Annotated in this window: 54 protein-coding genes (1 of these 54 only partly in view); 30 read left to right on the top strand and 24 right to left on the bottom strand. The window is 68.0% G+C overall.

Translation table 11 applies throughout. The annotated features are described in order from the left end of the window. Both Q0Z44_RS05260 and Q0Z44_RS05255 read right to left on the bottom strand, forming a co-directional pair. Window positions 1-449, bottom strand: the 5' portion of a protein-coding gene (locus Q0Z44_RS05260) for a MarR family transcriptional regulator (protein ID WP_298011093.1). It extends 37 nt beyond the left edge of the window; 449 of the gene's 486 nt are visible here — the first part of the coding sequence; the start codon lies at window positions 447-449; its stop codon lies off the left edge, out of view. A 92-nt stretch (window positions 450-541) separates the two neighbouring features. Further along, window positions 542-1,000 (bottom strand): hemerythrin domain-containing protein, encoded by a 459-nt coding sequence (locus tag Q0Z44_RS05255; RefSeq protein ID WP_298011092.1) that lies wholly within the window; start codon window positions 998-1,000, stop codon window positions 542-544. Between the two features lie 221 nt (window positions 1,001-1,221). On the opposite strand from Q0Z44_RS05255, the gene Q0Z44_RS05250 reads away from it, so the two are divergent. Further along, on the top strand, window positions 1,222-2,013 hold the full coding sequence (locus Q0Z44_RS05250) for a MipA/OmpV family protein (protein WP_298011091.1): 792 nt from the start codon (window positions 1,222-1,224) through the stop codon (window positions 2,011-2,013). On the opposite strand, the gene gmhB is transcribed toward Q0Z44_RS05250, so the two are convergent. Genes gmhB through Q0Z44_RS05230 form a run of 4 tightly spaced genes read right to left on the bottom strand, consistent with a single transcriptional unit; the run spans window position 1,979 to window position 5,112 of the window. Then, window positions 1,979-2,596, bottom strand: coding sequence for a D-glycero-beta-D-manno-heptose 1,7-bisphosphate 7-phosphatase (gmhB, locus tag Q0Z44_RS05245; RefSeq protein ID WP_298011090.1), 618 nt, complete (start codon window positions 2,594-2,596; stop codon window positions 1,979-1,981). The genes Q0Z44_RS05250 and gmhB overlap by 35 nt on opposite strands. A 1-nt stretch (window position 2,597) precedes the next feature. Then, entirely contained in the window at window positions 2,598-3,305 is a 708-nt protein-coding gene (locus Q0Z44_RS05240) for a nucleotidyltransferase family protein (protein ID WP_298011089.1), read from the bottom strand. A 2-nt stretch (window positions 3,306-3,307) separates the two neighbouring features. Next, a complete protein-coding gene (locus Q0Z44_RS05235; protein WP_298011088.1) occupies window positions 3,308-3,901 on the bottom strand; it encodes a D-sedoheptulose 7-phosphate isomerase in 594 nt (197 codons plus the stop codon). Next, the gene (locus tag Q0Z44_RS05230) at window positions 3,886-5,112 is read right to left on the bottom strand and encodes a dehydrogenase (RefSeq protein ID WP_298011087.1); all 1,227 of its coding nucleotides are present in this window, start codon (window positions 5,110-5,112) and stop codon (window positions 3,886-3,888) included. The genes Q0Z44_RS05235 and Q0Z44_RS05230 overlap by 16 nt, the downstream gene beginning before the upstream one ends. On the opposite strand from Q0Z44_RS05230, the gene Q0Z44_RS05225 reads away from it, so the two are divergent. Beyond that, complete coding sequence (locus Q0Z44_RS05225) at window positions 5,111-5,440, top strand: multidrug efflux SMR transporter (protein ID WP_298011086.1); 330 nt, start codon at window positions 5,111-5,113, stop codon at window positions 5,438-5,440. The two genes, Q0Z44_RS05230 and Q0Z44_RS05225, sit on opposite strands and share 2 nt — an antisense overlap. An 8-nt stretch (window positions 5,441-5,448) precedes the next feature. On the opposite strand, the gene narL is transcribed toward Q0Z44_RS05225, so the two are convergent. Next, entirely contained in the window at window positions 5,449-6,099 is a 651-nt protein-coding gene (gene narL, locus Q0Z44_RS05220; protein ID WP_298011085.1) for a two-component system response regulator NarL, read from the bottom strand. Then, on the bottom strand, window positions 6,096-7,574 hold the full coding sequence (locus Q0Z44_RS05215) for an ATP-binding protein (RefSeq protein ID WP_298011084.1): 1,479 nt from the start codon (window positions 7,572-7,574) through the stop codon (window positions 6,096-6,098). The genes narL and Q0Z44_RS05215 overlap by 4 nt, the downstream gene beginning before the upstream one ends. On the opposite strand from Q0Z44_RS05215, the gene Q0Z44_RS05210 reads away from it, so the two are divergent. From Q0Z44_RS05210 to Q0Z44_RS05185, 6 genes are all read left to right on the top strand, one after another. Continuing rightward, window positions 7,555-9,108, top strand: coding sequence for a PAS domain-containing protein (locus Q0Z44_RS05210; protein ID WP_298011083.1), 1,554 nt, complete (start codon window positions 7,555-7,557; stop codon window positions 9,106-9,108). The two genes, Q0Z44_RS05215 and Q0Z44_RS05210, sit on opposite strands and share 20 nt — an antisense overlap. Before the next feature lie 152 nt (window positions 9,109-9,260). After that, entirely contained in the window at window positions 9,261-10,628 is a 1,368-nt protein-coding gene (locus tag Q0Z44_RS05205; RefSeq protein ID WP_298011082.1) for an NAD(P)/FAD-dependent oxidoreductase, read from the top strand. Continuing rightward, window positions 10,621-12,978 (top strand): aminomethyltransferase family protein, encoded by a 2,358-nt coding sequence (locus Q0Z44_RS05200; protein WP_298011081.1) that lies wholly within the window; start codon window positions 10,621-10,623, stop codon window positions 12,976-12,978. The genes Q0Z44_RS05205 and Q0Z44_RS05200 overlap by 8 nt, the downstream gene beginning before the upstream one ends. A 51-nt stretch (window positions 12,979-13,029) precedes the next feature. Next, complete coding sequence (purU, locus tag Q0Z44_RS05195) at window positions 13,030-13,890, top strand: formyltetrahydrofolate deformylase (protein WP_298011080.1); 861 nt, start codon at window positions 13,030-13,032, stop codon at window positions 13,888-13,890. Between the two features lie 77 nt (window positions 13,891-13,967). Continuing rightward, window positions 13,968-14,726: a TorF family putative porin gene (locus tag Q0Z44_RS05190; RefSeq protein WP_298011079.1), complete on the top strand. Its 759-nt coding sequence runs from the start codon at window positions 13,968-13,970 to the stop codon at window positions 14,724-14,726. 169 nt (window positions 14,727-14,895) lie between these two features. Then, entirely contained in the window at window positions 14,896-16,221 is a 1,326-nt protein-coding gene (locus tag Q0Z44_RS05185; RefSeq protein WP_298011078.1) for an ammonium transporter, read from the top strand. Between the two features lie 168 nt (window positions 16,222-16,389). On the opposite strand, the gene Q0Z44_RS05180 is transcribed toward Q0Z44_RS05185, so the two are convergent. The 5 genes from Q0Z44_RS05180 to Q0Z44_RS05160 are packed head-to-tail and all read right to left on the bottom strand — an operon-like array spanning window position 16,390 to window position 22,154. Then, the gene (locus Q0Z44_RS05180) at window positions 16,390-18,417 is read right to left on the bottom strand and encodes a sigma-54-dependent Fis family transcriptional regulator (protein ID WP_298011077.1); all 2,028 of its coding nucleotides are present in this window, start codon (window positions 18,415-18,417) and stop codon (window positions 16,390-16,392) included. 3 nt (window positions 18,418-18,420) lie between these two features. Beyond that, window positions 18,421-19,461, bottom strand: a complete 1,041-nt coding sequence (locus Q0Z44_RS05175; RefSeq protein ID WP_298011076.1) for a DUF3445 domain-containing protein — start codon at window positions 19,459-19,461, stop codon at window positions 18,421-18,423. A gap of 19 nt (window positions 19,462-19,480) precedes the next feature. Beyond that, complete coding sequence (locus tag Q0Z44_RS05170; RefSeq protein ID WP_294638153.1) at window positions 19,481-20,440, bottom strand: PDR/VanB family oxidoreductase; 960 nt, start codon at window positions 20,438-20,440, stop codon at window positions 19,481-19,483. Then, the gene (locus tag Q0Z44_RS05165) at window positions 20,437-21,003 is read right to left on the bottom strand and encodes a dimethylamine monooxygenase subunit DmmA family protein (RefSeq protein WP_109038487.1); all 567 of its coding nucleotides are present in this window, start codon (window positions 21,001-21,003) and stop codon (window positions 20,437-20,439) included. The genes Q0Z44_RS05170 and Q0Z44_RS05165 overlap by 4 nt, the downstream gene beginning before the upstream one ends. A 32-nt stretch (window positions 21,004-21,035) precedes the next feature. Next, window positions 21,036-22,154 (bottom strand): aminomethyltransferase family protein, encoded by a 1,119-nt coding sequence (locus Q0Z44_RS05160; RefSeq protein ID WP_298011075.1) that lies wholly within the window; start codon window positions 22,152-22,154, stop codon window positions 21,036-21,038. A 283-nt stretch (window positions 22,155-22,437) separates the two neighbouring features. Here Q0Z44_RS05160 and Q0Z44_RS05155 point away from each other — a divergent pair, with 283 nt between their 5' ends. Genes Q0Z44_RS05155 through Q0Z44_RS05130 form a run of 6 tightly spaced genes read left to right on the top strand, consistent with a single transcriptional unit; the run spans window position 22,438 to window position 28,442 of the window. Beyond that, window positions 22,438-23,484: a beta-ribofuranosylaminobenzene 5'-phosphate synthase family protein gene (locus tag Q0Z44_RS05155; RefSeq protein WP_298011074.1), complete on the top strand. Its 1,047-nt coding sequence runs from the start codon at window positions 22,438-22,440 to the stop codon at window positions 23,482-23,484. A 17-nt stretch (window positions 23,485-23,501) separates the two neighbouring features. Beyond that, window positions 23,502-24,410: an NAD(P)-dependent methylenetetrahydromethanopterin dehydrogenase gene (locus Q0Z44_RS05150; RefSeq protein ID WP_298011073.1), complete on the top strand. Its 909-nt coding sequence runs from the start codon at window positions 23,502-23,504 to the stop codon at window positions 24,408-24,410. A gap of 10 nt (window positions 24,411-24,420) precedes the next feature. Then, entirely contained in the window at window positions 24,421-25,584 is a 1,164-nt protein-coding gene (locus Q0Z44_RS05145; RefSeq protein ID WP_298011072.1) for an ATP-grasp domain-containing protein, read from the top strand. Beyond that, window positions 25,559-26,554: a methenyltetrahydromethanopterin cyclohydrolase gene (gene mch / locus Q0Z44_RS05140; RefSeq protein ID WP_298011071.1), complete on the top strand. Its 996-nt coding sequence runs from the start codon at window positions 25,559-25,561 to the stop codon at window positions 26,552-26,554. The genes Q0Z44_RS05145 and mch overlap by 26 nt, the downstream gene beginning before the upstream one ends. Window positions 26,555-26,577: 23 nt before the next feature. Further along, window positions 26,578-27,519, top strand: coding sequence for a RimK family alpha-L-glutamate ligase (locus Q0Z44_RS05135; protein WP_298011108.1), 942 nt, complete (start codon window positions 26,578-26,580; stop codon window positions 27,517-27,519). Beyond that, window positions 27,516-28,442, top strand: coding sequence for a triphosphoribosyl-dephospho-CoA synthase (locus tag Q0Z44_RS05130; RefSeq protein WP_298011070.1), 927 nt, complete (start codon window positions 27,516-27,518; stop codon window positions 28,440-28,442). Before Q0Z44_RS05135 ends, Q0Z44_RS05130 begins: the two co-directional genes overlap by 4 nt. Here the strand turns inward: Q0Z44_RS05130 and Q0Z44_RS05125 are convergent, their stop codons facing one another. After that, window positions 28,443-28,922, bottom strand: coding sequence for a dihydroneopterin aldolase (locus tag Q0Z44_RS05125; protein ID WP_298011069.1), 480 nt, complete (start codon window positions 28,920-28,922; stop codon window positions 28,443-28,445). 126 nt (window positions 28,923-29,048) lie between these two features. Here Q0Z44_RS05125 and Q0Z44_RS05120 point away from each other — a divergent pair, with 126 nt between their 5' ends. The 4 genes from Q0Z44_RS05120 to Q0Z44_RS05105 are packed head-to-tail and all read left to right on the top strand — an operon-like array spanning window position 29,049 to window position 32,363. After that, a complete protein-coding gene (locus Q0Z44_RS05120; protein WP_109038769.1) occupies window positions 29,049-29,633 on the top strand; it encodes a flavoprotein in 585 nt (194 codons plus the stop codon). Beyond that, window positions 29,612-30,988 (top strand): DUF6513 domain-containing protein, encoded by a 1,377-nt coding sequence (locus tag Q0Z44_RS05115; protein ID WP_298011068.1) that lies wholly within the window; start codon window positions 29,612-29,614, stop codon window positions 30,986-30,988. The genes Q0Z44_RS05120 and Q0Z44_RS05115 overlap by 22 nt, the downstream gene beginning before the upstream one ends. After that, complete coding sequence (locus tag Q0Z44_RS05110) at window positions 30,985-31,593, top strand: DUF447 domain-containing protein (RefSeq protein ID WP_298011067.1); 609 nt, start codon at window positions 30,985-30,987, stop codon at window positions 31,591-31,593. The genes Q0Z44_RS05115 and Q0Z44_RS05110 overlap by 4 nt, the downstream gene beginning before the upstream one ends. Next, window positions 31,590-32,363, top strand: a complete 774-nt coding sequence (locus Q0Z44_RS05105; RefSeq protein WP_298011066.1) for a (5-formylfuran-3-yl)methyl phosphate synthase — start codon at window positions 31,590-31,592, stop codon at window positions 32,361-32,363. The genes Q0Z44_RS05110 and Q0Z44_RS05105 overlap by 4 nt, the downstream gene beginning before the upstream one ends. Here the strand turns inward: Q0Z44_RS05105 and Q0Z44_RS05100 are convergent. The 3 genes from Q0Z44_RS05100 to Q0Z44_RS05090 are packed head-to-tail and all read right to left on the bottom strand — an operon-like array spanning window position 32,303 to window position 34,924. Continuing rightward, on the bottom strand, window positions 32,303-32,905 hold the full coding sequence (locus Q0Z44_RS05100) for an aspartate kinase (protein WP_298011065.1): 603 nt from the start codon (window positions 32,903-32,905) through the stop codon (window positions 32,303-32,305). The two genes, Q0Z44_RS05105 and Q0Z44_RS05100, sit on opposite strands and share 61 nt — an antisense overlap. Further along, window positions 32,893-33,984 (bottom strand): hydantoinase/oxoprolinase family protein, encoded by a 1,092-nt coding sequence (locus Q0Z44_RS05095; RefSeq protein WP_298011064.1) that lies wholly within the window; start codon window positions 33,982-33,984, stop codon window positions 32,893-32,895. The genes Q0Z44_RS05100 and Q0Z44_RS05095 overlap by 13 nt, the downstream gene beginning before the upstream one ends. Next, window positions 33,977-34,924 carry an ATP-grasp domain-containing protein gene (locus tag Q0Z44_RS05090; protein WP_298011063.1) on the bottom strand — a complete coding sequence of 316 codons (948 nt, stop codon included), beginning with the start codon at window positions 34,922-34,924 and terminating at the stop codon, window positions 33,977-33,979. The genes Q0Z44_RS05095 and Q0Z44_RS05090 overlap by 8 nt, the downstream gene beginning before the upstream one ends. Window positions 34,925-34,927: 3 nt before the next feature. Between Q0Z44_RS05090 and Q0Z44_RS05085 the strand changes: the two genes are divergently transcribed. The 9 genes from Q0Z44_RS05085 to ada all read left to right on the top strand — a co-directional run bounded on the left by Q0Z44_RS05085 (window position 34,928) and on the right by ada (window position 44,149). Then, entirely contained in the window at window positions 34,928-35,626 is a 699-nt protein-coding gene (locus tag Q0Z44_RS05085; RefSeq protein ID WP_298011062.1) for a HisA/HisF-related TIM barrel protein, read from the top strand. A 248-nt stretch (window positions 35,627-35,874) separates the two neighbouring features. Further along, window positions 35,875-37,164, top strand: coding sequence for a formylmethanofuran dehydrogenase (locus Q0Z44_RS05080; protein WP_298011061.1), 1,290 nt, complete (start codon window positions 35,875-35,877; stop codon window positions 37,162-37,164). Next, window positions 37,161-38,852: a formylmethanofuran dehydrogenase subunit A gene (locus Q0Z44_RS05075; protein WP_298011060.1), complete on the top strand. Its 1,692-nt coding sequence runs from the start codon at window positions 37,161-37,163 to the stop codon at window positions 38,850-38,852. The genes Q0Z44_RS05080 and Q0Z44_RS05075 overlap by 4 nt, the downstream gene beginning before the upstream one ends. A gap of 5 nt (window positions 38,853-38,857) precedes the next feature. Continuing rightward, entirely contained in the window at window positions 38,858-39,781 is a 924-nt protein-coding gene (gene fhcD, locus Q0Z44_RS05070; protein ID WP_109038759.1) for a formylmethanofuran--tetrahydromethanopterin N-formyltransferase, read from the top strand. Further along, a complete protein-coding gene (locus Q0Z44_RS05065) occupies window positions 39,778-40,605 on the top strand; it encodes a formylmethanofuran dehydrogenase subunit C (RefSeq protein WP_298011059.1) in 828 nt (275 codons plus the stop codon). Before fhcD ends, Q0Z44_RS05065 begins: the two co-directional genes overlap by 4 nt. A gap of 45 nt (window positions 40,606-40,650) precedes the next feature. Next, the gene (fae, locus tag Q0Z44_RS05060; RefSeq protein ID WP_298011058.1) at window positions 40,651-41,187 is read left to right on the top strand and encodes a formaldehyde-activating enzyme; all 537 of its coding nucleotides are present in this window, start codon (window positions 40,651-40,653) and stop codon (window positions 41,185-41,187) included. A 10-nt stretch (window positions 41,188-41,197) separates the two neighbouring features. After that, on the top strand, window positions 41,198-42,499 hold the full coding sequence (pabB, locus tag Q0Z44_RS05055) for an aminodeoxychorismate synthase component I (protein WP_298011057.1): 1,302 nt from the start codon (window positions 41,198-41,200) through the stop codon (window positions 42,497-42,499). A gap of 11 nt (window positions 42,500-42,510) precedes the next feature. Beyond that, window positions 42,511-43,197: an HAD-IB family hydrolase gene (locus Q0Z44_RS05050; protein ID WP_298011056.1), complete on the top strand. Its 687-nt coding sequence runs from the start codon at window positions 42,511-42,513 to the stop codon at window positions 43,195-43,197. A gap of 85 nt (window positions 43,198-43,282) precedes the next feature. Then, the gene (ada, locus tag Q0Z44_RS05045; protein WP_298011055.1) at window positions 43,283-44,149 is read left to right on the top strand and encodes a bifunctional DNA-binding transcriptional regulator/O6-methylguanine-DNA methyltransferase Ada; all 867 of its coding nucleotides are present in this window, start codon (window positions 43,283-43,285) and stop codon (window positions 44,147-44,149) included. On the opposite strand, the gene Q0Z44_RS05040 is transcribed toward ada, so the two are convergent. Then, window positions 44,130-44,405: a heavy-metal-associated domain-containing protein gene (locus Q0Z44_RS05040; RefSeq protein WP_298011054.1), complete on the bottom strand. Its 276-nt coding sequence runs from the start codon at window positions 44,403-44,405 to the stop codon at window positions 44,130-44,132. The genes ada and Q0Z44_RS05040 overlap by 20 nt on opposite strands. 149 nt (window positions 44,406-44,554) lie before the next feature. On the opposite strand from Q0Z44_RS05040, the gene cueR reads away from it, so the two are divergent. Beyond that, window positions 44,555-45,004, top strand: a complete 450-nt coding sequence (cueR, locus tag Q0Z44_RS05035) for a Cu(I)-responsive transcriptional regulator (protein ID WP_298011053.1) — start codon at window positions 44,555-44,557, stop codon at window positions 45,002-45,004. Beyond that, window positions 45,001-45,459 (top strand): DUF411 domain-containing protein, encoded by a 459-nt coding sequence (locus Q0Z44_RS05030; protein WP_298011052.1) that lies wholly within the window; start codon window positions 45,001-45,003, stop codon window positions 45,457-45,459. The genes cueR and Q0Z44_RS05030 overlap by 4 nt, the downstream gene beginning before the upstream one ends. Before the next feature lie 4 nt (window positions 45,460-45,463). Here Q0Z44_RS05030 and Q0Z44_RS05025 read toward each other — a convergent pair whose 3' ends face one another. The 4 genes from Q0Z44_RS05025 to Q0Z44_RS05010 form a co-directional block, all read right to left on the bottom strand. After that, entirely contained in the window at window positions 45,464-47,947 is a 2,484-nt protein-coding gene (locus Q0Z44_RS05025) for a heavy metal translocating P-type ATPase (protein ID WP_298011051.1), read from the bottom strand. Window positions 47,948-47,998: 51 nt separating this feature from the next. Further along, window positions 47,999-49,789 (bottom strand): methyl-accepting chemotaxis protein, encoded by a 1,791-nt coding sequence (locus tag Q0Z44_RS05020; protein WP_298011050.1) that lies wholly within the window; start codon window positions 49,787-49,789, stop codon window positions 47,999-48,001. Window positions 49,790-49,910: 121 nt separating this feature from the next. After that, entirely contained in the window at window positions 49,911-50,537 is a 627-nt protein-coding gene (locus Q0Z44_RS05015; protein WP_298011049.1) for a YitT family protein, read from the bottom strand. 1 nt (window position 50,538) lies between these two features. Further along, a complete protein-coding gene (locus Q0Z44_RS05010) occupies window positions 50,539-51,891 on the bottom strand; it encodes an amino acid permease (protein ID WP_298011048.1) in 1,353 nt (450 codons plus the stop codon). Between the two features lie 145 nt (window positions 51,892-52,036). Here Q0Z44_RS05010 and Q0Z44_RS05005 point away from each other — a divergent pair, with 145 nt between their 5' ends. Continuing rightward, window positions 52,037-52,936: a DMT family transporter gene (locus Q0Z44_RS05005; RefSeq protein WP_298011047.1), complete on the top strand. Its 900-nt coding sequence runs from the start codon at window positions 52,037-52,039 to the stop codon at window positions 52,934-52,936. Between the two features lie 15 nt (window positions 52,937-52,951). Here the strand turns inward: Q0Z44_RS05005 and Q0Z44_RS05000 are convergent, their stop codons facing one another. Both Q0Z44_RS05000 and Q0Z44_RS18290 read right to left on the bottom strand, forming a co-directional pair. Beyond that, window positions 52,952-55,066, bottom strand: coding sequence for a TonB-dependent siderophore receptor (locus tag Q0Z44_RS05000; protein ID WP_298011046.1), 2,115 nt, complete (start codon window positions 55,064-55,066; stop codon window positions 52,952-52,954). Between the two features lie 126 nt (window positions 55,067-55,192). Further along, the gene (locus Q0Z44_RS18290; protein WP_366517574.1) at window positions 55,193-55,267 is read right to left on the bottom strand and encodes a 4Fe-4S dicluster domain-containing protein; all 75 of its coding nucleotides are present in this window, start codon (window positions 55,265-55,267) and stop codon (window positions 55,193-55,195) included. Window positions 55,268-55,272: the final 5 nt, after the last annotated feature.

The following is a 55,272-nucleotide window of genomic DNA, read 5'->3' as shown; positions in this document are numbered from 1 at the left end:
ACGTGCTCCAGCCAGCGCACCACGGTCGCGAGTTCGTCGTCGGTGAAGCCGGTGGCCAGTGCACGGTTGACGCGCGCCGTGCCTTCGCGCAGCGCGGGCAACAGGGCCTGCCCCGGCGGGCGCAGCCAGACGCGCTGTGTGCGGCGGTCGTCCGGACAGGCGCGCCGTTCGGCCCACCCCATCGCCTCAATGCGCTGCACCAGACCGGACACGGCGGGCGGCTCGAGGTCGAGTGCCTGCGCCAGTTCGCCCATGGTGGCACCGTCGCTTTTCGCCAGCATGAAGAGCGCGCCCGCCTGCGCGGGCGTCGGCACGGTCGCGCCCAGTTGCTCGGCAAGTTGCGCCTGACGCCCTGCCATCCACTGTTGCAGGTGGCGCTGGGCGGTGTTGAGCAGGAAGATCAGACGGGGCTTCTGGGCCACGAGGCGCACTCCGGACAGGGTTCGCATTTATTTCGCATGCGAAGTATATGCGGGTTCGATGTCGCGGGGAAGCGCTGTCGCGGGGTGGAGAAACTGTGCGTCTTGCGCCCGCTGGAGCGTCAGCGCAAGGTCAGGCCGCGACGCAGCACCACAGGCTTGCCGCCGAAGCGGCGCTTGGACATCCAGTGCGCCAGGGCCGAATCCAGGTGGTCGGCATGGCCGGGGAACCACGTGGCCAGGTGATCGACCAGATCACGGCAGAGTTCGACGTTCCCCGCGGCCAACTCGGCCTGCACTTCGTGCACGGACTTCAGCACGGCGGCGTGCTCGTCCATGTGGCAGCCTCGGGGCGGGAAGTCGGTCTCCTCCATCCACTTGTCTTCCATCTGGAAGTGCTGCTCGAGGTGGCGGGCCATCTCGTCCAGCAGCACGGGCAAGGCCGCGTCCTCGGCGGCCTGCAGACGCCCCGCGATGTCGACAAATTCCTCGTGGAGATGGTCCATCGGGTCGAAGCCCAGCAGGAATGCGTCGCTCCAGGCGAGGGCTTCCGGGGCGTCGGTCGATTCAGGTGGTGTCATGGGCATCGGGATGGCGAGGGCAGGAAGGGCCGGCGTTTTTGATCATACGGCGAAGGGGTCGCTCACGACACCGGGGCGGCCCTTGCGGAGAATGCCGGGCTGTGTCGAATCCCTCCTTCTCACGGCAGTCAGGTTAATATGACCCGTCGGTCGCGATGCGACCATTCATTCACGCCCGCATGTTGGGCCACTGGCCGTCTGCCACCCGGAAAGACAAGATCATGAAAGTCACTGGCCACCTCCTTTCCGCCCTTCTCCTCGTTGGCCTGGGCAACCTGGCGCATGCGCAATCGGAGTTTTATCGGCGTGTCACCCCACCCGGTGCACCGGAGGGCGGCATCGCGGGCGCGGCGGTGCTGGTGGGCCGCGAGTACCAGGGTTCCGACGAGGTGCGCGTGCGCCTGTTGCCGAGCATCGAGTACCAGTGGGCAAACGGTTTCTTTGCGGGCGGGCTCAATGGCGTGGGCTACAACGCGTCGTCCAGCCCTGACAAGGCATATGGGGTGCGCATCACGCCGGACTTCGGCCGCAAGGAGCGGCGCAGCGCCGTGCTGGAGGGGCTCGGTGACATCGACCCTCGCCCGGAGATCGGCGCCTTCTACAACTTCAGCCCCGCGCGCCAGGTGACCTTCAGTTCGTCGCTGCGGTACGGCAGCGGCAACAGCCGCAAGGGGCTGCTGGTGGATGTCGGCGCCAGCTGGAGCACCACTGTGACGCCGGCCCTGCGCGTTGCGACCACGCTGGCCACGACGTGGGCCAATGGCGAACATCTGCAGGAGTACTTCGGCATCACCGCCGCCCAGTCGACTCGCAGCGGTCTGGCCGCCTATTCACCGAGCGGCGGGTTGAAGGACGTTCGCCTCGGCGTTTCCCTCTTCTACCGGCTGACACCCGAGTGGAGCCTCACCGGGGCAGTGTCGCACTCCGAACTGGTCGGCGACGCGCGACACAGCCCCATTGTTGGCGAAAAGGGCACGGTCACGGGGGTGCTGGCGGTGGGGTACAGCTTCTGAGGCCGTCCGTTCGGATGTCAGGACAGCGCAGCGTTGCGTCACCACGCCTCGCCAGCCATCCCGGCACCTCTGCCAACGAGCCGAGAACCGGTATCGTCGGGTCGAATTCGGCCAGCGCCTGTGTCGCCTGCCCTTTCCCGGTCAGAACCAGCACAGGCTGGCAACCAGCACGCGCGGCCGCCACCATGTCGGTGAGCGCATCGCCCACGAAACAGACCGCCTCGGGGCGCTGACCAAAGTCGAGGCAGGCCTTCAGCAACATGCCAGGCTGGGGCTTTCGACATCCGCATCCGTGATCCGGATGGTGGCGGCAGTCGTAGATGCGGGCGATCTGTCCTCCGGCCGCATCCACCAGGGCTTCCAGCTTGCGGTGCATCTGGTCGAGCTCCGCGACCGGAATGAGGCCCTTCGCCACGCCGGCCTGGTTGGTGGCGATGACAACGTCGTACCCCGCACGGCACATGGTCGCGATGGCCTCGATGGCACCATCGATCGGCGTCCAGGCCTCGGCGCTGCGCACGTACAGCGGGCTGTCGTGGTTCACCACGCCATCGCGATCGAGGATGACCAGGGGGCGTGCCATGTCACCAGCGAAGCAGCGGCAGTTCCCGCTGGGCACGCTCGAAGTCTTCTGGCACACCGATGTCGATGAAGTAGCCACGGACGCGCGCGCCATAGGGCTTCAGGCGGGCAAGCTGGGGTTCGATGAAGTCATGCTCGAACGAAAAACGATCGGGCAGCGCATGCCCCTCGAAGAGGTCATGTCGCAGGCAGTAGACCCCAGCGTTGACCAGGCCGGGGCCCGTCGCCTCTTTCAGCCCGAAACCGACCACCACGTCGTTCGAGAGCTCGCAACGGCCATATCGCCCCGTGTCCTCGACGTCGCGGGTCAGAATCCCGAGTTGCTTGTGGGTCCGCGCCGTGGCGACGATGAAAGGCCACGGGTCGCATTCCAGCAGCGTGTCCCCATTGAGCGCCAGGGTGTAAGCGCCGGCGCTGAAGGAGAGCGCCTGCCGCAGCGCCCCACCTGTGCCCAGTGGAGCCGATTCGCGGCTGTACGAGATTTCGACGCTGCCGAAGCGGCCACCATAGCGTGCCTCGATGTGCTCGCCCAGGTAGCCAATGGACAGGATGACGTGCCGCGCGCCGACATGCTCCAGATGCCCGAGCAGGTAATCCAGGAAGGGGCGGCCCGCCACGGGTGCGAGCGGTTTGGGCAGATCAGGAACGGCTGACCTGAGGCGGGTGCCCAGACCGCCCGCCAGCACGATGGCTTCGAATGCGGCCGCCATGTTCAATCCTTGGGAAACATGATCTGCTCGACCAGCCCGCAGATCACGTGGCCGACCAGGATGTGGCACTCCTGGATGCGCGGGGTCGCGCGCGAGGGCATGCACAGGCAGGCGTCCACCTTGTCCTTCATCTGTCCCCCACTCTCGCCCGTCATGCCGACCGTGTAAGCCCCGATGGCGCGCGCCATGTCCAGACCCTTGATGACGTTCACCGAATTGCCGGACGTCGACAGACCGACCACCACATCCCCTGATCTGGCGCAGGCCTGAACCTGCCGCTCGAACAACTTGTCGTACCCGTAGTCGTTGCCGATGGCCGTGAGCACCGACGTGTCGACCGTCAACGCAAACGACGCCAGACCGGGCCGGTCGTAATTGAAGCGGCTGACGAACTCCCCTGCCAGGTGCTGCGCATCGGCCGCGCTGCCACCATTGCCCATGAAGAGGACCTTGTTGCCCTCGCGACAGGCCCGCGCGCAGCGCTGCGCCACTTCCAGGGCCTGATCAAGGATCTGCGGGTCTTCAACCAACCGCTGCTTGACCACGATGGACTCGGCCATCCACTCACTGGCCATCTCCCTCAACCGATCGCCCATGATTGCGCTCCATAAGGGGTGAAATGGAAGTTCATCAGTTCGCCCGGAAAGTGAGACAGCGCGCGCACGACGTCCAGGCGCTGGGCTGGCGACACGAAGAACATCATGAAACCGCCACCGCCCGCGCCGGAAATCTTGCCGGCATGCGCACCGGCATCGATGGCGCTTTCGTACACCTGCTCGATCAGCGGATTGGTGATCCCGGCCGCCATCCTCTTCTTTGCCTGCCAGGACCGCCCGAGGATGCCGGGATAACGCTCGAGGTCACCGCGAAGAATGGCCTCTTTCATGCTGGACGCGTCCGCCTTCAAGGCCAGCATGGCGTCGATGGCGTCGGCCTTTGCTTCGCGCGTGTTGTGGATCTGCTGCTCGATGATGCGGGCCGACTCGCGCGACTGGCCGGTGTAGTACAGCAGCGTGCTCGCCTCCAGTTCATTGATGATCCACGCCTTCACACGCAAGGGATTGACGAGCACCCGCCCGTCTGCGCCGAACTCGATGAAGTTGAAGCCCCCGAAGGCCGCGGCGTACTGGTCCTGCTTGCCCCCGGCCATCGCCAGGTCTTCGCGTTCGATCTGGTAAGCGAGTTGCGCGAGTTCGTACTCGCCCAAATCGAGCTTCAACCACTCCGCATAAGCCTGGAGCACGGACACCACCATGGTCGATGACGTGCCCAGGCCTGATCCCGCGGGCGCATCGGCAAACGTCGTGACCGTGCAGGACAGGGGCTTGCCGTCGTTGAAGTCCTGCACCACCCGCCGGTGAATGCCCCGATGCAGGCGCAGCGGGTCGTCGTCCACGATCGGCGCGTGGGCGTCAAGCACCACCTGTTCCTCCCGATCACAGGCGATCAGAACGAGCTTGCCATCTTCCCGCGGCTCCAGAATGGTATGGGCATAGAGATCGATGGTGGCATTGAGGACATGACCCCCGTGAAGGTCGCTGAACGGGCTCACGTCGGTGCCGCCTCCTGCGAGGCCGAGCCGAAGTGGCGCGCGTGATCGGATGACTTTCATTGGGGGCGGGCCGTGTCCTCGCGAAGGTGCGATGGCACACAGTGTCACCAGTCGTCCCGCACACTCCGGCCTTCCTGGGCGTTCTTTTGCGGTTGTTGCGACCTGAAGGCCACCTGTAGCTCCCTGAAACATGCACAAGGCGCTGGCGTGCATCTTGCGGAAGACCGCTTCCCTCATGCCATCTGCGACGCCCATGCCCACTGACTGGATCCTGCTCGTCCTCGCCGGTCTGCTCGAGACCGCCTGGCCCGTCGGGCTGCAACGCTCTCAGGGCTTCACCCGGCTGTGGCCTTCAATCTGGACGTTGGTGGCGATTGCAGCCAGCGTCGGGCTGCTCGGGCTGGCCATGCGCACCCTGCCCGCTGGAACCGCCTATGCCGTGTGGGCCGGCATCGGCGTGGCGGGCACGGCATTGCTCGACATCGTCGTGCTCGGCCAGCCCTTCTCGTGGAACAAGGGGGCGTTCATTGCCCTTATCCTGGTCGGCGTGATGGGCCTCAAGGCGCAGACACCGACCGCCTGATCACCCCGTCAACCCGGGGCCTGCACGAGTCGGAACTGCGGGTTCTGAAAGCCCCAGACCGCCGCTTCGAGCCGGCTGCGCACATTCAGCTTGCGCAGCAGATGCTTGATGTGCACCTTCACGGTGGTGTCGGCGATGCCCAGCACCCTGGCGATCTGCTTGTTGCTCATGCCGTCAACCAGAAGCCCCAGGATCTCGCGCTCGCGCTCCGTCAGGCTTCCCACATCGACCTGTGGCGGAGCCTTCAAGGCATCCACCAGCAGGCCGGCAAGGCAGCTCTCGATCACCGTGCTGCCTAGGACGGCGCGCTTGATGTTGAGGCACAGCTCCTCCGGCTCGAGGTCCTTGAGAAGGTAGCCGTCAGCACCGGCCCGCATCGCCTCCAGCACGTCCTTGCCATCGTCGGAGACGGTGAGCATCACACACCGCGCCGCGCAGCCCGCTGCCTTCAGGGCACGCAACACCTCGATGCCATTCATCTGTTTCATGTTGAGGTCGATGAGCACCAGATCGGGCTTCAGACTCAGGGCCAACGCGATGCCCGCAGGGCCATCGCCCGCCTGGCCCGCGAGGGTCAGGTCAGGGTCCCCCTGAACCAGCTGGGCCACGCCGCTTCGAAACAGCGGATGGTCGTCAATCAACAGGACACTGGACGTCATCGGTCATTTCCCGCGTGCGTGGGGGACGGCAGGCGCTCGGGCGAAAAGACCAGCCTGATGCGCGAACCGCCTCCCGGGCGTTCACCAAACTCCACCTCACCGCCCAGAGAACGGGCGCGCTCCTTCATGATGGACAGGCCGTGGTGCTGCCCATCCGTCGACGGAGAACCAAAGCCCTGCCCGTCGTCCTCCACCGTCACCGTGATGTGGTGACTGGGGTCAGGCCGGATCGTCACCCATGCGCGAGCAGCACCCGAGTGCCGCACGGTGTTGGACAGGGCCTCGCGGATGACCTGCATCACGTGGAACTCTTCGTTCACTTCCAGAGGACACAGGTCGAGCGCTTCTTCGAAAGCGATGTCCATGCCGCTGCGTTCGGACAGTTCATCGATCGTCTCCTGCACCGCTTCACGCAGGCCGCCCGGGCCCATTCGCACACGAAACGCGGCAATCAGCTGGCGCACCGTCTGGTAAGCATTCGACAGGCCCTTGCGCAGGTCATCGGCGGCACCTTTCACCTGAGGCGATGTCTCCTCGGACTGCATGGCCCGCTGCAGTTGCGCCACCTGGATCTTCATGAACGCGAGGGCCTGTGCCAGCGAGTCGTGGAGCTCGGCCGCAATGGCGCCACGCTCTTCCATCAGCGCGATGCGCCGGTCCTCGTGACTGCGCCACACGCCCGCAATCGCCATGGCACAGAGGTTGGCGAAGCTGTCTGCTGCCTGGAGGTGCGCCGAGCTCACATCGAACCCCGCCGCGAACTCGACAGCGAGCACGCCCACGGCACCGCGCTCGCCCTGCACAGCAACCACGATGGTGGGCGGGCCACCGTCATGGCCGGGCAGCACACGCGCCAGCCCTTCGCTGCGCAAGACGCCGTCCGCCCACGTGCCGGCACACTCGGGCAGATGCCGGGTGACGAGCGTTGCGCGCCATCCCAGAAGCCGCTGCACGTCCGTGCTGAGGCGCAGGGCCACGGTGCCCGCACCCAGCGCTTCCTGCAGCCACTGCATTGCCCGGATCAACGTCGACTCGTTCAACTCCGTGCGGCAGAACAGGCGCCCCGACTCCTGCATCAGCAACAGGGTCCTGGCCTTGAGCACATCGCCCGGCGTGCCTGGCGGGTTCGACGGCCCGGCACCAGCGCGCTGCCCGCCACCCTGCGACGCCAGACCCCGCCACATCGCCCAAAGGCCGGCGCCGACCAGCGCCAATGCCACACTGAGCAGCCAGGCAGGCAGCGCAGAAGGCGCATGCAGCGTGGGCGCAAGTTCACACGCGTCCACAACGGGCGCGGCCTGCTTCTTGCAAACAGCCTCCAGCGCCTGCGACGTGCGGGCGTGATCCCACCACATCGCCATGCCCAGCATCCACAGGATGAGCACGCACACCGCACACGCGGACACGACGGCCACCGGCACGCGGGGCCGCTCGACCGGGAAGGACCACCTCTCAGTGAAGGTTCGCATCATCATCACGCTCTACATCGGGCTGGCAGGACTGCTGACCTTCATCTCAACGGGTTGGCTGACTTCGTGGCATCCGATGGCCTCATGGCTGACGGCGGGGCTGGCCTTGGCCGGACTGGCGTGGGCCGGAGCACGGCAACCCGCTATGCAGCCCACCAGCACGGCGCCCGAGCAGGACAAGCAAGGTGCGGGCCAGAACCAGGCACATTGCCAACGCTGCATGCAGCCGGGTGAATCGTGGTCGGGCACCGTCCTGGACCAACTGCGCCTGAGCCTGTTGATCGCGGACGCAGGCGGCCACATCGAGTACACCAACGAGAGTTGGGAGACGCTCACGGGTCGCGCACGCACCGAGACGGTCGGGCAGTCGCTGTGGACCTTTCTGCACCCCGAGGACGCCGCGGGCGTGAGTTGGGGCTGCCGCCGGGTCGCACAGGGCGAAGTGCCGGAGTTCTGTCAGGAGGTGCGCGTGCTTGACGCGCGACGCAGGCCGGTGTGGGTGATGCTCCGGGCACGCCCTTGCGCGCTCGTGACGCCGGAATCGGGCAAGCTCGCCGTGACACTCGAAGAGATCACCCGCCGCAAGCGACTCGACGAGCAGCTGCGCTCGACACGCCACTACGTCAACACGCTGCTGTCCAATGTGCCAGGCATGGTGTACCGCTGCCGATACGACCCGTCCTACACGATGGAGTTCATCAGCGACGGATGCATGGAGTTGACCGGCTACGAGCCGGACGACCTGATCGAGAACCGTCGACTCGCCTACGCCAGCCTGATCCACCCGGAGGACCGCGCCTTCGTCTGGACGCAGGTGCAGGTGCATGTCGAGAAGCGGGCGGCCTACCAGGTCTCCTACCGCATCACCGACGCCACCGGGCGCGTGCGATGGGTATGGGAGCAGGGCCGGGGTGTTTACTCTTCGCATGGTGAGTTGCTCGCCGTCGAAGGCTTCATCACCGACGTCTCGGAGCGCAAGGGGGCCGAAGAGCGGGCAAAGCGAAAGATGTGGTTCGAGGCCCGCACGGGGCTGACCAGCAAGGCCATCTTCGATGCCCTGCTGAGCTGGAGCCTGCATCTCACGCGCATGGGCGGGCCCGTGGCCGCCGTGTTGCTCGTCGAGCTTCCGCAGGCGACCGCCGAGATCGAGCGCCTGGGCCTGGAACGGTTCGAACAGGCCCTGACACTCCAGGCCCGTCGACTGGTGCCTGCGGCCGGCCCCGGCGCTGTGTGTGCCTACCTGGGGCATCACCAGTTCGCGGTGCTCACCAGCGACTTCCGTCATCTGGGACAGGCTCGCGCGGCCGCGGATGCGAGGGAGCTGCTGCCCCTCGTGTCGCGCATGGCGCAAGGCCTGCTCGACGCCCTGATGGAGCCGGTGAGGCTGGACGGGCAGAACGAGCGCATCGATGTGGTGGTGGGCATCACCCTCACATCGCCTCGCTACAACGATCCGGATGCCTTGCTTGCATCCGCACAGAAGGCGGCAAGGGCCGCCGCAGAGCTGGGCAACGGCCACTGCGAATTCGCCGAGGAATGAGCGCCGGATCACCCTTACCACCTTTGGCGTAGCACCACGAGGGAATTGCGACGCGCCCCCTCTCCTTGCGACCATGAACCCAGTTTGAGAGGCCTGCACACCGACCCCGTGCAGCCTCGAATCCAACTGGAATCATGTGGAAAGGAAGAGAGATGACACGAGTTGCAGTGATTGGTGCCGGCCCGTCCGGCATGGCCCAGATGCGCGCCTTTCAGTCGGCCGCGAGCAAGGGCGCAGAGATCCCCGAGATCGTCTGTTTCGAGAAGGCCTCGGAGTGGGGCGGCCTGTGGAACTACACCTGGCGCACCGGGCTGGACGAGAACGGCGAGCCCGTTCACTGCAGCATGTACCGCTACCTGTGGTCCAACGGTCCGAAGGAATGCCTGGAATTCGCCGACTACACCTTCGACGAGCACTTCGGCAAGGGCATCGGCTCCTACCCTCCGCGGGCCGTGCTGTGGGACTACATCAAGGGCCGCGTCGAGAAAGCCAACGTCCGCCCATGGGTGCGCTTCGAGACGCCCGTGCGCATGGTGACCTTCGACGCGAAGACCGAGAAATTCACGGTCACCGCGCATGACCTGAAGACCGACACCATGACGTCGGAGCTGTTCGACTACGTGGTGGTGGCATCCGGTCACTTCTCGACCCCCAACGTGCCCTTCTTCCCCGGTCTGGACACCTTCAACGGCCGCGTGCTGCATGCCCACGACTTCCGCGACGCGCTGGAATTCAAGGACAAGAACGTGCTGCTGATCGGCCGCAGCTACTCGGCGGAAGACATCGGTTCGCAGTGCTGGAAGTACGGCGCCAAGACCATCACCACCTCGTACCGCAGCAAGCCCATGCCCTTCAACTTCCCGGACAACTGGGAACAGAAGCCGCTGCTGACCCACGTCGAGAACAAGACGGCCTACTTCAAGGACGGCACGTCCAAGGAAGTCGACGCCATCATCCTGTGCACGGGCTACCTCCACTACCTGCCCTTCCTGCCGGACGACCTGCGCCTGAAGACCGACAACCGCCTGTGGCCGCTGGGCCTGTACAAGGGCGTGGTCTGGGAGAAGAACCCCAAGTTGTTCTACCTGGGCATGCAGGATCAGTTCTTCACCTTCAACATGTTCGACGCGCAAGCCTGGTATGTGCGCGACCTGATCATGGGCCGCCTGTCTCTGCCGGCCACCACCGCCGAGATGACGGCCGACAGCCAGGCCTGGCGCAAGCGTGAAGAGGCCCTGACCACCGACGAATCGATGATCCGGTTCCAGGCCGACTACGTGCAGCAGCTGATCAACGCGACGGACTACCCGAGCTTCAACATCGAAGGCGTGATCCAGACCTTCCTGGTGTGGGAACAGCACAAGAAGGAAAGCATCATGACCTTCCGCGACCACTCGTACCGCTCGCTGATGACGGGCAAGCAGTCGCCGATGCACCATACACCGTGGAAGGATGCGCTCGATGACTCGCTGGAGGCCTACCTGGCCAACGGCGAAGCCAGCACGGGCACCCATGGCTGACGCGGCCATCCCTCTGGCCCCGCCGCGGGCCAGCATCCTGCGGCAACCCGGTCTGCCGGCTGACGCTCCTGGCAGCCGGCGCCTGGTGGTGGCGGGTCAGGGCGTCACGATGGCGCCGGTTCAGGCCGGCGACACCGTGGTGCTGACCAACCGCGAAGGCGGGCAGCGAGGCGAGGTGACCCTGGTCGACACACAGGGGCGGTTCGCTCCCGCCGGCCTCGGGCTCTCGCCCGAGACGCCGCGCTGTGTGCTCGGTATGCTCGACGATGCCGCGCATGCCGATGTGCGCCGCGTGCGGGATGCACTGACACGCCGCGGCGTGGCGCTCGCATCCATCGAAGGCCACGCCTGCTTTTCGCAAACCTCGCCGGCGGGTGAACAGATCGAGTTCACCGTTCAGCACGACGGACTGCTTCTGGTTGGCGCGCCGGCTCCGGACATGGCGGTGGACCTGACCGACACGGCTACGCCGATCGACGTTCACATCACGCGCGCCGCTGCAGACGCCGGGCCACCCCCGCTGCCCGAGCCCCTCGCAGTCCCGCTGCAGGACATCCGCATTGCCGCGGGCACAGCCCAGGCCTATGTGGTCAAGGCGGGGCAGTACATCCAGGTCATCGACGTGGAAGGCCGGCAGTGTTCCGACTTCCAGGCCTTTGCACTCGACAAGGTGCAACGTGGGCTGGACCGGGGCCTGGATGCCACCGTGACCCGCACCTTGCTGGGGCGCAGCTACCCCACGCCAGGCCTGCCCTCCAAGGCCTTCGACCGCGACTGCACACCGTTGATCGAATTCGTGCAGGACACCGTGGGTCGCCACGATGCCTTTGCCACGGCCTGCGGGCCCCGCTACTACGACGACATGGGCTACCCCGGCCATGTCAACTGCAGCGAGAACTTCAACCTGGCCCTGGCCCCATACGGTGTCGCCCCGCGCCCTGCGTGGGAGGCGATGAACTTCTTCTACAACACGGCGCTGGACGAGCACGAGCAGCTGCACCTGGACGAGCCCTGGTCACGCCCTGGCGACTACGTGCTGATGCGCGCGCTCACCGACCTGCTGTGCGTGAGCTCGTCCTGCCCGGATGACATCGATCCCGCCAACGGCTGGGAGCCGACCGACATCCACATCCGGACCTACGACGCCGCGTTGCAGTTCCCTCGCGCCATGGCGCACCGCATGACACCCGATGCCGAGCCTCGCATGACCCGAGAAACCCCCTTCCATCCCGCCACGTCGGCCCTCACGACGCACTACACGGACTACCGGGGCCAGTGGCTGCCCACGCGCTTCCTCAACGAGGGACCGGTCGCCGAGTACTGGGCGTGCCGCGAAGGCGTGGCCGTCATGGACCTGAGCGCGCTGCGCAAGTTCGAGATCACCGGCCCCGACGCCGAGCCCCTGCTGCAGTGGTGCATGACGCGGGACATCGGCAAGCTGTCCGTCGGCCAGATCGTCTACACCGCCATCTGCCATCCCCACGGCGGGATGATGGACGACGGCACGGTGTTCCGCATGGGACCCGACAGCTTCCGCCTGGTCTGCGGCGAAGACGTGACCGGCATCTGGCTGCGGGAACAGGCTCAGAAAATGGGCTACCGGGCCTGGGTTCGCTCGTCCACGGACCAGCTGTGCAACCTGGCCGTTCAGGGCCCCAAGTCGCGCGAGCTGCTCAGCCAGATCCTGTGGACCGCACCGGCCCAACCCACGATCGAGCAACTGCAATGGTTCCGCTTTGCGCCGGCCCGCATCGGCGGCTTCGAGGGTGAGCCGGTTGTGGTCTCCCGAACCGGCTACACCGGCGAGCTCGGCTTCGAGGTCTTCTGCCACCCGCGGCACGCGCAGCGCGTGTTCGACGCAATCTGGCAAGCGGGCCAACCGCTGGGACTGAAGCCCCTGGGCCTGGACGCGCTGGACATGCTGCGCATCGAAGCAGGCCTGGTGTTCGCGGGCTACGAGTTCTGCGACCAGACCGATCCCTTCGAAGCCGGCATCGGCTTCACCGTGCCGCTCAAGACCAAGGCCTGCGATTTCGTCGGTCGCGACGCCCTGGTGCGCCGCAAGGCCGCGCCCCGTGGTGTGCTGGTGGGCCTGGCTCTCGAGGCCAACGAAGTGGCCGCCCACGGTGATGGCGTCTACGTCGGTCGCGCTCAGGTCGGTGTCGTCACCAGCGGCATGTACTCCCCGACTCTGCAGCGCTCGATCGCGCTGGCGCGGGTCGATGCGCACTACGCCGAGCTCGGCACCGCACTGGAAGTCGGCAAGCTCGATGGACAGCAGAAGCGCCTGCCTGCCCAGGTCGTGCGCTTCCCGCATTACGACCCGGACAAGCTGCGCGTGAAGTCCTGAAGCCCGCCCTATCCCTCCCCTTGCAGACCGGTGCATCCGGCCAACCGAACCATGTCTGATCCCCGTACCTATACCCTCACCCTATCCTGCCCGGATCGCCTGGGCATCGTCGCCGCCGTGAGCCAGTTCGTCACGGCGCGCGGAGGCTGGATCATCGAAGCCAATCACCACGCCGAGCAGGAAGACAACGTCTTCTTCATGCGCCAGGTGATCCTGGCCGATTCGCTCAACTGCAGCGTGGCGCAGTTGCGGACTGCCTTCGAGCCGCTGGCCAAGTCCTTCGGCATGACGTGGTCCATCTCGGACTCCGCCGCGAAGAAGCGCATGGTGGTGATGGTCTCCAAGCAGGAGCACTGCATCTATGACCTGCTCGGCCGCTGGCATGCCGGCGAGCTGCCGGTCGACATCCCGTGCGTGATCTCGAACCACGAGACCTTCCGCGGTCTCGTCGAGTGGCACGGCATCCCCTTCCACCACGTGCCCGTCACGCCGGAGAACAAGCCGCAGGCCTACCGCCAGGTGATGGACATCTTCGACACCGCGCAGGCCGACCTCATGGTGCTCGCGCGTTACATGCAGGTGCTGTCGCCCGAGATGTGCGAGCGCTATGCCGGCCGCATCATCAACATCCATCACTCCTTCCTGCCGAGCTTTGTGGGTGCCAAGCCGTACCACCAGGCGCACGACCGCGGCGTGAAGCTCATCGGCGCCACCTGCCACTACGTGACGGCCGATCTGGACCAGGGTCCCATCATCGAGCAGGACGTCATCCGCATCGACCACAGCGACCTGATCAGCGATCTGGTCCGCTACGGCAAGGACATCGAAAAGGCCGTGCTCGCACGGGGCCTGCGCTTCCATCTGGAAGACCGCGTGATCGTTCACAAGAACAAGACCATCGTGTTCCGCTGAAACCGTGCACCGCGCACGGTGGCGCCACGCCCCGCTGAGTCCCTTCCCTCTGTTCTGGCTTGAGTTTGGAGATGTTCATGGCCTTGTCCTCTACCCCTCGCTTGACGCGAGTTGCCGCCGCCTGTGCTCTGGCACTGCCCCTCCTGGCCGGTGCCGAAACCGCGCCCTACACCTTGACCACCAATGTGGCCCTGGTGAGCGAATACGTGTTCCGCGGCATGACGTACTCGCAAGGTCGCGCAGCCGTACAGGGCGGCGCTGACTTTGCGCACCAGAGCGGCCTGTATCTCGGGGTCTGGGCCAGCAGCGTCAGCGGCGAGCCGCTGGGGGGTGCCGTGTCCGAAGTCGACTACTACGGTGGCTACACCGCGTCGGCGGGCGACTTCACCTACGACGTCGGCCTGCTTCAGTTCACCTTTCCCCGCGGCAAGCTGACCAACAACGTCAGCCTCAACACGCTGGAGGCGTATGGCAGCATCACCTGGAAGATGCTGAACCTGAAGTACTCCCGCACGATCGGTGACTACTTCGGCGTGAACGAGAAGTCCGGCTACCGCGCCGACTCGAAGGGCTCGGACTACATCGAAGCCAACATCAACTACGAGTTCCTGCCAGGCTGGACGGCCAATCTGCATGCGGGCCGGCAATCGGTGAAGGGCAGCAGCGAGTACAACTTCTCCGACTACAAGGTGGGCGTGTCGCGCGACCTGGGTGCGGGCTGGCTCGCCTCGCTCGCCTGGATCGACACGACGGGCGACACCGTCCTCTACACCTACCCTTCTGGCGTGAACGTGGCTGCAGCCAAGTGGGTGGCTTCGATCAAGCGCACCTTCTGAGGCGCCGCTCCGGATCCTTGCGGTGCGCCGCTCGGCGCGCTTCTTGCGACAGACCGACTGGCGCTCCCGCAGAACGCACCAGCGGGGTCCGCATTCGACACCCGTGGGGCATGACCGGTGCACCGGCTTGCCCCTCGCTCCCCTCAAGTTGCCCAATATGGAGCATCCGATGTCCACACCCTCTCTCGTCCGGCGCGGCATCACCGCCGTCGCGCTTGCTGCCTTCAGCACGGCCGTCCTGGCCCAGGCTCCGGCACCCACACCCACGCTCAACACCGGCGACACGGCCTTTGTCTTCGTGTGCAGCCTGGTCGTCCTGCTCATGACGCTACCGGGCCTGGCGCTCTTTTACGCAGGCCTCACCCGCGTCAAGAACGTGCTGTCCATGCTGATGCAGGTCTTTGCCGTCTCCAGCCTGATGGCGCTGCTGTACGCGATCTATGGCTACAGCCTGACCTTCGTCGACGGAGGAAGTCTGCAGGCCTTCATCGGCGGCACCAGCAAGTTCTTCATGAACGGCATCACCGTGGACTCGCTGCAAGGCACCGTGCCCGAGCTGCTGTACTTCCTGTTCCTCACGCTGTTTGCCGCCATCACGCCGGCCATCATCTGCGGGGCCTTCGCAGAACGCGTGAAGTTCTCGGCGGTGATGGTGTTCATGGTGGTGTGGCTCACCATCAACTACGTTCCCATGGCGCACATGGCCTGGGGCGGCGGCTGGGTTGCCGGCCTGATCCCGCAGGACTTTGCAGGCGGCAACGTGGTTCACGTGAACGTGGGCATCGCCTCGCTGGTCGCGGCCTGGATGGTCGGCCCTCGCCTCGGCTGGGGCAGCACCAGCATGGCACCGCACAACATGACGATGACCATGACCGGTGCGTCGCTGCTGTGGGTGGGCTGGCTGGGCTTCTGTGGCGGTTGCGCCCTGGCAGCCAACGGCTTTGCCATGTTGGTCGTGGTGAACACTTTCCTCGCATCGTGCGCCGGCGCCCTCTCCTGGATGGCAGTGGAATGGGTGCACCGTGGCAGGCCCAGCCTGCTCGGTCTGCTGTCCGGCTCGATCGCTGGCCTGGTGGCCATCACCCCGGCCTGCGGCTTCGTGGGGCCGATGGGGGCCATCGTGCTGGGCCTCATCGTCTCGCCGATCTGCGTGTGGGCGGTGGATGTGCTCAAGCCGCTGATGAAGCTCGATGACTCGCTGGACGTCTTCGGCGTGCACGGCGTCGGTGGCATCGTGGGCGGCCTGCTGACCCCGATCTTTGCCTTGCCGGCCCTGGGTGGTGTGGGCTTCGCCGAAGGACGTGACCTGGGTACGCAACTGGCCTACCAAACGGGTGCGCTGGGCTTCAGCATCCTGTACTCGGGCGTCACCAGCCTGGTCGCCTTCATGGTGGCCAAGGTGGTGTGCGGTGGCCTGCGCATCGACGAAGAGCAGGAAGTGGACGGCCTGGACGTCTCCTCGCACGGCGAGGTGGGCTACAAGCTGAGCAACTGAGCCAGCACCGGCCAATCTCGTTCAACCAGGCCGATGCCGCACACCGCGGCATCGGCCTTTTTTCTTTGCCAGCGCATCGCGGGAGCGGGCCGAAGGGGGGCGCGCCAAAGACAAAGGCCCCGCAACATCGGTTGCGAGGCCGGGCTCAGATCGGAAGAATGGGAACGCTCAGGAAGCGACCGGGATGCCGAGGCGGTGCAGCTTGCGGTACAGCGTGTTGCGGCTGATTCCCAGCACCTTGGCCACGCGGCTGACGTTCCAGCGGTGCTGCTCGATGAGCTTGAGCAGCGCCTCCCGCTCGCCAAGCTGAACGGGATTGAGTGTCGCCATGATGTCCTCGTCGGCATCGGCGTCCACGTCCATGGCACCTGCTGCGTCTTCCTGCGTCACCCCGCCAGCCGGCATGGCCTCTGCGGGAGCGGCCCACACCAGGCCACCAGGCTGGCATGTGGCCGGCATCTGGCGCTGCAGGAACGGCAGGTGCTCGGGCAACACCGTCACACCGTCCATCAGGGCGACCGCCGTGCGAAGCACGTGCCGCAACTGCCGCACGTTGCCGGGCCAGGCGTAGCCCATCAGCAGGGCGTCCGCTTCGGCGCTCAGGCGCACCTCGGCCCCGGCCTCTTCGGCCAGGATGCCCAGGATCAGGGCGCGCCGGTCGCTGCGCTCGCGCAGTGCGGGCAGGCTGAGCTCGATGCCGTTGAGGCGATAGTAGAGGTCTTCCCGGAAGCGGCCTTGGGCCACCAGCTCGGCAAGATCCCGGTGACTGGCACTCAGAAGCTGAAAGCTCACGTCCTGAGCCTCTTCCGATCCCAGGGGCGTGACCCGCCGCTCATCCAGCACGCGCAGCAGGCGTGCCTGCAGATCCAACGGCATGTCGCCAATCTCGTCCAGGAACAAGGTGCCCTTGTCGGCCTGCAGCACCTTGCCACGCCGGCCACTGCGCTGCGCACCCGTGAAGGCCCCGGCGCGGTAGCCGAACAGTTCGGCCTCGATCAGGCTTTCGGGGATGCTGGCGCAGTTCACGGCCACGAACTCGCCGGACGCATGCGGGCTGTGCTCGTGCACCAACCGGGCAAACACCTCCTTGCCGGATCCGGTTTCGCCGTGCAGCAGCACGGGAATGCCTTTCTTGATCACCTTGCAGGCGGTCTGCCAATGGCCCATCAGCCGGGGGTCGCCCAGCTTCTGCCCCACGGTGGCGTGCGGGTGCGGCGCCGACGCAGAGGAGGACTCGTCGCGTGGAGCCAGGGCTCGCCGGGATGTCGCCGACGACGGCTCCACACCCGCCGGCCGCCGGGCCAGGGCGAAGTACCGGTTCGAGCCGCTGACCTTGAAGGTGACGACCGGATGGAAGGACGCCTGGGCGCTGCGCTCGATGAGGTCGTCCAGCGACGTCTCGAACACCTCGTCCAGCCGCATGCCGATCAGGTCCATGGCGGCCGTTCGCCCGAGCTGGAAGAGCGCGCTGCGGTTGACCGCCAGGATCTGGCCGTCCGGCGCCACGGCAAGCCGGCCTTCATGCAGGGTGTGGATGAACTCCGGCCGGGTATGGAAGTGAACCGGGCAGGCGTGCGGAAAGGACCGGTCCAGCAGGCGGTTCTCGATCATGCGGGCCGTCATGTCGAGCAGGACCAGCACATGCTGCTGAGGCATGAGCGAACGGCTCGTCACATCCAGCACGCCGGCGGGTTGGCCCTCGGCATTGACCAGGGGCACGGCGGCGCAGGTCAGCGATCGGAAAGGGGGGAAGAAGTGCTCTTCGCGATGGATGGTCACGGCCCGGTTGGCCGCCAGGCAGGTGCCCATGCCGTTGGTACCGGCCTGCGCCTCGCTCCAGACGGCCCCCACGCGAAAGCCCATGTCGTCGAGGTCCCGCCCGAACTCGGGCGAGGCCACCATGTGCACGATCATTCCGTCGGTGTCGGTCAGCACCACGGTGGAAAACGGGTCGGCCAGCTGCTGGAACAGCGTGGTCATCTCATGGCGTGCGCAGGCGACGAGATCGGACAGTCGCGCCTGACGCTCGGCCAGCAAGGCCCCGTCATAGCACAGCGGGCGCGGCCGGCCGTCCGGGCGCAGGCCGTGTGCTTCGATGCAGCGCGCCCAGGACTGGCTCGCCACATCGCTCATGCTCAAGGCCTGCGCGCCTCGGGCCATCACCGTGTCAGCCCGGGGCGAGAGGACGGCGCTCATGGCTCACTCCGGCTGGGTGCCCGGACGCAGATCCCGTCCGTCATCGAACTGCGAGAGCCACGTCACCGCCGTGGGCAGATAGCGGGTGAGCCCCTTGTACTCGGCCAGGGGTGCAGGCAGCGAGCCCAGCACCCGGTGCAGGCGGGCGCCCCAGCGCGGCTGGGTGCACAGCTCTTCCAGGCTGGCCAGGTAGCAGCGGATGCTGAAAAGCATGCCGTTGCTGCGGGGCAGGCGGAACATGGTCTGCAGCTCCACGCGCAGGTGCACCTTCTTGCCGACGTTGTCCGGTGTGACGGAGGTCCGGTCGGTCCCCCATTCCGGATAGGTCTCGGGCGAGGTGTCCAGCCGCGGGTTGACCGTCATCGTCCAGTTCAGACGCCGTACCGGACGCCCCTGTTGCAGCATCATCAGGTACTTCAGCGCGCGGTCGAACACGCCCATGTCGTGCGCCAGCGGAACGGGTGCATGCCATTGGTGGAAGCTCATGCCGACGTCGAAGCTGAGCGACCAGTCGGCCTGGGACGTCACCATCGCGGCATCGGCGAAGAGGGTGCCTTCGCGCTGGTCCAGCACCACGAAGTCGCCCTGAACCTGGCGGGTGATGTACTCCAGCGGCCCCTGGGGCAGCGTGCTGGCATCACCGAAGATGAAGTCCTGGCGCAGCCCGAGCGGCCGGTTGGTCCACACCCAGCGGTTGCCGTCGCGCAGCAGGGCGAAGTGCTGCGGGTAGTCGGCCGCCAGCGAGGTCATCAGCAGCTCCAGCGTGTCCCACTCGGCCTCGATCATGTGCGGCAGGCTGGCACAGCGGCCCGGATCCCGCGCCAGGGTGATCGCCCGGTCCCGGCATTCGGCCACATAGTGCTCGTCGATGTCGAACGCGTGCTCGTACACCGATCCCACCGGGCCCGGCACATGGGGCTCCATGTTGACCGAGTACATGTAGCTGTCCTGCGGGAAGGGCAGCGGGAAGCGCCGGATGGCCTCCGGTGAATTCTTGAACGTGTAGTCGTCCCGAAACGATTCCTGGGCGAAGGCGAGGGTCATGATGAGGCCTTGGTTGAGTTCAGAGGTCCAGGGTCAGGCAGGCGCCCTTGAAGCGCGACACACAGGGCATGACGAGCTTGCCGGCCTGCTTGTCGGCATCGCTCAGGTAGACGTCGTGGTGCAGCAGCTCGCCATCGGCCGAGAGCACCGGGGTCTCGCACTGCCCGCAGGCGCCGCCGCGGCACAAGGCGTTGACCGGTGCACCGCATTGCTCAAGCGCCTCGAGCAGGGACAGGTCGGCCGGCACGGTGATGCGCTGGCCGCTGCGGGCCAGCAGCACATCAAAGGGCTCGCCCGGCTCGGCCGATGCGAAACGTTCGCTGTGGAGGTTGGTGGCGGGCCAACCCATGGCGGCCCCGCCCTCCATCGCGGCGCTCACCATGGGGGTCGGGCCACAGATGTAGAAATGCGTGCCCAGGCGGCGACCGGCAAACAGCGTCTTGAAATCGATGCGCACGCCCTGGCTTTCATCGTAGTGGTGCACCTTGCCCGGTGCCAGGGCCTCCAGCTCGGCGACGTAAGCCGCGTGCGCCGGCGAGCGCCAGGCGTAATGCACCTCGAAATCGGCCCCGCGTCGGGCCAGCTCGCGGGCCTGGGACAGGATCGGTGTGACCCCGATGCCACCGGCCACGAGCAGGTGGCTGCGGGCCGTGCTGATCAGCGGGAACAGGTTCATCGGCGCGGTGATGTCGAGGCGATCCCCCACGCGAGCCTGTTCATGCAGCCAGGCCGAACCACCCCGCGAGGGCTCCTGCCGGCGCACGGCGATGCGCCAGCTCATGCGCTCGTTGGGGTCGCCCAGCAGGGAGTAGGGGTTGCGGCGCGGACGCTCGCCTGCCGGCACGCTGACGACCACATGGCTGCCAGCCGAGTACAGCGGGAAGGGCTGCCCGTCCGCACGGCGGAAGGTGAATTCGCGAATGCCCGATGCCACATCCCGGACGGCATCGATGACCACGTGAAAGGACGACTCGTTCATGACTGAAATGGCTCCGCTTCGGGGATGAGCCCGGGTTCCTCGGCATCGATCTGGAAGGCCATGTAGGCGCCCAGCTGACGGGAGAAGTGATCACGCACGAACAGCGTGCGGCCGCATCCGCTGCAAGGGGCAACGGTCGCCGTGACATCCGGCGTGGTGGTGCGGCAGTGCACGCAGAACATGGGCCGAGCCGGCGCCCCCGCACGCTCACGCTGGATCTCGGCCTCGCCCAGTCCGGCCTTGGCGGCACGGCGCGAGGCCTCCCAGACCAGGTGTTCGTTGCCCAGCAGGTACAGGCGACAGCCCATGCTGGCGCGCTCCAGCTCGGCCGACAGCACGTCCAGGCCCGCCTCCAGGTCCGAGGCCACGGCGCAGGGCACGCTGACCCGAAGGTCGAGCTCTGCGCCTTCCGGCGAACGTCCGACGACGATCACCGACAGGGCCGAAGGCAGATCGTCCAGCAGCCGGGAGATCTGGCCCGCGTGCGCGGCTTCGACCAGCAGGATGTGCCGGAGACCGGATGGATCCCACTGCAAGGGCTTGTAGACGGGGGTGCTGTACATGCTGTGACCCGGTAAGGGCAGAAGGTTGGAGATCAGGCCAGCTTTTCGGGATGGGTGCGCAGGCGACGGGGGTCGTAGAACGGCGTGCGGACCACGGTGGCCTTGAAGTCGCCCGATTGGCTGCGCACGGTCAGGCTGGTGCCCAGCTTCAGGTGGGTGGGCTTGAGGTGCACCATGGCCAGCGACTGCATCAGCAGGCGGCTGTAGCTGGCGGTGGTCACGACACCGACCTGCTGCGACCCGTCGAAGATGGGCGCGCCCGCTTCCACAGCGGCGTGGTGGTCCACATGCAGACCGGCCTGCTTCACACGCTCGCGGCCCTTGAGGTGAGCCAGGGCCTGCTTGCCGATGAAGTCGGCCTTCTTGTCGAGGTCGACGGCCCAGTCCATGTTGACTTCCCACGGCGTGGTGTCGCCTTCCGGCATCTCGAACGGGAAGAACAGCAGGCCGCCTTCCACGCGGGTCAGCTCCAGGGCGTTCCACGACGCCGGGATCACGCCGAAGGGCTTGCCTGCTTCCAGGATGCTGTCCCACAGGAAGACGGCGTCGGCGCGGCTGCAGTACACCTCGTAGCCCAGCTCGCCCGAGTAGCCGCCGCGGCCGATGATCACCTGCTTGCCGAAGATGGTCGTGGGGAAGTGGTTGAAGTAGGGCAGCCCGGTCAGGTCGCCGGCCACATGGGGGGCCAGCACATCACGCGACAGCGGGCCTTGCAGCGACAGGATGTGAACGTCCTGGTCGGACACGATCTCCACCTGCTTGCCTTCGGCCAGGCGAGCCAGGGTCTGCGGTGTGGCGCCGCTGCCATGCGACACGCGGAAGCGATCGGCTGCATCGCGCATCACCATGATGTCGTCGACCAGCGCGCCGCTTTCATTGACCTCGGCCGACAGACGCGCCGTGCCCGGCTTCAGGCGGGTGATGTCGATGGCCAGCATCTGGTCCAGCACCGCTTCGGCATCCGGGCCGCTGACCTGAACGATGTTCAGGGCGGACACGTCGTACAGCGCAGCGCGGGTGCGGGTGGCGATCACCTCCTCATGGGCGTCGCGGTTGTAGCTCCATGGGATCGGCATGTTGTTCCAGGTGTCGCCGTCCAGCTTCGAGCCAAGTTGACGATGGCGCTCATTGAGCACGGAGTTCCGTTGCATTGCGTGTCCTCGTTGGTATCCAGATCAGATGGATTCATTGTGGAGATCCGCCTTGCCGGAGGAAATTGTCGGGAGGGGGTACCGCTTTGGTGGTAGTGGCCTGTCCGGCACAGTGCCCCGGGGCCGCGCCACACACTGTGTCCTGGGGTCGCGACACTGTGTCGCCCCGGAGCGCGGCGGCGGGCCCGGGGTGCATCCCCGAACGGCTGAATCCCCTGCGGGCACACCGCGCGGCCCGGGCTTTGCTATGTGAGCGTCATCTCTCCACCGACCGGCTCACGACGTGAACGCGCTCACCGCCCTGCCTGCCCGCCCCTCGCTCGCCGCCCTGTCCGATCGGCCTGTGGCATCGGCGCAGGTCGTGCAGGTGCAGGCACCGGCCCGTCTCCATCTGGGCTTTCTCGACCCGGGTGCGTCGCTGGGACGGCGCTTCGGCAGCCTGGGGCTGACCATCAACGGGCTGGCCACCGTGATCGAGGCACGCCATGCCGACCGCGACAGCGTGTCGCTGGCCCCGGGCGTGCCCGAGGCAGAAGGCGCTCGCGCCCTGAGCTTCCTCCTGCGCACACGCCAGGCCCTGCCGGACAGCCGACCCGTGGCGCTGCGGCTGCAGCACCTGCTGCCCGAGCACCAGGGCTTCGGCTCGGGCACGCAGATGGCCCTGGCCATTGCCCATGCGGTGGCCAGGCTGGAAGGACACGCGCGCAGTGCCGCGGAACTGGCGTGCGCCACGGGCCGCGGTCTGCGGTCCGGCATCGGGATTGCCTCGTTCGAGCAGGGCGGGCTGCTGCTGGATGGCGGCCCGGGACGCCACGCGGCGCCCCTGCTGTGCCGCCTTGCGTTCCCCGAGGACTGGCCCGTGCTGCTGATCAAGGAGCCCGCCTCGCGGGGACTGTCCGGCGAGGCCGAGCGACAGGCCATCGCCAGCCTGCCCCCTTTGCCGCGTGAACACGCTGCGGCCATCTGCCACCGTGCACTCATGCAGGTGCTGCCTGCGGTGAGCGAGTCCGACTTTGCCGCCTTTGCGCAGGGGGTCAGCGCCATCCAGCGCCTGCTGGGCGGGCATTTCGCCCCGGCACAGGAGGGCCGCGTCTGGGCCAGCCCGCACGTCGCCCCCCTGTTGGACGCACTGGAACGCCAGCACGGCGCCGCCATCGGCCAGAGCTCGTGGGGACCCACCGGCTTTGCCATCTTCCCCTCGCTGGCCCGCGGCCAGGAAGCCGTGGCGTGGGCCGCGCAGCAAGGTCTCATCTCCGACGCAATCGCACTCCAGTGGGTGTCGGCCCGCAACCGCGGCGCCGATGTGCACTGGCTTCCTCACTCTGACTGAACCACCTGGCGCCGACCATGGAAAAGCCCTTCATCCTCCACCTCTTCACGCCCGAGGCCCGCGTCAGCCCGTTCGACGTCAACATGGCGGTCGACGCCGGCTACCAGGTGCTGATGCCCTACACCGGCGTCGAGCTGCCGATGGTCGTCGGCCTGACCCACGACGCCATCTTCTCGCGCGGGCCCAAGGGCGTCAGCCGCACCGGTCTTTTCATTGGGGGACGGGATGTGCTCCTGGCCGCCGACATGCTGGAGGCCGCGCAGAAGGCCATGGTGCCGCCGTTCGTGGTTTCGGTGTGCGCCGACCCCAGCGGGGCCTACACCACGGCGGCGGCCATGGTGGCCAGCGTGCAGCACCACCTGCGTCGTCGGCATGAGCGCTCGCTCGCCGGGCTGCGGGTGCTGGTTCTGGGCGGCACAGGCGCGGTCGGTCGGATCGCCGCGGTGCTAGCCGCACGCGAAGGCGCGACGGTCACCCTGTCGAGCCACACGGGGCAGGCCCATGCTGGCCAGGCCGCGCGGGCCACCGGCTCGCGCTTCAATGTGTCGCTGCAGGCCTGCTCGGGCCAGCATCCGGAGGACGTGCTCTCGGCACTGCAGCAGTGTGACGTGGTTCTGGCCACGGCCGCCGCAGGCGTGCGGGTGCTGTCGCTCACGCAACTGCAGCAGGCCCCCAGCGTTCTGATTGCGGCGGACCTCAACGCCGTCCCCCCCTCCGGCATCGAAGGCCTCGGCCCGCTGGACGACGGGGTGGCCCTGGGCGGCGGGCAGGCGGTGGGCATCGGCGCACTGGCCATCGGCAACGTGAAGTACCAGGTGCAGCAGCAGTTGCTCCGCCGGATGCGCGAGGCCAGCACGCCGCAGTGCCTGAGCTTCGAAGACGCGCACCGGGTGGCCTGCCAGCACCTCGGGCTGGTGGCAGCCTGAAGACCGCACGGTGGCCACGCTGATCGTCGCCGGGCTGAGCGCCCGCATCATGGCCGAAGCGGCCAGCCAGGACGGCTGGGACGTGGTTGCCCTCGATGCCTTTGGCGACACCGACACCCGCCGATGCGCCGCTGCGTGGCATGCGATCGGCCAGCCCGACGGCATGGGCGTGTCACCGGAGCGCACCCGCCGAGCCCTGGCGCAGTTCGCCGCCGATGCGGAGGTCATCGGGTGGGTGGCGGGCAGCGGCTTCGAAGGACTGTCTCGCTGGTTGGCGGACACACCGCTGCCCCTGATCGGCACGCCCCCTGCCGCGCTGCAGCGCCTGCGTGACCCGCTGTGCTGGTTCACCGCGCTGCAGGACCTGGCCCTGCCTTGCCCGGAAAGCCGGCTGCAGCCGCCCGCGCAGCCACGCGGCTGGCTGTGCAAGAGCCTGCACGCATGCGGGGGCAGCCATGTGCGACCTGCTTCAGAGCAAGACACACCGGCACCGGGCCGGTACTGGCAGCGCTGGCACCCGGGTCAGGCCATGTCGACCTTGTTTCTGGCGCATGCCGCGGGCACCGTGTGCCTGGGCCACAACCTTCAGGACAGCCGACCGGGACAACTGGGCGAGGCGCCCTGCCCCTGGCTGTACCAGGGCGCCATCGGTCCGGTCAGCCTGCCCACGTCGGTGGATCACGCGCTGCGCCACGCCCTCCAGGCCCTCACCCACCACTTCGGCCTCAGAGGGCTGTGCAGCCTGGACTTTCTCCTTGATGGCGAATCGATCCGCCTGCTCGAAGTCAACGCCCGCCCCACGGCCACCTGGCCCGTCTACGCCGAGGCAGGCCCGCTGATGAGCGCCCATGTCGCGGCCAGCCTGGCTCAGCCGCTGCCCGCGCTGCAGACGCCGCTCACCCCTTCGGGCCTCACCACGCTTTTCACCTCGCGCCCGCTTCAGATCACAACGGCGGTGCACGACGCCCTGCTGCAGCGGCCCTGGGTGCACGACATCCCGGAGCCCGGCACCCGCCTGACGGCCCACATGCCGCTGTGCACGCTGAGTGCGCAGGGAAGCCACCCGGCCGAGGTGCGCGCCCGGCTGTCCGCCCGCCGCGACACGCTCCAGAGACATCTGGCCACACTGCCCTCCACAGGACCCTTCCATGTCAGCCCTGCCCCTCACGCCTGAACACCTCAGCCTCAACCGCCTCGCCGAGCCGCTGGTCGACCAGTTGCTGGACGAGGCCGACACCCTGGGCCTGTCGGTCCACGTCAATGACCGCGGCACCCGCCTGGTGGACGCGGGGCTCGCCGTGCCGGGCAGCCTCGACGCGGGGCTGCTGGTGGCCCGGATCTGCATGGCGAACCTGGGCCAGATCCAGCTCCGGCATTTGCCTCAGGCCGGCTGGCCCACCTGGGTCGAGATCGACAGCGCCCATCCCGTGCTGGCGTGCCTGGGCAGCCAGTACGCGGGCTGGAGCCTGTCGGCTTCGAAGGAAGAAACCGGAGGCAAGCGCTTCTTCGCCCTGGGGTCGGGTCCGGCACGGGCTCTGGCTGGCAAAGAGGCGCTGTTCGACGAACTGCGCTACCAGGACCGCGCCGACCGGGGCGTGCTCGTGCTGGAGGTGGACAGGGTTCCGCCCACGGTGGTGATCGACAAGATTCTGGCCGACTGCCACCTGCCGGCCGATGGGCTGACGCTGATCGTCACCCCCACCACCAGCCCGGCCGGAACCACCCAGGTGGTGGCGCGGGCCCTGGAAGTGGCCTTGCACAAGGCCCACGAACTGCACTTCCCGCTGGAGAACATCGTGCATGGCCGCGCCATGGCCCCGCTGCCTGTCCCCAGCCCCGACGGCCTTCAGGCCATGGGGCGCACCAACGACGCCATCCTGTACGGTGGGCAGGTTCACCTCACGGTGCGCTGCGACGACGACGAAGCCCGTCAACTCGCCATGGCCCTGCCTTCATCCAACTCGCCGGCATACGGGCGCTCCTTCGCCGACGTGTTCGAGGCGGCCGGCTTCGACTTCTACAAGATCGACCCGGCCCTGTTCGCCCCAGCGGAAGTCTGGGTCAGCAACCAGCAGAGTGGCCACACCTTCCATGCCGGCCAGTGCGACATGGGCCTGCTGAGACAGCAGTGGCTCAAGGAGTGAGCGTGACAAACCGCATCGCCATCATGACCGACACGGTGGGCTGGCATTGCCGACGCCTGCAGGACGCGCTGCAGGCCCGCGGCATGGTGGGTCACTGCGTGGACCTGTCGGCCTGCCGCATCGACACCACCGCCTCCTGGCATGGACTGCAGTTGCCCGGCTTCGACCATGCCCTGCCCCAGGCCGTCATCGTGCGTGCCGTGGCCGGTGGCACCTTCGAGCAGGTCACCAAGCGGCTCGGCGTGCTGCACGCCTTGAACGACCTGGGCGTGCCGGTCTACAACAGCCCCCGCGCCATCGAGCACAGCGTCGACAAGTCTGCCACCAGCGTCCGCCTGCATGCCGCAGGCATTCCAACCCCGCCCACCTGGGCCACCGAGTCGCCCGCAGAGGCCGAGCGCATCGTGGTGCGGGAAGCCGCTGCCGGCCGGGCCGTGGTGGTCAAGCCGCTGTTCGGCTCGCAGGGCAAGGGCCTGGCACTGGCCGGGTGGGTCAACGGCGCCTATCAGGCTCTGCCACCGCTGGCCACGCCGCTGTATGGCGGCATGGCCTATCTGCAACGCTACCTGCCACCGGTCAGCGAGCCCGGCTTCGACTGGCGCGTGCTCGTCATCGGCGGACAGGCGGTCGGCGCCATGCGGCGCGTCAGCCGGCACTGGGTGCACAACATCGCCCAGGGGGCACGGGCCGAACGCCAGCCGCTGACGCCCGAACTGGCGGAGCTGGCCGAGCGTGCCACGGCCGCCCTGGGGCTGGACTATGCCGGCGTCGACCTCATGGCCGCGCGCCTCGGTCCGCACGGCCCGACGGACCTGCAGGTGCTGGAGGTCAATGGGGTGGCAGCCTGGCAGGGGCTGCAGCAGGTGATGGACCAGCCTCTGGCGCCGCTGATCGTCAACGACCTGATCGACCGCAAGATGGCGCAGCACGGTCCGGCCATCCGCATCGCGCGGCACCGCCCATGAAGGCCCGCGCCGAAGTGGCCTTCCGGCTGGCCTGCTGTCTGGACGTGGCGGTGCGCAAGCCGGGCAACGTCAGCCTGGCGAGCCCCGGTCACGGCATGGCGGCCCGACACTTTCTGGACAGCGCCCGGGTGGCCGGGCCGGCCTTGTTCCAACCGGGCGCGACGGTCGGCGCCCGCATCGAGCAAGCCGTGTCAGCCACGCGCGCCGTGGCAGGCTGCAACACCAACCTGGGCATCGTGTTGCTGACCGCCCCGCTGGCCGCTGCACTGGAGGCGGCCCCCGATGAGCCGGTGGCGACCGGGCCCTGGCAGCAGGCCACCGAAGGCGTGCTGCACGCCCTGACCCGCGACGACGCGGCAGCGGCCTTCCGCGCCATTGCCCTGGCTGCACCGGGCGGCCTGGGCAAGGTGCCCGATCAGGATGTGCACGCGCCCCCCACCGTCACCCTGCGCGACGCCATGGCGCTCGCCGCCCCGCGGGACCGCGTTGCCATGCAGTACATGCAGGCGCATGACGATGTGTTCCACCCGCTGCTGAACACCTTGCGCTCCGCCTGGCGACAGCGCATGGAAAGCAGCCCGCCAGGGCGGGATGGGGCCCGAGCCGCACTCGTTCACAGCGTGCAGATGACCTTTCTGCATGCACTGAGCCACTGGCCCGATTCGCATGTGGCGCGCAAGCACGGCGAGGCCACCGCACAGCAGATCATGACCGAGGCCCGCCCCTGGCTGGCCAGGGGCCACAGCGGCGTGGGGTTCGACGGCCTGCTCGCATGGCAGGACTGGGACAGCGCACTCAAGGCCCGGGGACTGAACCCCGGCACCAGCGCTGACCTCACGGTGGCGACCCTGCTGGTGGCGGCCCTGACCGAGCCCGATTGGGCCGAGGCGGCCATGGCCCTGGTCGGGGCCATGCCGGACTGATCAGGCTGAGACCGGGCGAACGTCCGGGCTCTTGATGCGAGCCCGGGGCGGCGCAAAGTCACCCGCGCGGCGTTCGATGACGACGCCCACCGCCACCACATCATCGAACTTGCGGGGCTTGGCCACCGCCACCCGCGTCCACACCGCGCCGAACTCCATCACCAGGATCCGGGCCACGTCCTCGGCCAGAGCCTCGAGCAGCTGCACGCCGTGCTCCGCCAGCAGGCGCAGCACCCGGCCCCGCACCACGCTGTAGTCGATCGTGTCGTGGATGCGGTCCGTCGCGCAGGCATGGGAGCGGGGCAGGCCCGCCTGCAGGTCGATGCGGACCGGCTGCGTGACTTCCAGCTCGTCATCGTGGATGCCGATCACGGTGTCGGCCACGAGGCCCTCGATGAAGATGATGTCCAGCGCTTCGCCGGGGACGGGGTTCGCATGCCGGGGCAGTTGTCCGACGTGCAGCAGCTCGAGGCTGGTCATGGGGTGCTCCTTGTGGTCGCCAGGTGGCCACCGATCCAACTGAGGGGTTTGCCCGGCTGGCACGGCTTGTGCACTTGCAGGCGAGAACACACCCCGTTCTGCAAGTTGCATGCCCCTGACCACGCCATGAATGCCCCCTGCCCTTCCCCCCTCGCTGGCAGCCGCATCGCCTGGGCCATCACCGGCTCGGGCCATGGCCTGGTCGAGTCCCTGGCGCTGGCCAGAAGCCTGCCCGATGTGGACCTCTTTCTGTCCGCCGCGGCAGAAGAGGTCCTGCCCCAGTACGGCCACACGCTCGATGCCCTGCGCGCCGACTTCAAGGTCTTCCGCGACAAGAGCGCCAGCGCCATCCCGGTGGGCCAGCTGTATGCCGGCGTCTACCACACCGTCGTCATCGCCCCGGCCACCAGCAACACCGTGGCGAAATGCGCGCTCGGGATCTCCGACACGCTGCCCACCAACATGCTGGCCCAGGCAGGCAAGCTGGGCATCCTGAGCATCGTCTTCGCCTGTGACACCGAGCCCGTCGTGGTCACCCGCGCACCGCATGACTGGGTGACCCTGCGGCCCCGGCGCATCGAACTCGATCATGTTGCGCGCCTGCGGGAACTGGACCACTGCCAGGTCGTGTGCAACATCCCCGAACTCGAAGCGGCCCTGGCCGCCCGGCGCAACAAGGTGTCCGATACATGGAACACATCGTCTTTCTGACGGGGCACCTGGCGCACCCTGCGCTGGAACGCGTGCTGCACGGCCTGGCCCCGACGCCCTTCACCTGGGAGATCCGCGACATCGGCCTGCAGGTGGCCGCCCTGATGACGGCGGACATGATCCGCCGCCGTGTGCCGGCGCCCGTCCAGGCCGATCGGATGATCGTGCCCGGGCGCTGCATGGGCGACGTCGCCACCTTGAGCGCCCACTACGGCATCCCGGTGGAGCGGGGCCCGGAAGAGCTCAAGGACCTGCCCCGCTTTTTCAAGCGTGCGCAGCAGCCGGTCGACCTCACGCAGTACCGCACGCGCATCTTTGCCGAGATCGTGGACGCCCCCCGCCTCGATGTCGCAGGCATCCTCGCCCGCGCGCGGCAACACCGGTCCGAAGGGGCCGATGTGATCGACCTCGGCTGTCTGCCGGCCACGCCCTTCCCGCACCTGGAAGACGCCGTGCGGGCGCTGAAGCGCGAGGGCCACACGGTGAGCGTGGACACCCCCGACCCCCAGGAGCTGCTGCGGGGCGGCCGGGCCGGAGCCGACTACCTGCTGAGCCTCAACATCGACACGCTGTGGGTGGCCGACGAGGTGGCTTCGGTGCCGGTGCTGATTCCGCGCACCCCGACGGACACGGCCTCGCTGGACGAGGCGATTGCCGGCATGCAGGCCCGAGGCCGGCCCTTCCTGGCCGACCCCATCCTCGACCCTCTGCCCTTCGGCTTCACCGAATCCGTGGTGCGCTACCACGGGCTGCGGGCACGCCATCCGGACATCGACATCCTGATGGGCGTGGGCAACCTCACGGAGCTGCTGGAGGCGGACACGAGCGGCATCAATGCGGTGCTGCTGGGCATCGCGGCCGAACTCGACATCGCCGCCATCCTGACCACGCAGGTCAGCGGCCATGCGCGCCGTGCCATCCGCGAGGCCGACTGGGCCCGGCGCATCCACCACGCTGCCCACCAGATGCACATGCTGCCCAAGGGGCTGAGCGACGCCCTGATGACCGTGCACGCCAAGCACCCCTTCCCCGACAGCCCCGCCGAGATCGAGCAGACCGCCGCGGCCGTGCGCGACCCGAACTTCCGCGTGCAGGTCTCCGAGCAAGGCATCCACGTTTACAACCGCGACGGGCACCGCCTGGGACAAGACCCCTTCGCACTGTGGCCCACGCTGGGCCTGGAGCACGACGCCTCTCATGCCTTCTACATGGGCGTGGAACTGGCACGGGCGCAGGTGGCCTTTCAGCTGGGCAAGCGGCATGTTCAGGATCAACCACTGAGCTGGGGATGCGCGGTCGACGCGGCTCAGGATGGCGCACACCGTTGCGCCCCACCGGCCCGGGAGCGTGCATGAACGACCAGATCTTCGAAGCCGTGGTGAGCACGCTGGACCCGCAGGGCACACCACACCTGGCCCCCATGGGCGTGCGCTATCTGGCAGGCGATGCGCCGTCCGTGCGCCTGCTGCCCTTCAAGCCGTCCCGCACGCTGGATCACATCCTGAACCGGGGGACGGCCGTGCTCAATGTGCTGACGGACACCCGGGTGTTTGCCGGCTGCGTGACCGGCCGCCGCACCTGGCCCACCGTGCCGTTGAACGGCGTGGCGGGGGTGCGCCTCGCCTGTGCGCTGCGGCACCTTGCCCTGCAACTGACCGACGTGCAGCCGGATGCGCAACGCCCCGTGCTGACCCTGTCGGTGGTGCAGGCACAGGACCATGCCCCTTTCCTCGGATTCAACCGGGCGCAGGCCGCGGTCATCGAAGGTGCGGTGCTGGTAAGCCGCCTGCACCTGCTGCCCCTGCACCAGATTCAGAACGAGATGCGTCCACTGCAGGTGGCCATCGACAAGACCGCCGGCCCGCAGGAGCGCGAAGCATGGCAATGGCTGTGCGAGGCCGTGGCCCGCCACGCCCTGCAACCGGACTCCCCGTCCAACCTGAATGGAGCGACCGCATGAATTCCCCCCTCCACGGCGTGCTGGTGAGTGTGCGCAATCTGGACGAAGCATGCCGGGCGCAGGCGGCAGGCGTGGACCTGATCGACCTGAAGGAGCCCGCCGACGGGGCGCTGGGCGGCCTGCCCTGTGCCCTCATCCGTGAGGTGGTCACCGGCCTGCGCGGTCGCGGCCACCATGGTCCGCTCAGCGCCACCATCGGCGACGTGCCCATGACCAAGCTCGACACCATCCTGGCCCGCGTGCAGGCCGTGGCAGCAACCGGGGTGGACATCGTCAAGGTCGGGATCACGTCCGGCCCGGAAGCCGCTGCCGTGATCGATGCCCTCGCGCCCCTGCCCTGCGCCATCATTCCGGTGTTCCTGGCCGACGATGGCCTGGACCCGCTGCTGCTGGACCGCGCCCACCGCGCACGCTTTCCCGCCCTGATGCTGGACACGGCCCGCAAGGACCGGGGCAGCCTGTTCGATGTGCTGGCGCAGGCCGAGCTGCGGGACTTCGTCTCAGCCTGTCATCGCCATGGTCAGGGCGCGGGCCTGGCCGGGGCGCTGCGCTTCCGGCACCTTGCAGACCTGGCCGCGCTGTCTCCAGACTATGTCGGCTTCCGCAGCGCCGTGTGCATCGGAGACCGGGCGCAGGGCCTGCAGACCGATCTCGCCCGGGCGCTGATGGCCCAGGCGGCCACATGGGGCCTGTCGCGCAAGCGGCGGCCTCACGCCATCGACGTGCCGATGGGCGTCCCGGTGAGCCAGCTGCGCAGCGTCTCGACCTGATCGCTGGACAGGACATCGATCGCCAGGCCTGCGTGGCGGGCCATGGGTTCGAAGGCAGCATCCACGATGCCCCGTGCAGCCCATTCCGCGACATCCCATCGGGGCTCGACGGCGCACGATTTCACCAGCGTCAGGCGCTCGGCATTGAGCTGGCGTGCCAGCCACAGCGCCAGGCTGTCGGAGGTCACTTCCCAGCTGGTGAGTTCGTCGGGCTGGTCACGCAAGGCCTGCATCGGCATCCACAAGGCGGTGCCCCCACGGCGCAGCACCCGGCGCACATCGGCTGTCGAGAGCACCGGCTCGAGCGTGCCCACGAGGCTGCGCATCATCATCGCGGTCTGGGCCATGGCCAGCACGGCCATGTTGTGCGCGGCCACGTCATCGAACTGCCAATGCCGCTGGGCCGTGCGCACCTCGTCTGCAAAGCGCCCGCCGCCGGGCACGACGACCACGCGCCCCCGACCCACGGTCGCGAGCAAGGCCAGCCACTCGGGCAGGCGTTCGCCCTCGGCCAGGCTGCCGCCCAGCTTCACGACCCACATGCGGCATCCTCCTGCGCGCACAGACAGGCCACCGCCACGCTCGGCGCACACACATCGGCCCAGGTGGCCGTGTCCGGCGTGGCATCCGAGGCCATCGAGAACGCCAAGGTGTTCAGGCGATGCACAGGGCGGTTCATCATCCGGCCCAGCGCTTCCACCAGAAACTGTCCGCACCCTGCCGCCACCAGCGGCGCATCGGCCGGCAACCCGGCCTGTCGGGACACGCGGTTCACCTGTTCGGCCGTCCAGTCCAGCTGCGCCTGCCGCCAGGTGTGGGCCAGCGCCCGCCAGGCGGGCAGATCGGCGTCTCGCCCGTCCAGCCCGATCAGGCGCGCCAGCCGCTGGCAGCTGCCATCCAGGTCCTTCGCGCCCCCATCGGCCGCCGGGTACTGGTCATGCACAGCCTGCAGTTCGCCAGTCAGGCGGTACACATCGGCCGTGGTCGCGAAGAACTCGTTCATCACATTGCGCAGCAACCCCGCGAAGGGCACCTGGCGGGCCAGCACACACACCGGCGTGCGCGCCACGCCCAGGTAAACCAGCTCACCCGTGGCCAGCCGGCTGGCATCCGTCCGCCCCAGGGCTCGCACATCGCCACCCTGCAGGGCGATGATGTCGGTCGTCGTGCTGCCGATGTCGACCAGCAGCCCGCTGCCCACGGCACGCGCTGCCACGGCGGCGGTGGCCAGCCAGTTGGCCGAGGCCACCGCCTGCCACGCAGGGTGCAGCGTCTCGAGCGCAGGCCAGCCCGCCTCGCCGGCATAGAACCGAAGACTCTGGCCTGGCAGCGCAGCCATGCGCTGTGCAATGGCCATCACGCCATCTTCTCGGTGGGCGAAGGCATCGACCATTTCCCCGCTCATGGTGACCGCATGGTGCACACGGGCCATGTCGGGCCAGTGCTGCTGCGCGGCCTGCAGCACCGCATCGAGCTGGTCCAGACCCTGCCACAGCGGACAGGCCCACTGCCGCACCGCCTGCACGCGGCCTCGCGCCACGCGACAGGCCTTGACGTGCGCCCCGCCGATGTCCCAGCCGACATACGGCGTGCCTTCGCTGGTTCCGTCGCGCTCACGCATGCGCCTTCTCCGGCACAGGTCGTCCCTCTGGCGCAAAGACATCGAGCAGCATGGCGCCCAGGCTCAGGCCGGTCGCCTCCGACAGGCCGGCAAACGCCCAGGTCACACGAGGGTTGACCTCGATCACCACGGGCCCGAACACAGGGTGGTCCACGTAATCGATGCCGACAAAGCCCTTCAGACCCGGTATGGCCGCCACCACCTGTCGTGCCAGCCGCGCAAGCCGGGCCCGTGCCGGATCCCCCTCCCCGATCACATTGCGTGTGAGGCCCGCCATGCTCACGTGGCCGTCGGGGGCCACGTGCATGTGCAGCTGGTTGACGCTGACCAGCGTCGTGCCCGATGCGCCCACCACCAGAGACAGGCTCATCGGCAGGCCGTCCACCCAGGGCTCGAGGGTGCTGGTCAGCCCGCGGGCGTCGCGGTCGGCCCAGGCCATCCGGGCCTCTTCTTCACGTTGGAACCGTTGTGTGGCCAGCGCCCCGGCACCGTCATCGGGCTTCACGACCCACGCCCGGGCCGCCTGGCGCACCGCCGGGTCCAGCGGCGTCAGCACGCCCACCGCCTCCAGGGCGGCGAGCGTCAGGCTCTTGCTCGTGGCCACCCGGATGGCATCCGGGTCACAGCCCATCCAGCGCGCAGCCGGCACGCTCGCACAGCACGCCGCCAGCAGGCCCTCGGCCTCGGGCGCCACCGCCCAGATCAGGTCATGGCCCACGGCCAGCCGCGAGAGCAGCGCGGGCGCCGACTCCCCGGGCCGGGCGCGCACGCCACCGTCCTCCCACGGCGCCGCCACATGCGACACTGTGACGCCCGGAAGCGCCGCCAGGGACGACACCATGGCCGTGCGCATGTCCCGCCCCACGGACAACAGCTCGGCTTGATCGCCTTCCGCTCCCGCGCTGAGGTGTTCGTACACCAACACTGACAAAGGCCTCATGGTATGAACGTGATCCCGGTGATGGATGTGAAAGAGGGGCGCGTGGTCCACGCCCGCCGCGGCGCACGCGACCAGTACCAGTCCGTGCGTTCCGACCTGTGCCCCGGCGATGACCCGATCGGGGTGACGCAGGCGCTGCTCCGGTACACCGGCGCCCGCCAGCTGTACCTGGCCGACCTCGATGCACTGCAGGGCAAGGGACTGCAAACCGCCGTGCTGGCGCGCCTGAGAACCGCCCTGCCCGACATCTGCCTGTGGGTCGATGCCGGCATCCGGCGCCCGGATGACCTGGACGCCCTGCTGGCTTGCTTCGCGCCCTCGCCCCAGCAACTGGTGGCGGTGCTGGGCAGCGAGTCCCTGTCTTCGCTCGAGGCCCTGCGCGGCTGTCTCGCGCGCCATCCGGCCTGCGCGCTGTCGCTGGACCATCGCCATGGCCAGCCGATCGACCCTGCCGCCTGCTGGTCGTCTCCGCAGGACTGGCCCGAGCGGGTGATTGCCATGAACCTCGACCAGGTCGGCGCCGAAGCGGGCCCCGACCTCGGCCTGATCCGGCAGATCCGGTCGCATGCGCCCGACGCCCACGTGCTGGGGGCCGGCGGCATCCGTGATGACGCCGACCTGAACGCGGCCGCCCAGGCCGGCGCCCATGGGTGGCTGGTGGCCAGCGCACTGCACCAGCGGCGGCTTCCACCCGCCAGCTGACAGCAGCAGCGGACGGGGCAAGCGGGTGGCGGCGCAGACCAGGACATGCCATCGACCAAACAGAATTCATGCCATCGCCCCGCTGACGTTGTCTGGCGATGCCCTGACACCGACGGCGACACACTTTGCCTGCACCGCTGAGCCGCGCCCGCAGGACAGACTGTCCCACCCCTGCCACGCCTTGATCGTGCGTGCGGGGTCGATCCCTGGCGCGCCGCATGGCATGTGCATTGCGTTCATGCCGCCACATGAACGCCCTTTCCGACAGCAGCCACGCCACCCCGGCTGCGGAAACACCTCCTTGGACGTGCCCCTACTGCGCCCTGCTGTGTGACCACGCCCAGGTCGACCTGGCCGACCCGCCTCGCCTGCGCGGGGCCAGCTGCCCACGGGCCGACGGGGCACTGGCGCACCTGCTGCCGGCAGACAACCCCGAGGCAACCCAGGCATGGGTCAATGGAACACGCGCCTCCGTGGCCGAAGCGCTGGACGTTGCAGCTCAATGGCTGAGCCAGTCACGCCGTCCGCTGCTCGGCGGGCTGGCCACCGATGTGGCCGGGGCCCGCGCCCTGTACCGTCTGGCGGCGAGCACCCATGCGGTCGCCGACCACGCGCACGGGCAGGCGCTGCACAACGCCGTGCGTGCCCAGCAGGACAAGGGCACCTTCTACACGACCCTGTCCGAGGTCCTGAACCGCTGCGATCTGCTGGTGTGTGTGGGCACGCAGCCGGCGGCGCGTTATCCGCTGTTCTACGAGCGATGCGGCATCGGCCGCACCGATCTGCCCCGGCGCCATGTGGTCTACCTGGGGACCGACGTGGACCCGGCCCTGCCACAGGGTGAGCACGTACGCGGCGAAGCGCAGGCCGTCGGGGCGCCGCTGGCCCGGACGCTGTCGGAGCTGGCCGCCTGCGTCCGGGGGCATGTCGCTGCCGATGCACGGGTGGCGGCCTGGCAGCCCTTGGTCGATCGGCTGCGCGCAGCCCGCTATCCGGTGTTCGTATGGGAACCCGGCATGGCCGGCCCGCACGGCGAACTGGTGGGCGAAGCCCTCTACCGGCTGGTGGCCGAGCTCAATGTGCAAGGCCGGGCCACCACGCTGAGCCTCGGTGGCAGCGAGGGCGCCTACGCCGTCAACCAGGCATGGACGTGGCTCTCCGGCCTGCCATTGCGCACCGAGCACCGCCCGGCCGGGCTGACCCACGATCCGGTCCGGCTGGCCGGCAGCCGCCTGCTCGCTCAGGGCGAGGTGGACCTGCTGCTGTGGGTCGCCAGCTTTCAGCCGGGCCTGATCCCACCCGACACCAGCCTGCCGCAGATCATCCTGGGGCGACCCGGCCTGGTCCGTCCCGAAGGCGACGTCGTCTTCATTCCAGTGGCCACGCCCGGCATCGAGGCTAGCGGCCACCTCTTTCGTGCCGACGGCGGCGTCGTGCTGCCCCTGCGGCCCATCCGGCCCTCGTCCCTGCCCACGGTGGCCGAGGTGGTCGAGGGCCTGCTGCAACGCCTTCAGGCACACACCGGAGCCCCGGCATGAGCACCATCCGACTCCAGGGCGGCCGTCTGTACGACCCGACCCACGGCATCGACGGCGTGGTGCGCGACCTCGTCCTGCGTGACGGCCGCATCGTGGACCTGCCCGCCCACGAAGCCGTCGACCAGACGATCGACGTCACCGGCTGCATCGTCATGGCCGGTGGCATCGACATGCACACGCACATCGCCGGCGGCAAGATGAACCTGGCGCGCCTGATGCTGCCGGAAGACCATCGCCGTGGCTTCGATCCCGTCCCCTTGCCGCTCAACCCGCTGGAGCTGGCCTCGTGCGGGCACTGCGCCCCCGGCACACTGCAGACGGGCTACAGCTATGTGAAGATGGGCTACACCAGCGCGTTCGAGCCCGCCATGGCCGCGAGCAACGCCCGCCACACCCACCTCGAGATGGGCGATGTGCCCATCCTCGACCACGGGGCCTATGTGATGCTCGGCAATGACGAGCTGCTGCTCGACATGATGGCCCGGCAGCAGCCCATCGAACGCATCCGGGACTACATGGCCTGGACCATCCATGCCACCAAGGCACTCGGTGTGAAGGTGGTGAACCCGGGCGGCATCTCCGCCTTCAAGTTCAACCAGCGCCGGCTCGATGTCGACGAGGCTCACACACACTGGTCCGTCACGCCGCGCCAGATCCTGCAGACGCTCGCGCGTTGCCTGCAGGACCTGGGCATCCCGCACCCGCTGCACATCCACACCAGCAACCTCGGTGTGCCGGGAAACATCGCATCGACCATGAGCACCATCGAGGCGCTGGAAGGCCTGCCCGCCCACCTGACGCATGTGCAGTTCCACAGCTATGGCAAGGAAGGGCCGCACAAGTTCTCGTCGGCGGCGGTCGAGCTGGCCGAGGCAGTCAACCGCCACGCCAACATTTCGGTGGACGTGGGCCAGGTCATGTTCGGGCAGACGGTCACCATCTCGGGCGACACCATGCGGCAATGGGCCAACGCCCCCGCCGGCTCGCCCCGCAAGTTCGGCGGCGCCGACATCGAGTGCGACGCAGGCTGCGGCGTGGTGCCCTTCCAGTACCGAGAGAAGAGCTACGTCAACGCGCTGCAGTGGAGCATCGGGCTCGAGCTGTTCCTGCTGATCGATGACCCGTGGCGCGTGGTGCTGACCACCGACCACCCCAACGGCGGGCCCTTCGGCAGCTACCCGCACCTCATCCGCCTGCTGATGGACAAGGCCTTCCGCGATGAACAGCTGGCGCGGCTGCACCCGGATGTCGCCGCCCACGCCCCGCTGTGCGAGATCCGCCGCGAGCTGACGCTGTACGAGATCGCCATCCTGACCCGTGCGGGACCGGCCCGTTTGCTCGGTCTGACGGACAAGGGCCACCTGGGCGCTGGCGCTGCGGCCGACGTCGCGGTCTACCGGGTCCAGGATGACATCGAGGCCATGTTCACCACACCGGCCTACGTCTTCAAGGATGGCCTGCTGGTGGCCCAAGCCGGCGAGATCGTCGCCACGCCGACCGGCGGCGTGCACTTTGCCGAGCCCGACTTCGATCCGTCCATCGGCAAGACGCTGCAGTCCTATGCGCGGCGGCATCTGACGGTGAACCCCGCTCATGCGGTCATCGGCCACGACGAGCTGTGCAGCTGCGGTCGCGGCGGACGCCTGTTGCCCACGGCCTGCTTTCCAACCTCCTCTCTTGCCGCCTGAGCCCCATGCATCTCCAAGGGATCGCCATCGACGACAGCTTTGCAGAGGCCTTTCCGATGAAGGCCACGCGACTGATCGTCACCGCCCACACGCTCGAATGGGCGCGCCATGCGGGCACCGCCGCCACGGGCTTTGCCACCTCCGTGATCGCCTGTGGCTGCGAAGCCGGGATCGAGCGCGAGCTGTCGCCCGACACCACGCCGGACGGCCGCCCGGGCGTTGCCCTGTTGTTCTTCTCGATGTCCGGCAAGGAACTGGCCAAGCAGATCGAACGGCGCGTGGGTCAGTGCGTGCTCACGTGCCCCAGCACCGCGGTGTATGCCGGGCTGCCCGAAGGCGAGGCCATGCCGCTGGGCAAGAACCTGCGCTTCTTCGGCGACGGCTGGCAGCAGTCCAAGGTGATCGATGGCGTGCGCTACTGGCGGGTGCCCGTGATGGACGGCGAGTTCGTCGCCCAGGAAAGCACCCCGGTGGTCAAAGGCGTGGGGGGCGGCAACCTGCTGCTGCTGGCCCGGGACACCGACAGCGCGCTGGCTGCTGCCGTGGCGGCGGCCGACGCCATGCGTCAGGTTCCCAACGTGATTCTGCCCTTTCCAGGCGGGGTGGTGCGCTCCGGTTCGAAGGTCGGCAGCAAGTACAAGGCCCTGAGCGCCTCGACCAATGACGCCTTCTGCCCCAGCCTCCTCCATGTGAGCCCGCGCTCCGCGCTGACGCCCGAGGTGGGCAGCGTGCTTGAAATCGTGATCGACGGCCTGAGCGAAGCCGACGTGGCCGCGGCCATGCGCGCCGGCATCGCGGCCGTGACAGGTCACGGCAGCCAGCCTCCGGTGGCCGGCCTGCTGCGCGTGTCCGCCGGCAACTACGGCGGCAAGCTGGGCCCCTACCACTTCCATCTGCGGGATCTGCTGCCCGAAGGAGCGCACGCATGAGCGGCCACCTGCTTCGGCTGCACACGCAGCCCGCGCTCTCGATCGACCTGCACACGCTGCACCCCGAGCGGCTGCGCGGCCTGAGCGCCACCGAGGTCAGCCACCTGCCGCTGCGGCATGGGCGCGATGCGGCCACCGTCGGCGACTTCTGCCATGTGAGCACGGCGACCGACATGCCGGACACGCTCACGCTCGACGGCGACTTCAGCCGCTTCCATCGCATCGGCCAGGGGCTGACGGACGGCCGCATCGTCATCACAGGGTCAGTGGGTGATCTGGCGGGTGCCGGCATGCGAGGGGGCCAGCTTGTCATCGAAGGACATGCCCGGGACCTGACCGGCTGCGAGATGGCCGGTGGACGGCTCGAGGTCCACGGCAACGTGCGGGACCACGCAGCCGGTGCCCAGGTCGGCAGCCTGGACGGCATGCGTGGCGGCACCTTCATCGTGCGCGGCCATGCCGGCGCCCGGCTGGCCGACCGGATGCGGCGCGGCACCCTGGTGGTCTGCGGTGACACCGGCGATCACCTGGCCTCCCGCATGGTGGCCGGCACCGTGCTGGTGGGGGGCCGCACCGGTGCCCACCCTGCCTGGGGCATGCGCCGCGGCTCCCTGGTCTTCGCGGGCCCCGCCCCTGACCTGGGCCCCACGTTTGCGCCCAACCCCGCCGACGTTCGCGTGGCCTGGCAACTGCTGGCCCGTCATCTTGCCCCGTTGGCTGCCGGGCTCGTTCCCCAGGCCGTCGACCTGCCTCGGCACGCGCCTGCACGCCGAACCGGTGACCTCTCCGTCAGTGGCATCGGCGACGTCTTCGTGCTCGGTTGACCCCGCGCAGTGCCTTCATTCAATTTCCTGAAACCACTTCAAACCATGACCCAGCCTGACTACCTCTTCCACGCCGGCGAAGCCACCGTGTTCGCAGCCGAAGGCCAGTTCACCGACGCCATGCCCGAAGTCCTGATCGGCCGCACCAGTGGCCCCGTCGGCCAGGCCTTTGCCAACATGATGGCGCAGACCAAGGGGCACACCGCGATGTTCGCCATCCGGGCCTGCAACCAGCTGGTCCGCCCGGCCACCATCATGGTGCCCAAGGTCACCCTCAAGGACAGCGCCAACATCGAACTGTTCGGGGGCGTGGTGCAGTCCGCCACGGCCGATGCCGTGGTCGACCTGGTGAGCGAGGGCGTCATCCCGCGTGACCTGGTCAACGAGCTGTGCATCATCAGCCTGGTGTGGATCGACACGCGGTGCGCGCAGGACCCGCAACTCAGCAAGCGCGACATGTACCGCACCAACTACGAGGCCACCAAGCTGGCGATCCGCCGGGCCCTGGCCAACGAGCCCTCGGTGGACGAGCTGATCGCCAAGCGCCACACCGTCCGTCACGACATGGACGACTGGAGCTGAGGCCAGCGTCATGCACGGCCCCGCCGAGCCCTTCGCGCTGCTGGACGACTGCACGGCGACCCCGGGTCAGCCCTGCAGCCGCCTGTACACCGGCTTCGTGCGGGAGCACCGCTGCGAGAACGCAGCCACGCTGGACGCCCTCTGGCAGGACGTGCAGCGGGATCAGCAGGCCGGCCTGCATGCCGTCGTGCTGGCCGACTACGAATGGGGGCTGGCCCTGGTCGGCCTGCCGCCCCGCCCCCCAGCCTCCGCCGAACAGCAAGCCACATCCCCCGCCTTGCGCGTGCTGATGTTTGCGCGGCTGCACCACCTGAGCCGCGACGAGGTCGATGCCTGGCTTGCTTCTCCGCCCGGGTTCACCGCGGCACACGGCGGGGCGCCCCGGCTGAGCCCCTTGACGCCCACGCTCGGCCCTCAGGCATACGCCCGGGCCATCGCGCGCATCCACGATGCGATCCGTGCCGGTGAGACCTATCAGGTCAACCACACACACCGCCTGCGGGGCGAGCTGACCGGCTCGCCAGTGGCCCTGTATCGCCTGCTGCGCGCCCGCCAGCCCGTGCCCTACGGCGCGCTCATCGCCCTGCCACCTGCGCCGGGACGTCCGGCATGGGTGCTGTCGTGCTCGCCAGAGCTGTTCATCGAACAAAACCAGGGCACCCTCACGGCCCGGCCGATGAAGGGCACCGCCCCGCGCTCGGCCGACCCCTCCGTCGACCAGGCCCAGGCCCATTGGCTCCGGCACGACGCAAAGAACCGGGCCGAGAACCTGATGATCGTCGACCTGCTGCGCAACGACCTGGGCCGCCTGGCTCAGACCGGGACCGTGAAGGTGCCCGAGCTGTTTGCCGTGGCGCCACACGGGGCGGTCTGGCAGATGACATCGACGATCACGGCCCGCCTGCGCGAGCACCTCAGCTTCCCGGACCTCCTGCGCGCCAGCTTTCCGTGTGGCTCCATCACGGGCGCGCCCAAGCGCCACACCATGCAACTGATCCAGCAGCTGGAAGACACGCCACGCGGCCTCTACACCGGCAGCATCGGCTGGGTCGATGCCACCGGCACCGATGCGGACAGCTGGGCCTGCTGCCTGTCGGTCGCCATCCGGACTGTCTGCGTGTCGGCCCCCGATGCCGAAGGCCGGCATGCCATCGAGATGGGCGTGGGCAGCGGCATCGTGCTCGACAGCGAGGCCGAGTCCGAGTACGCGGAATGCCAGCTGAAGGCCCGCTTCCTGACCGGCGTGGTCCAGCAGACACCGCATGACACGTCGCAGCCCACGCCGGCAACTGCGGCAGCGTGCCCGCTCTGAGCCGCACGAGGATGGCAGCCACAGGCCTCGCGCTGTTCGACCTCGATCACACCCTCATCGGGTTCGACAGCGGCATGGCGTGGTGCGCCTTCCATGAAGCGGCAGGCCGCCTGCCACCGCAGACCCACGCGCGCTACCTCGCCTGCTGCCATGCCTATGTGCGCGGCCAGGCGACGCTGCACGACCTCCACAACCTGCTGGTGGCACCCCTCAGCGGGCTCTCGCCTGAAACCCTGCAGGCCTGGCAGGTTGACTTTGCACAGGCCATGGCCCCCCGCGTGAGCCCGTGGGCCCTGCAGATCGTGGCATCACACCGGCAAGCTGGGCACCTGTGCGTCCTCGTCACGGCCACAGCTCGGCTGGTGGCGAGCGCGTTCTCGGCGCTGTTCGGCATGGACGCCCTGCTGGCGACGGAATCCGGCAGCGTGTCGGGTGACGCCGGCCCGTCCGCCGTGGGCGTCCTCGGCGCGCCATGCTGGGGTGCGCACAAACTGGATCGCGTGCAGGATTGGCTGGCGCAGCGCAGCCTGGGCCAACTCTCCGATCACGCATCGTGGTTCTACTCGGACAGCCACAGCGATCTGCCGCTGCTGCAGGCGGTCACGCATCCCGTCGTGGTCGAACCGGATCCGCGCCTGCTGGCCCATGCGAGAACGCACGGATGGCCCGTCGTACAGCGCGACGCGCCCGCGCCCTAGCGCAAGAATCGGAGTGTCAGCGCACGCCGGACATGTCAACATGCCGACCGGTCCGCCACGTAGGCTGGACGAAGAAGGCAGCGCCATGCTTGAAGACAAACCCCGAGAGACGGACCACCTGAGCCTGGTGACCCGTCTGTGCCGGCACATCGAGACCGCCCCCACGCCCCCCACCCTGAGCGAACTGGCCAGCCTGGCAGGCCTGAGCCCCCACCACCTGCACCGGGTGTTCAAGGCCACCACAGGCCTCACGCCGAAGGCCTATGCCGCGGCCCACAGGGCGCAGAAGGTGCGCGCCGAGCTGGCGCGCGGCCACAGCGTGACCGACGCCCTGTACGGTGCCGGCTACGGCGCCAACAGCCGCTTCTACGAGGAGGCGCCCGCCATCCTCGGCATGACGCCGACGGCCTTCCGGGCAGGAGGGGTTCGCACCACCATCCGCTTTGCGCTGGGCCAGTGCGCGCTGGGAGACATCCTTGTGGCGGCCAGCGACAAGGGGGTGTGCGCCATCCTGCTGGGCGACGATGCCGAAACCCTGCTGCATCAGCTGCAGGACCTGTTTCCCAAGGCCGAGCTGGTGGGCGGCGATGCCGTGTTCGAGCAGTGGATGGCGCAGGTGGTGGGATTCGTCGATGCGCCACGCATCGGGCTGAATCTGCCGCTGGACGTCCGTGGCACCTCTTTCCAGCAGCGCGTCTGGCAGGCCCTGCGCGAAATCCCCGTCGGCACCACCGTTAGCTACGCCGAACTGGCGCGTCGCGTGGGGCTGCCCAACGCGGTGCGGGCCGTGGCAGGGGCGTGTGCCGCAAACACGCTGGCGGTCGCCATCCCCTGCCATCGCGTGGTGCGCACGGACGGCAGCCTCTCGGGTTATCGCTGGGGCGTGCAACGCAAGCGCGCCCTGCTCCAGCGCGAAGCTGAATCGCCGCTGTTCACGCCGGATGCCGGCTAGCGCCGCCGCATCCACATCCGCCGCAAGCCGGGGCGCCGGGGGCCGCGGCTGCCGCCACAGCGGGCTCGGCCTCATAGCCGGCCGCCACGATCGCCTGACGCACCGCGTCGGCCTGCGCCTCAGGCAGGTCGACCTGAACAACGTGCCGAGCCAGGTCGACCTCAACGACGGCGTCGGGCTGCACTGCATGGACGGCACGGGTGATGGCGTTGACACAGTGGGAACAGGTCATGTCGGGGACTTGGTAAGCAAGCATCGCAAAGCTCCTTCTGGGTTGACAAGCCGCACTCTGAACCTTTCCATGAGGGCAAGGTCAAGTCCATGCCGCCCTTGCCCCAAGCATTGACCTTCCCCCGGCAGGAAGGTTTAGACTGGTCCGCACATCTGGTCGAAAGAGGAGTTCCGGTGCTCAACATAGGTCAGGCCGCCGCCGCCTCGGGCGTGTCGGCCAAGATGATCCGCAACTACGAAGCGATGGGCCTGCTGCCTGCCGCACCGCGCACCGACGCCGGCTACCGGCAGTACGGCGAGGCCGATGTGCAGACGCTGCGGTTCATCCGCCATGCGCGCGACCTCGGCTTCTCGCTGCAGGCGGTGGGGCAGCTCGTCGGGCTCTGGCAGGATCGACGGCGCCCGAGCCGGGACGTCAAGGCGCTGGCCGAAGCCCACATCCGTGAACTGGACGCCAAGGCGCGCGAGCTGCTGGCGATGAAGGCCACGCTTGAGCACCTCGTGCGCGGCTGCCGGGGCGACGACCGCCCCGAGTGCCCCATCATCGAATCGCTGGCCTCCCACGCACCCTCTTCGGGTGGCTGTGGTCACCATCACCCCGTTCTCACCAAGGAAGCCTCATGAAGCGACGTGCCGTTCTCCAATACGCCCTGGGTGCCGTGGCGCTGTCCGCCCTGCCCGTGAGCGCTGCCCCCGGGCTGCCCGAGGTCGAAGTGTTCAAGAACCCCAACTGCGGCTGCTGCGGCGCCTGGGTCGACCACATGAAGGCCGCTGGTTTCCCGGTCAAGGTCGTGGAAGTGGAAGACACCGGCACGGTGCGCCGCCAGGTGGGGATGCCCGATCGCTTCGGCAGCTGCCACACCGCCAAGGTGGCCGGCTATGCGCTGGAGGGCCACGTGCCTGCCGAGGAGGTCAAGCGCCTGCTGAAGACCCGTCCACAGGCCGTGGGCCTGGCTGTGCCCGGCATGCCCGCCGGCTCACCCGGTATGGAGATGGGCCCCCGGCTTGACCCGTTCAAGGTCCTGCTGGTCGACCGCTCCGGGCAGTCGACCGTGTTCGCTGCCTACCCCAAGGCCTGACTGTTCAGGCCGCGGCCAGTGGCGGCTGGAACCGCCGCAGCCGCAGCGCATTGCCCAGCACGAACACGCTCGACAAGGCCATGGCCCCGGCCGCAAACACGGGCGACAGCAACACGCCATAGGCCGGATACAGCAGCCCCGCAGCCACCGGGATGAGCGCAGTATTGTAGGCAAACGCCCAGAACAGGTTCTGGCGGATGTTGCCCAAAGTGGCGCGCGACAGCGCGATGGCGTTAGGCACCCCCTGCAGGTGACCCGACATGAGCACCACGTCTGCGGCCTCCATCGCCACGTCGGTTCCGGTCCCGATGGCCAGCCCCACATCGGCCTCGGCCAGCGCCGGCGCGTCGTTGATGCCGTCGCCCACGAAGGCCACACGGCCATGGGTCGACTTCAGTCGCTGCAGCGTGGCGACCTTGCCCTCCGGCAGGACCTCTGCCACCACCTCGTCGATGCCCAGCCGCGCAGCGATCGCGCGGGCGGTCCGTGCGTTGTCTCCGGTGATCATCGCCACCTTCAGCCCCAGCGCGTGCAGGGCGGCGATTGCGGCCGGTGTGCTGGGCTTGATCGGGTCCGCCACGGCGACGATCGCCGCCAGCTGGCCATCCACCGCGGCGTACAGCGGCGACTTCCCCTCGTTGCCCAGCCGCTCGGCGGTGTCGGCGAAGACCTCCACAGGCAGGCCAAGCAACCGCATGTAGCGATCGGCGCCCACTTCCACGCGCGCGCCCACAACAGTGGCCCGCACGCCCATGCCGGTCACGGAGTCGAAGGCATCCAGAGGCGGCAACGCCAGGCCCCGCGCCTCGGCCGCCTGCACGATGGCCCGTGCAATGGGGTGCTCCGAGCGGGCTTCGACCGCGGCAATCAGGCTCAGAACGTGAGCCTCATCAAAGCCCGGTGCCACCTCCAGATCGGTCAGCGACGGACGGCCTTCCGTCAACGTGCCCGTCTTGTCGACTGCCACCACACGCGCGTCCTTCAGCAACTGCAGCGCCTCGCCCTTGCGGAACAACACGCCCATCTCGGCGCCCCGGCCCGTGCCCACCATGATGGACGTCGGCGTGGCGAGCCCCATCGCGCAGGGGCAAGCAATGATGAGCACCGCGACCGCGTTGACGAGCGCATAGGACAAGGACGGCGACGGGCCCCACACCAGCCAGAGCACAAAGGTCAGCAAGGCCGCCGCCATCACCGCGGGCACGAACCACAGGGTCACCTTGTCGACAACCGCCTGGATCGGCAACTTGGAGCCCTGAGCCTGCTCCACCAGCCGGATGATCTGCGCCAGCACCGTCTGCCCGCCCACCGCGGTGGCACGCAGCATGAACGCCCCCTGCTGGTTGACCGTGCCACCCACCACGGCGCTGCCCGCGGTCTTTTCAACCGGAATCGGCTCGCCGGTCACCATCGATTCGTCAACAAAGCTGTGACCTTCGACGAGCTCCCCGTCCACCGGCACCCGTTCGCCCGGGCGCACTGCCACGGTGTCGCCTGCCTTCACGTCCGTGATCGGCACGTCGACTTCGCGCCCGTCGCGAACCACATGTGCCACCTTGGCCTGCAAGCCCACCAGCCGCTGGATGGCCTGCGAGGTGCGGCCCTTGGCCCGGGCCTCGAGGAAGCGCCCCAGCAGGATGAGGGCCACGATCACGGCGGCGGCTTCGTAATAGACGTTGACCGTGCCCGTTGGCAACATCCCGGGAGCAAAAGTGGCCGCCAGGGAATAGGCATACGCCGCCGTTGTTCCGACCGCCACCAGCGAATTCATGTCGGGCGCCAGACGCCACAGCGCGGGAATACCGTGGACATAGAAGCGCCGGCCCGGCAGCGCCATCACCAGGGTCGTCAGCACGAACTGGAGGTACCAGCTGTTCTGAACGCCGATGTGCGCTGCAATCCAATGGTGGACGCCAGGGATCAGGTGCGAGCCCATCTCCAGCAGGAACACGGGCAGGGCCAGCGCCGTGGCGACAAGCAGGTCGCGCTGCAGGGCCACCCGTTCGGCGTCCTTCCTGGCCGAGGCCTCGGCATGGTCGCCCTCGGGGGCCAGCGTGCGGGCTTCATACCCGGCCTTGGCAATCGCCGCGATCAGGGCGTCCGAAGGCGCCACGCCGCGCACCGTCGCGCGCTCCGTCGCCAGGTTGACCGACGCCTCGGACACGCCCGGCACCTTCCTGAGCGCACGTTCCACCCGCCCGACACACGAGGCGCACGTCATGCCTTCCACGGCCAGCTCGGTGGTGCGCTCGGGCACGGCGTATCCCGCCTGGGTCACGGCGGCAGTCAGCGCGCTCAGGTCCACAGCCTGGCCGCCTTCGAGGTGAACCATGGCGCGCTCGGTGGCGAGGTTCACGGCCACATCGCGCACGCCGGGCACCCTGGCCAGCGCTTTTTCCACCCGCTTGACGCAGGAGGCACAGGTCATGCCTTCGATGGGCAGGCTCAGGGGGGCAAGGGGCGCAGGCCCGGAGTGAGGTGCGTTCATGTCGACACCTTAAACCTTGCCTTCACGGCAAGGTCAAGCCCCTGCTTCAGATCAGAGCCGGAAGCCGCCCACGATGTCGGCCAGTTGCGCCGACTGGTCCTGTAGCGCGCGGGTGGCAGCGGCCGCCTGCTCCACCAGGGCCGCGTTCTGCTGCGTGCTCTGCTCCATGTGGCCCACCTTGCTGCCAATGGCGGCAATGCCCCGGCTCTGTTCGCCGCTGGCGTGGCTGATCTCGGCAACGATCTGCGTCACGCGGTGCACGCTGTCCACCACCTGCTGCATGGTTTCGCCCGCCGTCACCACCTGGCGACTGCCGGCCTCCACATGCGACACGGAGTTGTCGATCAGGGCCTTGATCTCGCGCGCGGCTGTGGCACTGCGCTGTGCCAGCGAACGCACTTCACTGGCCACCACCGCAAAGCCGCGGCCCTGCTCGCCGGCCCGTGCCGCCTCCACCGCAGCGTTCAACGCCAGGATGTTGGTCTGAAAGGCGATGCCATCGATCACACCGATGATGTCCACGATCTTGCGCGCCGACGTCTCGATGCCGCCCATGGTCTGCACCACCTGGCCCACCACCTCACCGCCACGGGTCGCCACCGCGGAAGCCTGATTGGTCAGCTCGTTGGCCAGCTGCGCGTTGTCGGCGTTCTGGCGCACCGTCGAGGTCAGTTCGTCCATGGCGGACGCGGTCTCGGTCAGGGCACTGGCCTGCTCCTCGGTGCGGTTGGACAGATCCAGGTTGCCGCTGGCAATCTCTCCGGAAGCCAGACGCACCGACTCGGCCGACTCGCGCACGCGCAGGATCATCTGAGCGATCTTGTCGGTGAAGTGGTTGAACGACATGGCGATCTGAGCCAGCTCGTCATGCCCTTCCGCGGCCAGCCGGCGGGTCAGGTCACCATGACCGGAGGCGATCTCTTCGAGCGCATCCCGCACCGTGCCCAGCCGGGCCAGCTGCCGCCGGATGACCACGGCCACCAGCGCCACCGCGATCACCACGCACAGCACGGTGATGGTCACGGCGGTCTTCAGCAGGTCATGCACGGGCTGCATCGCCTGCGCCCGGTCCACGGCCACCACCAGCGTCCAGGGCGTGCCCTTCACCTCGGCGCCGTACAGCATCATGTCGGCCCCACCCAGCGACGTGTCGAGACGGCGCCCTTCCGATGCCATCTGCCTCACGCGTTCCGGCGTCAACTCGGCGGTCAGATCGGACACCGGCTTGAGTGTGAACGCGTTATCGGGGTGAGCCAGCAGCTTGCCGGCCCCGTCGACGAGGAAGGCGTAGCTCTTCTCCATCGGGCGGATCGCGTCGACCGTCCTGGTCACGGTGTCCAGGTGCATATCGGTGCCCAGCACGCCCTCGTAAGCCCCCTTGGGCCCGAACGGCAGCACGAAGCTGATCGTCAGCTTGCCGGTGCTCGCGTCGACATAGGCGGGCGTGAGCGCGGCGCCGCCCGTCTCGATGCCTTGCTTGTACCAGGGTCGAGCGGTGCCATCGTAGGTGTCGGGCATGGGGTGATCGAACACCACCCGTTTGGTCGCATACACGATGTAGGCATCGTCGAAGCCACCAGCCTGCTTGGCCGCGCGGATGGCCGGCAGGGGATCCGGCTCGTTCACGGCCAACGCCAGCGCTCCGGTGATCCGGTGCTTCTCGTTCACCCAGCTGGTGAGGTCGGCCGCGTACAGCCCGGTCAGCTGGCCGACCCGATCGTCCAGTTCCGCCAGGGTGTTCGCACGTTGCACCGCGAACATCCCCACACAGACCGCAGAAAGCGAGACCGCGGTGATGGTGACGCACACCGCGATGAGCCGGCCACGGAGTGTCTTGAACATGAGCGCATTCCTCGAACAGATGGGATGGGACGCCCCAACACGGGCTTCCCTCTACGGGGCTATCGGACGATCACCGCCAGACCTGAGCCCGGAAACCGCTGCGGCGCGTGATCAATCGCGCTCAGGCCAGATACCGGTCGGGTCGGTGGTTCATCGCCACGATCGTGTTCAGCACCACCGCCCCGGCCACCGACGCGACAAGCAGCGGCATGCTGACCAGCGCCGACGACGCCGCGAGGATCAACAGGTCGATCACCAACTGCACCTTGCCGGCGCGGATCCCATGGTGCTCCTGCAGGTACAGCGCCAGGATGCTGGTGCCGCCCAGGCTGGCCCGGTGGCGGAACAGCACGATGAAGCCCAGCCCCAGCACCGCATTGCCGAACAGCGCCGCATAGAACGGATCGATCCGCTCCACATGGATGAAGACGGTGTGCATCTCCGCGAAGAAGGACAGCAGCCCGACCGCACAGAAGGTCTTCAGCACCATGGCCTTGCCGAGGTGCCGATACGCCAGCCAGTAGAAAGGCACGTTGATGAGGAAGAACGCCACACCAAAACGCACGCCGGTGGCGTAGTGCGCCAGAAAGGCCAGGCCTGCGGTGCCGCCGGTAAGGGCCCCGCCCTGCCGCAACAGGTTCACGCCGAACGAGACGACCAGCGTGCCGATCAGCAGGGCCAGCACGTCCTCGTACCAGGCGTGCGGTGCGCGAGGCCCGTCTGCCGGGCTGGCGGTAGGGCGCGCCACGTCAGGCCTTACGCTGACGCAGCCAGTAGCCAACGCCCAGGAAGCCCAACCACACCGGGATCAGCATGACCGACAGGCGCATGTCGGGCGTGGCCCACATGACGGCAAGGATGCCGACCATGAACGCCAGGCACAGGTAGTTGCTGATGGGGTGTGCCCAGCTCGGGTAGCGCGGGGTCACCCCCTGGCTCACCATGGCCTTGCGGAAGATCAGGTGGGTGATGCTGATCATCGCCCAGTTGATGATGAGCGCGGCCACCACCAGCGCCATCAGCAGGCCGAAGGCCTTGCCCGGCATCAGGTAGTTGATGAGCACGCACAACGCGGTGGCGGTGGCCGACACCAGCAGCGCGGGCACCGGGATACCGCGGCCATTGACGCGCGCCAGCACGGCCGGGGCATCGCCCTGTTCGGCCAAGCCCAGCAGCATGCGGCTGTTGCAGTACACGCAGCTGTTGTAGACCGACAGTGCCGCGGTCAGCACGACGATGTTGAGCACCGTGGCCACGGCCTGGCTGTCCAACGCCTGGAAGATCATGACGAAGGGGCTGCCACCTTCCTGCACCTTGTGCCAGGGAAACAGCGACAGCAGCACCGCCAGTGCGCCCACATAGAAGATCAGAATGCGGTAGATGACCTGATTGGTGGCCTTCGGGATGGTCTTGCGGGGCTCTTCCGCTTCGGCGGCCGTGATGCCGACCAGCTCGAGCCCGCCGAACGAGAACATGATGACCGCCATGGCCATGACCACGCCCTCGATGCCGTGAGGCAGGAAGCCACCTTGGGACCAGAGGTTATGCAAGCCGGCTTCCGGGCCCGCCTGGCCACTGAGCATCAGGTAGACGCCAAAGCCGATCATGCTCAGGATGGCCACGACCTTGATGATGGCGAACCAGAACTCCATCTCGCCGAACAGCTTGACGTGCAGCAGGTTGATGGCGTTGATGACCACGTAGAAGACCAGGGCCGAAACCCAGGTCGGCACGCCGGGAAACCAGTACTGCACGTAGATGCCCACGGCCGACAGCTCGGCCATGCTGACCAGCACATACAGCACCCAGTAGTTCCAGCCGGACATGAAGCCCGCCATCCGGCCCCAGTAACGGTGGGCAAAGTGGCTGAACGAGCCGGCCACCGGCTCTTCCACCACCATCTCGCCGAGCTGGCGCATGATGAAGAAGGCCACGACGCCCGCGATCAGGTAGCCGAGCAGGATGCCCGGGCCGGCCAGCTTGATGGTCTGCGCGACACCGAGGAAGAGGCCGGTGCCGATGGCACCGCCCAGGGCGATGAGCTGAATGTGGCGGTTGCTGAGACCGCGCTGCAGCGTGGGTGGGTTGGAAGGCTTGGACATGTTGTTGGAAGGCTCGGCCGAACCTTCCATTTTCGCCTCTGTGCGCAACGCCCGCCATGTGGCTCACCACATGGCGCCATACGAAGACGCACATGCCCGCTTTCCATGCAGGGCCACGTCAGAATGGCGGCCCAAGGACGAGAACATGGCCGCACGAGGAACCATCGACACCCGCGCTGCCAGCATCATGGTGGTGCTGTGCATGATCTGGGGGCTGCAACAGATCGCGCTCAAGGGCGCTGCACCGAACATCGCCCCGGCGATGCAGATTGCCCTGCGCTCGGCGGGGGCCGCGCTGCTGGTGGCCGCCCTGATGGCGGCGCGCGGTGAGCGCCTCACCCCCGGGCTCTGGAAGCCCGGCCTGCTTGTGGGCCTGCTCTTCGGCATGGAGTACCTGCTGGTCAGCGAAGGCCTGCGGCACACCACGGCGGCCCACGTGACGGTGTTCCTCTACACCTCGCCCATCTTTGCAGCCATCGGCCTGCACATCCGCGTGCCGGCGGAGCGCCTGCGAGCCCTGCAATGGCTCGGCATCGCCTTGGCCTTTGCGGGCATTGCCGCCGCCTTCCTGGCGCGGTCCGCCCCCACAACGGCGCACACATCGGTCACCGGGGATCTGTTGGGGCTGCTCGCGGGCGCCGCGTGGGGCCTGACCACGGTCTCCGTGCGCGGCTCGGCGCTCACGGCGGCACCGGCCACGGAGACCCTGCTGTATCAACTGATGGGGGCAACGGTGTTGCTCGCCGCACAGGCCTTCTTCACGGGGCAGACCCACATCCAGTGGACGCCCACTGCCTGGGCCAGCCTGGGCTTCCAAACCCTGGTGGTGTCGTTCGCGAGCTTTCTTGCCTGGTTCTGGCTGCTGCGGCACTACAGCGCTTCGCGGCTCGGGGTGTTCTCTTTCCTGACGCCCTTGTTCGGCGTCGGCTTCAGTGTGTGGCTTCTGAACGAACCTCTCGAGCCCGCCTTCGTCGTCGGTGCTGCCTTCGTGCTGGCCGGCATCGTCCTGGTGAGCGCAGGGGCGGGCAAAGGCCGCGCCCCCTGAACACGGCTTGTAGCGTCAGAACGTCGTCTGCAGCCCAGCCACGATCTGGCGGCCCAGCCCGGGCAGCACGGTCAGGTTGCCCCACGACGCCCGGTAGTAGGTCTCGTCGAACAGGTTGTGCACGTCCAGCGTCAGTCGGGTGCGCGGATCGATCTGCCAGTAGCTGGTGACACGGACCGTCGTGTAGGCAGGCAGTCGGTAGGTGTCGAGCGCCGTTCCCGTGCGCTCGCCCACGTGCACCAGGCCACCGCCCACGCCGTACCGGCCCAGCGAAGAAGGCAGCGCATCCTCGCGGATCGCGAACAGCCCGCCACTGACACGCGGGATGTTGAGCAGGCGTTTGCCCACCAGCGCGGGGTTGTTGTCCTTGGTGACTTCGGCATCGGTGTAGGCGAAGTTGGCCGTCATGCGCCAGTGCGCGTCCAGCTTGCCCGCAAAGTCGGCCTCCAGGCCCTGGCTGCGCACCTCGCCCGCGGCAACGTTGTAGCTCGCGTTGGTCGGATCCCGCGTCAGCACATTGCTCTTGACGATGTGAAACAGCGCCACGGACGCGCTCAGTTGCTGATCGGCGGATTGCCACTTGGCGCCGGCTTCCAGCGCCTTGCCGGAAGTGGGGTCGAACGCTTCCCCGTTCTGGCCTGCACCCGCGTTCGGTCGGAACGAGCGGCCAGCCGATGCGTACACCGACCGGTTGGCATCGATCAGGTACGTGATACCAAACCGGGGCGACGCCACCGAGTGCGCCTGCTCGCGGTGCAGGCTGGCCAGCTTGTCGGTGTAGTCCTGCTTGAACCGGTCGAAGCGCACGCCCGCCAGCAGTTTCCACTTCTCGGTGAGGTCCACCTGGTCCTGCAGGAAGACACCGGTCGCGCGCTGACGGTCTTCGGTGTCGAAGCCAGGGGTCAGCGTGCCCCTCGGCTGGTTGTAGACCGGGTTGTAGATGTCGATGGCAAACGGCTGGGCGGTCAGGTTCGAATAGCGGATGTCCTGTCCCATGAACAGACGCCACGCTTCCAGCCCGGCCAGCACGGTGTGCTGCATGCCACCCAGCTTCAGCTTGCCTTCCACCTCGGCCTGCATGGAATGGTCACGAGACGGCAGGCTGCGCGTGCTGTCACGGCGCGTCAGGGTGCGTTGGTCGGAACGCAGCGTACCCAGCAGGTCGATGGCATCGCCGTAGAACTCGGTTTCGCGCGACGAGGCGCCCAGGCGTGCACGCCAGCCCTGGCCCAGGTCGCGATCCAGCGTGATCTGATGCGTCTCCCCGTTGACGTGCATGTTGCCGCGAGACGGGTCGCCCAGGAAGGTGTCGCGCGGCACAGCGCCCGGGTTGCCGTTGACCTGCACGATGCCCCGATCGAGCGGCGCACGGATGCGAATGAACTCGGCCTCGTACTGCAGCACGGTGTTCGCGTCGATGGACCAGGTGAGCGCGGGGGCGATGACGTACTTGCTGTTGTCAACGGCCGACGTGCGCGACGCGCCGTCTTCCGACACGAGGTTCAGCCGGTAGGCCAGGTTCTGAGCCAGCGGCCCCGTCGAATCGAGCGTGGCGCGGTGAAAGCCGCGTGTCCCCGCTTGCAGCCCCACCGTGTGCGACGGCGTGAACTGCGGCTTCTTGGTCACCACATTCAACGTGCCACCGGGCTCGCTGCTGCCATACAGCGCCGCCGCCGGCCCCTTCAAAAACTCAACGCGCTCGATGGTGGCCGCATCGCGCTGCGGTCCGTATCCACGGCCGGAGGCAAAACCATTGAGCAGCGAGCCGCCATCGGTGTTGCTGAAGCCGCGTATGGCGTAGTTGTCCCAGTTGCCACCAAAGTCGTTCAGGCGCGAGACGCCACTGACGAAGTCCACCGCATCCGCCAGCCTGCTGGCACCCAGGTCATTGAGCAACTGGCGCGGCACCACGCGCACGGCCTGCGGTGTCTCGATCAGGGGCGTGTCGGTTCGGGTGGCCGCGGTGTTGCGCCTGGTGCCCTGGTAGCTGGAAGACCCGGTGCGGTCCCGCACGGAAACTTCCTGCACCTCGGTGGTCGATTGGGCGTGGGCTGCAAGGGCGCACGCCAGGAGAACCGCTGCGGCCAGCGGGGTGCGGCTGGGCGCCGCAGCGTGAGGAGAAAAGCGCATTGGGAAAGGCCCGCAATAGGCAAACGCGTCGGCACGACATGTGCCGTTTACAGTCGTTCATCCTATCATTTAATGCGACTCATTCTCATTTGCATTGGCCAATGAAATCTTCATCCCTGCGGCCCGTCACATCCCCGCGTAGTTCGGCCCACCGCCACCTTCCGGCGTGATCCACACGATGTTCTGCGTCGGATCCTTGATGTCGC

Origin of the sequence: uncultured Aquabacterium sp., from assembly GCF_947366995.1 — a bacterium.
Classification (GTDB): Bacteria; Pseudomonadota; Gammaproteobacteria; order Burkholderiales; family Burkholderiaceae_C; genus Aquabacterium.
Note: the sequence above shows the minus strand (reverse complement) of the source record. Positions and strands in the feature narration are given on the sequence as shown.

What these genes read in the sequence shown, in the direction of transcription:
- Q0Z44_RS05255 (WP_298011092.1), bottom strand. Translation starts at nt 1,000, where the DNA reads ATGACACCACCTGAATCGACCGACGCCCCGGAAGCCCTCGCCTGGAGC.
- Q0Z44_RS05250 (WP_298011091.1), top strand. Translation starts at nt 1,222, where the DNA reads ATGAAAGTCACTGGCCACCTCCTTTCCGCCCTTCTCCTCGTTGGCCTG.
- gmhB (WP_298011090.1), bottom strand. Translation starts at nt 2,596, where the DNA reads ATGGCACGCCCCCTGGTCATCCTCGATCGCGATGGCGTGGTGAACCAC.
- Q0Z44_RS05240 (WP_298011089.1), bottom strand. Translation starts at nt 3,305, where the DNA reads ATGGCGGCCGCATTCGAAGCCATCGTGCTGGCGGGCGGTCTGGGCACC.
- Q0Z44_RS05235 (WP_298011088.1), bottom strand. Translation starts at nt 3,901, where the DNA reads ATGGGCGATCGGTTGAGGGAGATGGCCAGTGAGTGGATGGCCGAGTCC.
- Q0Z44_RS05225 (WP_298011086.1), top strand. Translation starts at nt 5,111, where the DNA reads ATGCCCACTGACTGGATCCTGCTCGTCCTCGCCGGTCTGCTCGAGACC.
- Q0Z44_RS05230 (WP_298011087.1), bottom strand. Translation starts at nt 5,112, where the DNA reads ATGGGCGTCGCAGATGGCATGAGGGAAGCGGTCTTCCGCAAGATGCAC.
- narL (WP_298011085.1), bottom strand. Translation starts at nt 6,099, where the DNA reads ATGACGTCCAGTGTCCTGTTGATTGACGACCATCCGCTGTTTCGAAGC.
- Q0Z44_RS05215 (WP_298011084.1), bottom strand. Translation starts at nt 7,574, where the DNA reads ATGATGATGCGAACCTTCACTGAGAGGTGGTCCTTCCCGGTCGAGCGG.
- Q0Z44_RS05205 (WP_298011082.1), top strand. Translation starts at nt 9,261, where the DNA reads ATGACACGAGTTGCAGTGATTGGTGCCGGCCCGTCCGGCATGGCCCAG.
- Q0Z44_RS05200 (WP_298011081.1), top strand. Translation starts at nt 10,621, where the DNA reads ATGGCTGACGCGGCCATCCCTCTGGCCCCGCCGCGGGCCAGCATCCTG.
- purU (WP_298011080.1), top strand. Translation starts at nt 13,030, where the DNA reads ATGTCTGATCCCCGTACCTATACCCTCACCCTATCCTGCCCGGATCGC.
- Q0Z44_RS05190 (WP_298011079.1), top strand. Translation starts at nt 13,968, where the DNA reads ATGGCCTTGTCCTCTACCCCTCGCTTGACGCGAGTTGCCGCCGCCTGT.
- Q0Z44_RS05185 (WP_298011078.1), top strand. Translation starts at nt 14,896, where the DNA reads ATGTCCACACCCTCTCTCGTCCGGCGCGGCATCACCGCCGTCGCGCTT.
- Q0Z44_RS05180 (WP_298011077.1), bottom strand. Translation starts at nt 18,417, where the DNA reads ATGAGCGCCGTCCTCTCGCCCCGGGCTGACACGGTGATGGCCCGAGGC.
- Q0Z44_RS05175 (WP_298011076.1), bottom strand. Translation starts at nt 19,461, where the DNA reads ATGACCCTCGCCTTCGCCCAGGAATCGTTTCGGGACGACTACACGTTC.
- Q0Z44_RS05170 (WP_294638153.1), bottom strand. Translation starts at nt 20,440, where the DNA reads ATGAACGAGTCGTCCTTTCACGTGGTCATCGATGCCGTCCGGGATGTG.
- Q0Z44_RS05165 (WP_109038487.1), bottom strand. Translation starts at nt 21,003, where the DNA reads ATGTACAGCACCCCCGTCTACAAGCCCTTGCAGTGGGATCCATCCGGT.
- Q0Z44_RS05160 (WP_298011075.1), bottom strand. Translation starts at nt 22,154, where the DNA reads ATGCAACGGAACTCCGTGCTCAATGAGCGCCATCGTCAACTTGGCTCG.
- Q0Z44_RS05150 (WP_298011073.1), top strand. Translation starts at nt 23,502, where the DNA reads ATGGAAAAGCCCTTCATCCTCCACCTCTTCACGCCCGAGGCCCGCGTC.
- mch (WP_298011071.1), top strand. Translation starts at nt 25,559, where the DNA reads ATGTCAGCCCTGCCCCTCACGCCTGAACACCTCAGCCTCAACCGCCTC.
- Q0Z44_RS05135 (WP_298011108.1), top strand. Translation starts at nt 26,578, where the DNA reads ATGACCGACACGGTGGGCTGGCATTGCCGACGCCTGCAGGACGCGCTG.
- Q0Z44_RS05130 (WP_298011070.1), top strand. Translation starts at nt 27,516, where the DNA reads ATGAAGGCCCGCGCCGAAGTGGCCTTCCGGCTGGCCTGCTGTCTGGAC.
- Q0Z44_RS05125 (WP_298011069.1), bottom strand. Translation starts at nt 28,922, where the DNA reads ATGACCAGCCTCGAGCTGCTGCACGTCGGACAACTGCCCCGGCATGCG.
- Q0Z44_RS05120 (WP_109038769.1), top strand. Translation starts at nt 29,049, where the DNA reads ATGAATGCCCCCTGCCCTTCCCCCCTCGCTGGCAGCCGCATCGCCTGG.
- Q0Z44_RS05115 (WP_298011068.1), top strand. Translation starts at nt 29,612, where the DNA reads ATGGAACACATCGTCTTTCTGACGGGGCACCTGGCGCACCCTGCGCTG.
- Q0Z44_RS05110 (WP_298011067.1), top strand. Translation starts at nt 30,985, where the DNA reads ATGAACGACCAGATCTTCGAAGCCGTGGTGAGCACGCTGGACCCGCAG.
- Q0Z44_RS05105 (WP_298011066.1), top strand. Translation starts at nt 31,590, where the DNA reads ATGAATTCCCCCCTCCACGGCGTGCTGGTGAGTGTGCGCAATCTGGAC.
- Q0Z44_RS05100 (WP_298011065.1), bottom strand. Translation starts at nt 32,905, where the DNA reads ATGTGGGTCGTGAAGCTGGGCGGCAGCCTGGCCGAGGGCGAACGCCTG.
- Q0Z44_RS05095 (WP_298011064.1), bottom strand. Translation starts at nt 33,984, where the DNA reads ATGCGTGAGCGCGACGGAACCAGCGAAGGCACGCCGTATGTCGGCTGG.
- Q0Z44_RS05090 (WP_298011063.1), bottom strand. Translation starts at nt 34,924, where the DNA reads ATGAGGCCTTTGTCAGTGTTGGTGTACGAACACCTCAGCGCGGGAGCG.
- Q0Z44_RS05085 (WP_298011062.1), top strand. Translation starts at nt 34,928, where the DNA reads ATGAACGTGATCCCGGTGATGGATGTGAAAGAGGGGCGCGTGGTCCAC.
- Q0Z44_RS05080 (WP_298011061.1), top strand. Translation starts at nt 35,875, where the DNA reads ATGAACGCCCTTTCCGACAGCAGCCACGCCACCCCGGCTGCGGAAACA.
- Q0Z44_RS05075 (WP_298011060.1), top strand. Translation starts at nt 37,161, where the DNA reads ATGAGCACCATCCGACTCCAGGGCGGCCGTCTGTACGACCCGACCCAC.
- fhcD (WP_109038759.1), top strand. Translation starts at nt 38,858, where the DNA reads ATGCATCTCCAAGGGATCGCCATCGACGACAGCTTTGCAGAGGCCTTT.
- Q0Z44_RS05065 (WP_298011059.1), top strand. Translation starts at nt 39,778, where the DNA reads ATGAGCGGCCACCTGCTTCGGCTGCACACGCAGCCCGCGCTCTCGATC.
- fae (WP_298011058.1), top strand. Translation starts at nt 40,651, where the DNA reads ATGACCCAGCCTGACTACCTCTTCCACGCCGGCGAAGCCACCGTGTTC.
- pabB (WP_298011057.1), top strand. Translation starts at nt 41,198, where the DNA reads ATGCACGGCCCCGCCGAGCCCTTCGCGCTGCTGGACGACTGCACGGCG.
- Q0Z44_RS05050 (WP_298011056.1), top strand. Translation starts at nt 42,511, where the DNA reads ATGGCAGCCACAGGCCTCGCGCTGTTCGACCTCGATCACACCCTCATC.
- ada (WP_298011055.1), top strand. Translation starts at nt 43,283, where the DNA reads ATGCTTGAAGACAAACCCCGAGAGACGGACCACCTGAGCCTGGTGACC.
- Q0Z44_RS05040 (WP_298011054.1), bottom strand. Translation starts at nt 44,405, where the DNA reads ATGCTTGCTTACCAAGTCCCCGACATGACCTGTTCCCACTGTGTCAAC.
- Q0Z44_RS05030 (WP_298011052.1), top strand. Translation starts at nt 45,001, where the DNA reads ATGAAGCGACGTGCCGTTCTCCAATACGCCCTGGGTGCCGTGGCGCTG.
- Q0Z44_RS05025 (WP_298011051.1), bottom strand. Translation starts at nt 47,947, where the DNA reads ATGAACGCACCTCACTCCGGGCCTGCGCCCCTTGCCCCCCTGAGCCTG.
- Q0Z44_RS05020 (WP_298011050.1), bottom strand. Translation starts at nt 49,789, where the DNA reads ATGTTCAAGACACTCCGTGGCCGGCTCATCGCGGTGTGCGTCACCATC.
- Q0Z44_RS05010 (WP_298011048.1), bottom strand. Translation starts at nt 51,891, where the DNA reads ATGTCCAAGCCTTCCAACCCACCCACGCTGCAGCGCGGTCTCAGCAAC.
- Q0Z44_RS05005 (WP_298011047.1), top strand. Translation starts at nt 52,037, where the DNA reads ATGGCCGCACGAGGAACCATCGACACCCGCGCTGCCAGCATCATGGTG.
- Q0Z44_RS05000 (WP_298011046.1), bottom strand. Translation starts at nt 55,066, where the DNA reads ATGCGCTTTTCTCCTCACGCTGCGGCGCCCAGCCGCACCCCGCTGGCC.